This window comes from Acinetobacter sp. SM1B, from assembly GCF_003289665.1.
Taxonomy (GTDB): Bacteria; Pseudomonadota; Gammaproteobacteria; order Pseudomonadales; family Moraxellaceae; genus Acinetobacter; species Acinetobacter schindleri.
This window is the reverse complement of record NZ_QMBM01000001.1, coordinates 1,775,281-1,826,106: the sequence shown is the minus strand read 5'-3', so window position 1 is coordinate 1,826,106 and position 50,826 is coordinate 1,775,281. Positions and strand designations below refer to the sequence as shown.

44 protein-coding genes, 2 tRNA genes and 2 pseudogenes are annotated in these 50,826 nt (G+C 41.8%); 24 read left to right on the top strand and 24 right to left on the bottom strand.

The window, feature by feature from the left end; genetic code table 11:
* The first annotated feature begins 77 nt into the window (after positions 1-77).
* From C8322_RS08810 to pgaD, 4 genes are read left to right on the top strand one after another with little or no spacing between them, the layout of a single operon-like run.
* Positions 78-2,531 (top strand): poly-beta-1,6 N-acetyl-D-glucosamine export porin PgaA, encoded by a 2,454-nt coding sequence (locus C8322_RS08810; RefSeq protein WP_004810826.1) that lies wholly within the window; start codon positions 78-80, stop codon positions 2,529-2,531.
* A complete protein-coding gene (pgaB, locus tag C8322_RS08805; RefSeq protein WP_004810824.1) occupies positions 2,531-4,336 on the top strand; it encodes a poly-beta-1,6-N-acetyl-D-glucosamine N-deacetylase PgaB in 1,806 nt (601 codons plus the stop codon). The genes C8322_RS08810 and pgaB (C8322_RS08805) overlap by 1 nt, the downstream gene beginning before the upstream one ends.
* The gene (gene pgaC / locus C8322_RS08800) at positions 4,333-5,595 is read left to right on the top strand and encodes a poly-beta-1,6-N-acetyl-D-glucosamine synthase (protein WP_004810822.1); all 1,263 of its coding nucleotides are present in this window, start codon (positions 4,333-4,335) and stop codon (positions 5,593-5,595) included. Before pgaB (C8322_RS08805) ends, pgaC begins: the two co-directional genes overlap by 4 nt.
* 1 nt (position 5,596) lies before the next feature.
* Positions 5,597-6,178 carry a poly-beta-1,6-N-acetyl-D-glucosamine biosynthesis protein PgaD gene (pgaD, locus tag C8322_RS08795; protein WP_004810820.1) on the top strand — a complete coding sequence of 194 codons (582 nt, stop codon included), beginning with the start codon at positions 5,597-5,599 and terminating at the stop codon, positions 6,176-6,178.
* Here the strand turns inward: pgaD and pgaB (C8322_RS08790) are convergent.
* From pgaB (C8322_RS08790) to C8322_RS08775, 4 genes are all read right to left on the bottom strand, one after another.
* Entirely contained in the window at positions 6,156-7,358 is a 1,203-nt protein-coding gene (pgaB, locus tag C8322_RS08790; RefSeq protein WP_004810818.1) for a poly-beta-1,6-N-acetyl-D-glucosamine N-deacetylase PgaB, read from the bottom strand. The genes pgaD and pgaB (C8322_RS08790) overlap by 23 nt on opposite strands.
* A gap of 178 nt (positions 7,359-7,536) precedes the next feature.
* Positions 7,537-9,243, bottom strand: a complete 1,707-nt coding sequence (locus C8322_RS08785; RefSeq protein ID WP_004810816.1) for a flotillin family protein — start codon at positions 9,241-9,243, stop codon at positions 7,537-7,539.
* A gap of 79 nt (positions 9,244-9,322) precedes the next feature.
* Complete coding sequence (locus C8322_RS08780) at positions 9,323-9,958, bottom strand: YqiJ family protein (protein WP_004810814.1); 636 nt, start codon at positions 9,956-9,958, stop codon at positions 9,323-9,325.
* Between the two features lie 586 nt (positions 9,959-10,544).
* Positions 10,545-11,087: a hypothetical protein gene (locus C8322_RS08775; RefSeq protein ID WP_034424145.1), complete on the bottom strand. Its 543-nt coding sequence runs from the start codon at positions 11,085-11,087 to the stop codon at positions 10,545-10,547.
* A 321-nt stretch (positions 11,088-11,408) separates the two neighbouring features.
* Here C8322_RS08775 and cysD point away from each other — a divergent pair, with 321 nt between their 5' ends.
* From cysD to C8322_RS08750, 5 genes are all read left to right on the top strand, one after another.
* Positions 11,409-12,323: a sulfate adenylyltransferase subunit CysD gene (cysD, locus tag C8322_RS08770; RefSeq protein WP_004810809.1), complete on the top strand. Its 915-nt coding sequence runs from the start codon at positions 11,409-11,411 to the stop codon at positions 12,321-12,323.
* Between the two features lie 144 nt (positions 12,324-12,467).
* Positions 12,468-14,081, top strand: coding sequence for a sulfate adenylyltransferase subunit CysN (cysN, locus tag C8322_RS08765; RefSeq protein WP_004810808.1), 1,614 nt, complete (start codon positions 12,468-12,470; stop codon positions 14,079-14,081).
* Positions 14,082-14,223: 142 nt separating this feature from the next.
* Entirely contained in the window at positions 14,224-14,490 is a 267-nt protein-coding gene (locus C8322_RS08760) for a hypothetical protein (protein ID WP_111810519.1), read from the top strand.
* 241 nt (positions 14,491-14,731) lie between these two features.
* A complete protein-coding gene (locus C8322_RS08755; protein ID WP_111810518.1) occupies positions 14,732-15,250 on the top strand; it encodes a PadR family transcriptional regulator in 519 nt (172 codons plus the stop codon).
* A gap of 32 nt (positions 15,251-15,282) precedes the next feature.
* Positions 15,283-15,540, top strand: coding sequence for a DUF2798 domain-containing protein (locus tag C8322_RS08750; protein WP_008301926.1), 258 nt, complete (start codon positions 15,283-15,285; stop codon positions 15,538-15,540).
* Positions 15,541-15,587: 47 nt separating this feature from the next.
* Here the strand turns inward: C8322_RS08750 and C8322_RS08745 are convergent, their stop codons facing one another.
* Positions 15,588-17,984: a glycerophosphodiester phosphodiesterase family protein gene (locus C8322_RS08745; RefSeq protein WP_111810517.1), complete on the bottom strand. Its 2,397-nt coding sequence runs from the start codon at positions 17,982-17,984 to the stop codon at positions 15,588-15,590.
* A gap of 259 nt (positions 17,985-18,243) precedes the next feature.
* On the opposite strand from C8322_RS08745, the gene C8322_RS08740 reads away from it, so the two are divergent.
* Together C8322_RS08740 and C8322_RS08735 are read left to right on the top strand one after the other, a co-directional pair.
* Entirely contained in the window at positions 18,244-19,236 is a 993-nt protein-coding gene (locus tag C8322_RS08740) for an NAD(P)H-quinone oxidoreductase (protein ID WP_111810516.1), read from the top strand.
* A gap of 357 nt (positions 19,237-19,593) precedes the next feature.
* The gene (locus tag C8322_RS08735; RefSeq protein ID WP_004810797.1) at positions 19,594-19,773 is read left to right on the top strand and encodes a hypothetical protein; all 180 of its coding nucleotides are present in this window, start codon (positions 19,594-19,596) and stop codon (positions 19,771-19,773) included.
* A 142-nt stretch (positions 19,774-19,915) separates the two neighbouring features.
* On the opposite strand, the gene C8322_RS08730 is transcribed toward C8322_RS08735, so the two are convergent.
* Positions 19,916-20,001: transfer RNA gene (locus C8322_RS08730), tRNA-Leu, on the bottom strand.
* Between the two features lie 10 nt (positions 20,002-20,011).
* Positions 20,012-20,085 (bottom strand) — tRNA-Cys (locus C8322_RS08725).
* Between the two features lie 153 nt (positions 20,086-20,238).
* Between C8322_RS08725 and folD the strand changes: the two genes are divergently transcribed.
* Positions 20,239-21,087: a bifunctional methylenetetrahydrofolate dehydrogenase/methenyltetrahydrofolate cyclohydrolase FolD gene (folD, locus tag C8322_RS08720; RefSeq protein WP_111810515.1), complete on the top strand. Its 849-nt coding sequence runs from the start codon at positions 20,239-20,241 to the stop codon at positions 21,085-21,087.
* A 111-nt stretch (positions 21,088-21,198) separates the two neighbouring features.
* Positions 21,199-21,867 (top strand): class I SAM-dependent methyltransferase, encoded by a 669-nt coding sequence (locus C8322_RS08715; protein ID WP_004810792.1) that lies wholly within the window; start codon positions 21,199-21,201, stop codon positions 21,865-21,867.
* Between the two features lie 49 nt (positions 21,868-21,916).
* Here the strand turns inward: C8322_RS08715 and C8322_RS08710 are convergent, their stop codons facing one another.
* The 3 genes and pseudogenes from C8322_RS08710 to C8322_RS08700 form a co-directional block, all read right to left on the bottom strand.
* Positions 21,917-22,339, bottom strand: a complete 423-nt coding sequence (locus tag C8322_RS08710) for a hypothetical protein (RefSeq protein ID WP_034424215.1) — start codon at positions 22,337-22,339, stop codon at positions 21,917-21,919.
* 197 nt (positions 22,340-22,536) lie between these two features.
* Positions 22,537-22,718, bottom strand: a pseudogene (locus tag C8322_RS14580) (alpha-ketoglutarate permease); the annotation flags it as partial.
* A 326-nt stretch (positions 22,719-23,044) separates the two neighbouring features.
* Positions 23,045-24,874: a phosphoenolpyruvate carboxykinase (GTP) gene (locus tag C8322_RS08700; protein ID WP_048882308.1), complete on the bottom strand. Its 1,830-nt coding sequence runs from the start codon at positions 24,872-24,874 to the stop codon at positions 23,045-23,047.
* A gap of 1,221 nt (positions 24,875-26,095) precedes the next feature.
* Here C8322_RS08700 and C8322_RS08695 point away from each other — a divergent pair.
* Entirely contained in the window at positions 26,096-26,386 is a 291-nt protein-coding gene (locus tag C8322_RS08695) for a co-chaperone GroES (RefSeq protein WP_004810787.1), read from the top strand.
* A gap of 71 nt (positions 26,387-26,457) precedes the next feature.
* Positions 26,458-28,092, top strand: coding sequence for a chaperonin GroEL (gene groL / locus C8322_RS08690; protein WP_004810785.1), 1,635 nt, complete (start codon positions 26,458-26,460; stop codon positions 28,090-28,092).
* A gap of 75 nt (positions 28,093-28,167) precedes the next feature.
* Here the strand turns inward: groL and C8322_RS08685 are convergent, their stop codons facing one another.
* Positions 28,168-28,650 carry a copper resistance protein NlpE gene (locus tag C8322_RS08685; protein WP_004810783.1) on the bottom strand — a complete coding sequence of 161 codons (483 nt, stop codon included), beginning with the start codon at positions 28,648-28,650 and terminating at the stop codon, positions 28,168-28,170.
* A gap of 213 nt (positions 28,651-28,863) precedes the next feature.
* On the opposite strand from C8322_RS08685, the gene C8322_RS08680 reads away from it, so the two are divergent.
* Positions 28,864-30,018, top strand: a complete 1,155-nt coding sequence (locus tag C8322_RS08680) for a helix-turn-helix transcriptional regulator (RefSeq protein WP_111810514.1) — start codon at positions 28,864-28,866, stop codon at positions 30,016-30,018.
* A 46-nt stretch (positions 30,019-30,064) separates the two neighbouring features.
* Here C8322_RS08680 and C8322_RS08675 read toward each other — a convergent pair whose 3' ends face one another.
* Positions 30,065-31,414 carry a hypothetical protein gene (locus C8322_RS08675; protein ID WP_048882310.1) on the bottom strand — a complete coding sequence of 450 codons (1,350 nt, stop codon included), beginning with the start codon at positions 31,412-31,414 and terminating at the stop codon, positions 30,065-30,067.
* 191 nt (positions 31,415-31,605) lie between these two features.
* Between C8322_RS08675 and C8322_RS08670 the strand changes: the two genes are divergently transcribed.
* Complete coding sequence (locus C8322_RS08670; RefSeq protein ID WP_004810777.1) at positions 31,606-32,193, top strand: 1-acyl-sn-glycerol-3-phosphate acyltransferase; 588 nt, start codon at positions 31,606-31,608, stop codon at positions 32,191-32,193.
* A 67-nt stretch (positions 32,194-32,260) separates the two neighbouring features.
* Here the strand turns inward: C8322_RS08670 and C8322_RS08665 are convergent, their stop codons facing one another.
* The 3 genes and pseudogenes from C8322_RS08665 to C8322_RS08655 all read right to left on the bottom strand — a co-directional run bounded on the left by C8322_RS08665 (position 32,261) and on the right by C8322_RS08655 (position 34,324).
* Positions 32,261-32,581 carry a hypothetical protein gene (locus C8322_RS08665; RefSeq protein ID WP_004810776.1) on the bottom strand — a complete coding sequence of 107 codons (321 nt, stop codon included), beginning with the start codon at positions 32,579-32,581 and terminating at the stop codon, positions 32,261-32,263.
* 152 nt (positions 32,582-32,733) lie between these two features.
* On the bottom strand, positions 32,734-33,495 hold the full coding sequence (locus C8322_RS08660) for a 3-oxoacyl-ACP reductase (RefSeq protein WP_004810773.1): 762 nt from the start codon (positions 33,493-33,495) through the stop codon (positions 32,734-32,736).
* 92 nt (positions 33,496-33,587) lie between these two features.
* A pseudogene (locus tag C8322_RS08655) lies at positions 33,588-34,324 on the bottom strand (sulfite exporter TauE/SafE family protein).
* A 246-nt stretch (positions 34,325-34,570) separates the two neighbouring features.
* Between C8322_RS08655 and C8322_RS08650 the strand changes: the two are divergent.
* Entirely contained in the window at positions 34,571-34,774 is a 204-nt protein-coding gene (locus tag C8322_RS08650) for a hypothetical protein (RefSeq protein WP_004810769.1), read from the top strand.
* An 85-nt stretch (positions 34,775-34,859) separates the two neighbouring features.
* Here C8322_RS08650 and rsmD read toward each other — a convergent pair whose 3' ends face one another.
* Together rsmD and mrdA are read right to left on the bottom strand one after the other, a co-directional pair.
* Complete coding sequence (gene rsmD / locus C8322_RS08645; RefSeq protein WP_004810767.1) at positions 34,860-35,411, bottom strand: 16S rRNA (guanine(966)-N(2))-methyltransferase RsmD; 552 nt, start codon at positions 35,409-35,411, stop codon at positions 34,860-34,862.
* Between the two features lie 3 nt (positions 35,412-35,414).
* The gene (gene mrdA / locus C8322_RS08640; RefSeq protein WP_048882311.1) at positions 35,415-37,463 is read right to left on the bottom strand and encodes a penicillin-binding protein 2; all 2,049 of its coding nucleotides are present in this window, start codon (positions 37,461-37,463) and stop codon (positions 35,415-35,417) included.
* Positions 37,464-37,703: 240 nt separating this feature from the next.
* Here mrdA and C8322_RS08635 point away from each other — a divergent pair, with 240 nt between their 5' ends.
* From C8322_RS08635 to C8322_RS08620, 4 genes are all read left to right on the top strand, one after another.
* The gene (locus C8322_RS08635) at positions 37,704-38,222 is read left to right on the top strand and encodes a hypothetical protein (RefSeq protein WP_004810763.1); all 519 of its coding nucleotides are present in this window, start codon (positions 37,704-37,706) and stop codon (positions 38,220-38,222) included.
* 66 nt (positions 38,223-38,288) lie between these two features.
* A complete protein-coding gene (locus C8322_RS08630; RefSeq protein ID WP_004810761.1) occupies positions 38,289-39,605 on the top strand; it encodes a membrane protein in 1,317 nt (438 codons plus the stop codon).
* A gap of 84 nt (positions 39,606-39,689) precedes the next feature.
* Positions 39,690-40,349, top strand: a complete 660-nt coding sequence (gene adk, locus C8322_RS08625; protein ID WP_004810758.1) for an adenylate kinase — start codon at positions 39,690-39,692, stop codon at positions 40,347-40,349.
* Between the two features lie 86 nt (positions 40,350-40,435).
* Positions 40,436-40,648, top strand: a complete 213-nt coding sequence (locus C8322_RS08620; protein WP_004810756.1) for a hypothetical protein — start codon at positions 40,436-40,438, stop codon at positions 40,646-40,648.
* A gap of 65 nt (positions 40,649-40,713) precedes the next feature.
* On the opposite strand, the gene nth is transcribed toward C8322_RS08620, so the two are convergent.
* Positions 40,714-41,418 (bottom strand): endonuclease III, encoded by a 705-nt coding sequence (gene nth / locus C8322_RS08615; protein WP_004810755.1) that lies wholly within the window; start codon positions 41,416-41,418, stop codon positions 40,714-40,716.
* Between the two features lie 4 nt (positions 41,419-41,422).
* Entirely contained in the window at positions 41,423-42,214 is a 792-nt protein-coding gene (locus tag C8322_RS08610; RefSeq protein ID WP_004810753.1) for an RnfABCDGE type electron transport complex subunit B, read from the bottom strand.
* Positions 42,215-42,561: 347 nt separating this feature from the next.
* On the opposite strand from C8322_RS08610, the gene gdhA reads away from it, so the two are divergent.
* The gene (gdhA, locus tag C8322_RS08605) at positions 42,562-43,905 is read left to right on the top strand and encodes an NADP-specific glutamate dehydrogenase (protein WP_004810752.1); all 1,344 of its coding nucleotides are present in this window, start codon (positions 42,562-42,564) and stop codon (positions 43,903-43,905) included.
* A 72-nt stretch (positions 43,906-43,977) separates the two neighbouring features.
* Here the strand turns inward: gdhA and C8322_RS08600 are convergent, their stop codons facing one another.
* From C8322_RS08600 to rlmH, 3 genes are all read right to left on the bottom strand, one after another.
* Positions 43,978-44,748: an META and DUF4377 domain-containing protein gene (locus C8322_RS08600; protein ID WP_034424213.1), complete on the bottom strand. Its 771-nt coding sequence runs from the start codon at positions 44,746-44,748 to the stop codon at positions 43,978-43,980.
* Between the two features lie 185 nt (positions 44,749-44,933).
* The gene (locus C8322_RS08595) at positions 44,934-45,710 is read right to left on the bottom strand and encodes a dioxygenase (protein ID WP_008301951.1); all 777 of its coding nucleotides are present in this window, start codon (positions 45,708-45,710) and stop codon (positions 44,934-44,936) included.
* A gap of 113 nt (positions 45,711-45,823) precedes the next feature.
* A complete protein-coding gene (gene rlmH, locus C8322_RS08590; RefSeq protein ID WP_017401572.1) occupies positions 45,824-46,306 on the bottom strand; it encodes a 23S rRNA (pseudouridine(1915)-N(3))-methyltransferase RlmH in 483 nt (160 codons plus the stop codon).
* A 154-nt stretch (positions 46,307-46,460) separates the two neighbouring features.
* On the opposite strand from rlmH, the gene C8322_RS08585 reads away from it, so the two are divergent.
* Positions 46,461-47,405, top strand: a complete 945-nt coding sequence (locus tag C8322_RS08585; RefSeq protein ID WP_008301956.1) for a M28 family peptidase — start codon at positions 46,461-46,463, stop codon at positions 47,403-47,405.
* 61 nt (positions 47,406-47,466) lie between these two features.
* On the opposite strand, the gene lon is transcribed toward C8322_RS08585, so the two are convergent.
* Positions 47,467-49,893 carry an endopeptidase La gene (gene lon / locus C8322_RS08580; RefSeq protein ID WP_048882314.1) on the bottom strand — a complete coding sequence of 809 codons (2,427 nt, stop codon included), beginning with the start codon at positions 49,891-49,893 and terminating at the stop codon, positions 47,467-47,469.
* Between the two features lie 142 nt (positions 49,894-50,035).
* A complete protein-coding gene (locus tag C8322_RS08575) occupies positions 50,036-50,626 on the bottom strand; it encodes a 5-formyltetrahydrofolate cyclo-ligase (RefSeq protein ID WP_048882315.1) in 591 nt (196 codons plus the stop codon).
* Positions 50,627-50,826 lie beyond the last annotated feature (200 nt).

The following is a 50,826-nucleotide window of genomic DNA, read 5'->3' as shown; positions in this document are numbered from 1 at the left end:
TATTATGACATTATTTCAATGAGTTATCTATTTTTGTCGTGTACAGAGAAATAAAATACATAACAAGACAAATGCCAATGCTAAACAACAATAACTATTACTCAATCGCCTATGTGTTGCTTGCCACAGGAATCAGCTTGAATCCTTTATATGCAGCTATTACAGACACGCAAAGGCATCAGGTGGTCAAGCAAATTAAGTCTGGGGATACCCAAAAAGGTTTTAAAATACTCGCAGAAATGGTACGCAAAGATCCTGCGAACATGAACCTGCTGGCTGACTTTATTTTGTTAAGCCGACAATATAATTCCCCCCTAATTCAGCAAGATTACAATCTGAATCACTTAAAAATTTCAACATATCCAGTCTATGGGCAACTGCCTCTGGTGATGTTATTGCGTGATCAGGGTAAATTTTTGCTGGCTGAACAATATGCAGCAAAATTTCAGAAAAACAGCACAAGTGATATTCCATGGGATTTATACCGTGGCATGTTGCTTGCGGAAAGTGGTCAATTGGAGCAAGCAGAGCAACAAATCAGGAAAGTTGACCAGAAACAGCTGAATGCTGATCAGCTGGTACAATTGGCTTATACCTATCGCTTATTAAGACAACCTATACAGGCACTGAATACCGCAACTCGCGCTTTATCGATGAGTCGTTCGGAAAGCGTGCAGGAACAGTATGTGCTGGCTTTGGCAGCCAGTGCTGATTATGACAGTGCAAACCGTTATTTACAGCAGCAGGGTAAAGGGCAAAGTCGTCTCAAACATGAAGTACAGCTGATCAAGTTTAGTCAAAATATTCGTAATGCCATTGATTTCTATAAATTACAAAGTGAAAAGGATCAGGGCAAAATTGCCTATACAGAGCTGGATCAGGTGATTTCGGAAATGCAGGCTTATGAAAATGAGCTAGCCCAATATCCCGAGTTACGTCAAAGATTTTATTATGAATATATTTTTGCCTTAAGTGCACGGCAACGTTCTACTGAGGCTTTGGCGCAACTGGCTAGAATCAATCAGCCGGTAGAACAGATGCCTGCCTATACCAGACATGCACTAGCTGATAGCTATTTGCGCAATCATAAACCAAAGCAGGCGGAAATATTGTACCGCAGTCTGTTTAAAGAAAAGAATTATGTAGACTATGACGTTTATGCAGGTCTGTACTATAGCTTGATTGAACAAGAAAAATTTAAAGCCGCTGATGAAGTAATTAAGGAAATGGATCAGCGCTTACCAATCTTCTTCTATAGTCAGGCTAAAGGTGTAGATCGTACGATTCATATGGACCGTGATGAGTATGTGATCTTAAGAGGTCTTCATTATAGTTATAAAAACCAGCTGGATAAGGCAGAACTGTATTTTCAGGACCTAGTAAATAAATCTCCAGGAAATCGTAATTATATCAATTATCTTGCGACTATACAGCGTTGGCGTGAAAAACCTTTGCAAGCACAGGCAACGGTTTCCTTACTCAATGGTACAGAGCCATCAACACAAGCCACCCGAATTAATAGCATGCAAAATGCGCAAGCTGTCTTTGATGTGCAGACATGGCGTAGTAGCAATACTGATCTTTTAGAGCGGGCAGGAACTGATACCGGGGTAGTGCGTAGTCATAAGGAGCTCAAAGATCGTGAGCGGTTTACCATTTCACATAATAGTCTTTATGCGAAAAGTGAAACGGATGATCAAGATCTGGTCAATAATCTGAATGGTTCTCGTGAGAAACAAAGCTGGACGCGACTCAATACCCCATGGTTTTCAGATTATTACCGGGCCTTTGTGGAGCATCAGTACCGTAATGGAGAGTATGAGGAAGGTAAGCGAGATGATCAACGGATCGGTGTAGGACTGGAATGGGTTGATAACCGCAAATATGCCACTGTAGCACTTTCACAAGCGACCGAGGGTGATCGCTTTGGAGTGAATATAACCTGGAATCACTGGTTAAGTGATCACTGGAATTATGGTCTGGCTTATAACAGCCAGGCAGAGATTCCATTGCAGATACAGGATGAACATGAAGGGCAGTCTTATCGTTTCGACTTAAACTGGCAACAGCATGAATCTACAAAGGCTGGATTGAGCTATCAGTTTACTGATATTGATGACGGAAATGAGCGTCAGGAACTAGGTACCTATTTCAAACAACGTATTTTCCAGGCTCCACATCATTTAACCCATCTGAACTTATATGGATTTTGGGCATCGAATAAAGATGATGTAGAAACTTCCTATTTCAATCCATCTTCAAGTTGGAGTGCAGAAGCAGGTCCGGAACATGATTGGGTAACCTGGCGTAGTTATGATCAGTCGTTGACTCAACGTTTTTCATTAAATCTTGGTGTATTTGACCAGGAAGATTATGACTCAGGCCTAATTTATTTGGCGAAATATCAACACCTCTGGCAAATCACCAGAACTTGGTCCCTGAATTATGGGGTGTCCTATGGGCAACACCCTTATGACGGTGAAGATGAAAATAGACTCGAAGCAAGTTTTGGATTTGAAGGGAGATTCTAATGAAAACAATAAAAAATACACTCGCTCTATTAGGATGCTTAACTCTTTTTATGGCATATAGTCATGCTGAAAATAAAGCGATGGATCTGCCTGAAAACCAGTTCGTAACACTCACTTTTCATGATGTCAGGAATGATGTAGCACGTCAGGGTGATCGTGATCAATATGCAATTAGTACTGAATATTTGGCGCAATATTTTGCTTGGTTAAAACGTGAAGGTTGGAAAACTATTTCTTTGGAAGATATCCGCCGTGCCCGTGAGAAAAAAATTCCATTACCAGAAAAATCGGTACTTTTAACCTTCGATGATGGGGCGCTAAGCGGATATACCCAAGTATTTCCTTTATTAAAGCAATATAAATTACATGCCGTTTTTGCTATTCCAACCAGCTGGATTGGTACCAAGCATAAAGATGCCATAGAGTCCTATGGGGCAAATAATCTGATGAATTGGGACCAGATGCGGGAAATGCAAAATAGTGGCTTGGTCGAGTTTGTATCGCATTCACATAATCTGCATCGTGGAGTTATTTCGAATCCACAAAGAAATATGCAGCCTGCTGCAACTGCACGTATATATGATCTGACAAAGGCACGTTATGAATCTGACCTCGCTTATAGGCAGCGTGTGCTGGAAGATTTAAAGCGTTCTAAAGCCATTCTGGAACAGGAATTATCAGTACCGACTCATGCTATTTTCTGGCCTTATGGTGCTGTAACAGCAGAAACAGAAGATATTGCTAAGCAGGCAGGACTAAGCATGTCTTTTAGCCTCGGCACTATGGCGCCATTGGCTGATTCAGTAAAAACTTATCAGCGTGCCTTGATTATGAATAACCCGAACCTGGCAGAAATTAAAGAGGCAATGTCTGAGTTTTTGTATCACACCAAGCAACCCTATCTGGAGCAGAAGAGCTTTATTCAGTTTAATTTGAAAGATCTTGCACAGCCCAGTATAAAACAGGCTGATGAAAAACTCGGTCAGTTCCTCAACCAGTTAGATGCACTGAAAACCAATCAGCTGATCTTGAAACCTGTTGCCGATCTCGATGGTAATGGCACGGTTGATGTGGCTTACTTCCCGAACAGCCAGTTAAAAATGCAACAGGATTTACTGAACCGTACTTTATGGCAAGCACGTACCCGTACGTATCAGCGTGTTTATGCAGAGTTACCGCTCAGTATGATGAATCAGGGCTATAATATGGTCCAGCTGGTTGAAGATATATTCAAATATAACAGCAATCTGGAAGGCTTGGTGATAGATGCTGGCCAAGAGTTAAATTGTGCTGTAGAGAGTACACAGTGGTCGGCTGAATGTAAGAAACAGATTGAGCGAGTTATTAACTTAAAACAAAATACGAGTCGACGTGCCAAATACTATGCCAATATCAGTAATGTCTATTTGGCAGTACTGAAAATAAATACCCATAAAACTATGGGGCTGAAGGCCTTATTTGAAACCCTGGCAGATGATTCAGACTATATCTATCTGGTTTTGGATCAAAAAACCAGCAAAGCTGAGCATAACCAGTTGCTCAAAAATATTCAGCAATTGACCTCCGTACAAAAACAACGTTTGATGATCGGTTTTGATCTGTCAGGTCAATCAGAACAAGATCAATGGATTACTAATAGTATTGCGAATTTACGTAGACAAGGTATCCAGAAAATTTCGCTTGAAAATTATAATTTTAAAAATGCCGGGCAGGTTCAACAAAGACTTTATGCATCGATTAGCTTAAACAGTAATCCTTTCGTTTATCGTGATCCCTTTCAGGCTCAGCAGGGAGAACGTAAATGATTAATAGTATCAGTTTACATGATGTCATCTTTGGCTTTGCTTTTTTCTATCCATTGTTTATGGCCTGGATGTGGATTGCTGGCGGAATCTGGTTTTTTATAAAACGCGAACTGAATCAGAAAGCATTACCTGAACCCAAAGAAGCAGGTTGTAGTATTTTAATTCCCTGTTTTAATGAGGCTGAACAGGTCAAGCAGACCATTCGCTATGCCATGCAAAGTCAGTATCCAAAATTTGAAGTGATTGCGATTAATGATGGCAGTTCGGATCAGACAGGAGAGATTCTGGATGAACTGGCAGAAAAATATCCAAAATTACGTGTAGTACATTTGGCCGAGAACCAGGGTAAAGCGTATGCACTACGTGCAGGCGCAATGGTAAGTGGTTATGAGTACCTGATCTGTATTGATGGCGATGCGTTAATGCATCCACATTGTGTACTCTGGATGATGCATCATTTAACCATGTTCCCGCGTGTCGGAGCGGTAACGGGTAACCCGCGAATTATCAATCGCTCCAGCATACTAGGCAAAGTTCAGGTTGGAGAATTTTCTTCTATTATCGGATTGATTAAGCGGGCACAACGTACTTATGGTCGCATTTTCACTGTCTCTGGTGTCTGTGCCGGATTTAGAAAAACTGCTCTGGATCGTATTGGTTACTGGCGTGATGACATGATTACTGAGGATATTGATGTGTCATGGCGTTTGCAGTTTGATCATTGGGATGTGCAGTATGTCCCTCAAGCACTCACCTATATTTATATGCCCGAAACTTTTAAAGGGTTGTGGCAGCAGCGATTACGCTGGGCACAAGGTGGTATTGAAGTACTCTTTGCGTATATTCCTAAAATATTTAAATGGCGTTTGCGCCGCATGTGGCCGATTGCACTGGAATCTGTAATTAGCGTGTTATGGGCATATACCATGTTTGGTGTATTCGTCTTGTTCTTTTATGGTTTGTTCTTTCCTGTGGCCCCAGAGTGGTATATCAATTCTCTGTTGCCGCAGTGGTATGGTGTGATTCTCGGCGCAAGCTGTTTGATTCAGTTCATGGTCAGTCTATGGATTGACCGTAGATATGATAAAGGTCGAATGTTCAGAAGTTATTTCTGGGTAATCTGGTACCCACTATTTTTCTGGATTTTAACTATGTTAACGACCGTTGTATCGTTGCCGAAAACCATTTTTAAAACCCAAACCCGTGCACGGTGGATCAGTCCAGACCGAGGCTTCCGTGGTGAAACAGAGGTAAAATAAGGTGAAAAACAATAAAAATATTCCTGCCAAGCCGCAGGTTAAAATTGCCGAGTATATGGAGCTCCCAACAACTGTTGAACTTTCTGAACTCAGTGTCGCAGCAACTGTTAAAGAATCTAAACTCGATATTCCGGAGTATATCGATGTTCCAGAATATGTAAGCGGTCGAACGAGTGGTTATAGCCTGATGGCATTAGGCTGGATGGCGTGGATATGGTTATTTATGCCATTGGCCTCCCTGGGTTTATGGTGGTTTGAATCGAGTCTGATTGTTGATCATGTCTTAATAGACCATAAACCTTATCAGGGAATGACGCTACTTGAGCTGGCCCTACTGATTATTATTGCTTTTTCAAGCTTGCTGTTATGGGCGTGTTATAACTGGATTCGATTCAATCGAGTAGATCGACGTTCGGCACCTAGACCGGTTGAACTCCAGGAGATTGCTTATAGCTTTGATGTTGAAAAGCATGCTCTACTGGAAATGGTACAGGCCAAACAATTGACCCTGTACTATAATCAGGAGGGGAGATTAGAGCAGTACGATATACAAGGTAGGCCTATGAAAATTTCTTTGGCTTAAAAATCGTTGCATGTGGGTGTGGCATAAAAGGATCTTCTGGATAATAGCCAATATGCTGCACTCCTTGTTCTTTTAATAGATGTACAGTTTCTAATAACTCCTCATTTGAAAGTTTGTGCTGTGTATTCCAGTCTATGGTTTGAATTTCAAAAATGGTCCGAGATAAAGTAGGGTCATACTGCCGTGCTTTTTCTACCAAATTAAGATAGAACTTGGAGTGGTCTGGGGCTTTTTCCATATAAGGCATAGCCATAACAGCATTATAATCATAATGCTGTAGGGTACTTGAGGTTGATTGTGCAAACCATTTCTCGCTTTCAGGATTCAACATCACAGGCGCATAAGAGTTTCGGGCAAATTTGAGTGATGGATTGGTGATTTTAAGCTTATTACTCAATTTTAAAGCAAGATTATCTAAATAGGCGGTTTTAGCTTTAGCAAACTTCATTTGTTCTGGATGTTGAGGATGACGTAATATTTTTTCAGCATCTTTAAATCCCCAGTATTTATACACTTGCATGGCAGAGGATGAACTATCTTCATAGTCATTCAAGGTAATATCGTCATGATACAAAATACCGTCCACAGTTATTTTATCTGTTAATGCTTTATAGATATCATAGACATAATCAAAGTTTTTCGGATCAAATGGCGACAGGCGAATATAACCTTTTATGTTCTGGTTTGTAGTTTCTACATAATTTGCCCGGTAGTGCTTTGGCAGTTCCCAGGCCCACATGGGTAACCAGGCATAGATTTTTTTAACAGTTGTACGATTTCGAATCTGTTCAGTGACTTTTTTAAATAAATCTTCCCGGACAGGCATATGTGGGTTAGGGAAATACACTTCATTCGCTGAACCATTAGCATCCTCGTCAGCATAAGCCTGTAAAAAAATAGTATTAGGCTGGACAGTCTCTATACGCTTGATTAACTGGTTAATATTACGTGTCATCTGACGTGGATCAGGGTCATAAATATAGTCTAAATCAAGATGCATAATTGACATCTCTAATTGTTGGTTCTTCTGGTATCGTTCAATTAATGATGAAAAGGATAAAGGTTTGGTCAGTGCATTTGATGAGCTAGAAAAGGTGCTAAGTAAACTTAAAGAGGTAATTAAACCTAAGCTTAAAGTTATATTGAGTGCAGATTTTCTGGAAGGAGTTGTATTTTTCATTATGCTATCCAGTAATTATCGTTGTTATAAATTTTCTTATCTTAATAATCCATCATGAGAATGATGCTTATTCGCTTTCTTTACTGATAGCATGTTTATTTGGAAATATATGTGTAATTTTTGAAAAAAGCTTCCATCTTGGAAGCTTTTTTGTTTTAAAAATTTTAGCGATAAATTTTTAGGTTTTCGTTTTTAAACTTTGTGTCATCCCATTAATATCACCACCCTGAATGCCTAACTCACTCATCAGACTGTCAATGAGCGGAGCTTGACTGCGGTAGCGCAGGGCACTATTTACAACTTGGTCAGAGAGAGCAACATTACTACTTTCATGATGGGCATCTGCCTGACAAGAACCTGTATGTGATCCATGAAGGCCATTTACCTGAAGAATCTTTATATCATCAATGTTTTCCATTGGCTTAACGCTTTCACGGATAATTTCAGGTAGGTATTTGAGCATTGCCAGACGGATCTGCATTTCTACCTGCTCTGAAGACAGTACGTTGTTAGCTTCATTCACTGCACGGGTACCTTCAGCATCGACCTGATACTGTTTCTCCATTGCCTGAGCCAGGAGAACTTTAGCATCTGCTTCACCCTTGGCTTTTAAACGAACTTTTTCAGCTTCTGCTTCAGCGGCAATACGAATCGCTTCTGCATCATCAGCCGCTGCCTGTTTACCTGCTTCAGCAGCCACGGTAATCGCAATTGCATCTTTCTCGGCCTGTTCTTTGGCAGCCACCAGTTCAACTGCTTTTTGACGTTCTGCCTGCTGAATCTGACGTACTGTCACGACTTCTTCTTCAGCTTTTACTGCTTGAGCACGGGCAAGATCTGCTTGTGCTTTGGCCTCAGATTCGGCACGAGATTTTTCAGCAATCGCAATTGCACGATCCTGTTCAGCCAGTTCAATGGTTTTCTTTTGTTCAACCTGAGCTTTTTGAATAATCTGTGCTTTCTGGATATTTTCATTTTCGACATCACGGGCAGCCAGAATGCGTTTTAATTCAACTTCGCGTTCAGCCGCAATACGTGCTTCCTCTGCTTCACGTTTTTTAGCAGCTTCTTGGGCTGCAATCTCAGCCAGCTGTTCAGCGCGACGAATCGAAATTTCACGTTCCTGTTGCAGTTTGGCGTATTCTTCTTCACGAATAATCTGTAAGCGTGCCTGTTCAGCTTCAAGATTCTTGGTTTTAATTGCCAGATCGGTATCCTGTTCAATATGGTTGCGTTTACGGCGACGGTCTTCAATGGTTTCAGTCAGTTTAGTCAGACCTTCAGCATCGAAAGCATTTTGTGGATTGAAATATTTGAAGCCAGTCTGATCCAGACCTGTTAAAGAAACAGTTTCGAGTTCAAGACCATTTTTATGCAGATCTTCCGACACGACTTGCTGTACTTTTTGTACAAAGTCGACACGCTTTTCATGCAGCTCTTCCATCGCCATTTCAGCAGCTACGGCACGTAACGAGTCCACGAATTTGCCCTCTACCAGATTTTTCAGCTCGTTCGGTGACATGGTTTTTTGACCAAGGGTCTGTGCTGCCGTTGCAATTGAATCTGCGGTTGGTTTAACCCGGACATAGAATTCGGCCATAACATCGACACGCATACGGTCGCGGGTAATCAGTGCCTGATCATCAGCACGTCGAACTTCCAGACGCAGAGTATTCATATTTACCGGTATAATTTCATGCAATACCGGCAGAACCAGCGCACCACCGCCTAGAATGACTTTCTCTCCGCCAAAACCGGTACGGACAAAAGAAATTTCCTTACTTGAACGACGGTAAAGGCGAGCAATGATCAGACCAAAGGTGATCAAGCCAGCGAAGATAACCCCAGTAATGATTAAAATGTTATATAAATCAAAATTTAACATTGTTTTTTCTCTATTTTAGCGTATTTGAAAATATAATTTTGGATTAAATAATAAATATAAAGTAAGAGAGAATAAGTATTTATACTTTCATGGCCTGAAAGCCATTGCGGGTTTTATCCATTAAAATCACAGATTGGCCCTGTTTCAGGATTTCACCATTGGCAGGTTCGACCAGCACATAATGGGTATGGCCATACTGATCCTGAACTTTGGCTTGTGCTGGTGAGTTGGCACGAGCATCGCCGAGGATAATGATTGCAGTTCGGCCAATCAATTCTTCAATATGAATCGCGGTGGTTTCATCTTTTGGCAGGATCTTTTCCGCTATTTTGGCATTAAAACGGACCAGAGGCATGCACAGGAACAGGCAGGCTGGGGAAATGATCCAGCCATTAATTAAATGTCCAGTAAAACGTTCAAATATACCTTGAATCAAAAGACCGCTTAAGCCATAGGTGGTCAGGAAAATGATCAGCCAGATAAAGAGAGGAAGTTGTCCCAGATACAACCAGTCAAATACCTTGCTAAAGATATTGGGGTTATTGGCGGGATGAAAGTCTACATGATGCGAGTCTTCAGGCAAGAGTTGGTCAAAAACACTTTGTGAACCACCCCCCAGAAACAGCAATATACATTCCAGCGCTGCAAACATCAGCATCAGGCTAAGACTAATACTGAAAACAACATTCGACGGTTCGGTAAAAAGCTCCCACATTCCTTCGGGTCTCTATCTATAATTATGTTTGGCAAAATGAGTAAGAATAATTCTTGCTTATAAAAAGATAACATTGATTATACATTTTGCAATCTAAATACACACAAAAGTAGCGGATATGAAACTTGAAAAATTTAAATATTTGGAAATTAGATTGAATTCTTGTATGAGTTATCAAATTAATATTTTAGAAAACAATAGCTTCAAAAAAATGACAATATCTTAATAAATTTATGAATAGATGGATAAAAAAATTAACGTGGTCACATTTTTGTTGAAGCTGAAATTCGAATGAGACAGGCATTTAGGTCAGTGACAATGACTTTATTTGATCAAAGGATATCTTAATAAGCCCTTTCTAGTATCGGATAGGAGGTACGTAGTAATAAATGCGAGAAAGCGCAACATTAAAAATTTTTAATATTTATCTTTCTTTTTTAAAAATATATGTCTGTTATGCTGATATTAATACATTTGATTTATATGAATATTTTAAACTGCAGATTACCCAACGAAGGCTAAATTGAACCGAACTGATCGCATATATATATCGACTCTACGTTTAATTCAATTAGCCTAAATAGAATTACAATAATGATGTCTGAATACGTACTTTCATATCTAAAGCTTGCTGAAGAATATACGCTTTCATCCATTGTACCTGTTCACCCATTGGATTAGTTTTTACCGCCGTATTCAGGAAATCCAATTCGGGCTTGCTAAACAGCTGATCTTCAAGTGCCTGTTCAAGTGTCTGGCTATTCGCGGCTAAAGGCAGGGCAACCAGATAAAATGCTTTAGGGTAGTTATAAAAAGCATATAAAAGGTTGAAGGCTTTCTGGTCACCTTTCAGATTGCCTGCACCAATCTCATATTTCGGATTTTGGTTACTATGCGTCAGGCCGATAACGTATTCAGCATTATTGTCTTGCAGGCGAACTCCGAACTGTAGACCGATCTGATCTGCAGTCAGTTCATGCTGTATATAGACATTTAAAGCATTACCATCATCAGAAAAGGGGCCTTGTAAAATCAGCATGTGTTGTTGATGCTGATAGATATAGCCAGCCAGGTTGGCCTGTTCAAGACGGGTTTTTAACGTTTCTAGGGTATATTGAGTAAATGGCATGTCTAAATTTAGATCCATAGGTACTAGGATTACTCTAGGTGGTTTTGCTACCGTTGGGAACAGGTACTTTAGATGATTTATCTATGAAGTTATTGCTAAAAAATAGTAGGTTTAAAAGACTAAATAGAAGAAAATACTAAAATTCAAAGCATTGAACATCACTAAATTGAATAAAACTAATAATAGATATCAGTGAAGTTTTATATGATGTTTTGATATATGGATAGCACAAAACAAGAAAACGTTATGAAAACTTAATCACTATAATGAATATAAATTTTATAAAGTGTAATAAGTACACGTGTAATACGCAGGTTGTCCATGTCATTAAATGAGGAAAGACTTACTCATCTTAAACAGCTTGAAGCTGAGAGTATTCACATCATTCGCGAAGTTGCTGCCGAGTTTGAAAACCCAGTCATGCTTTATTCGATTGGTAAAGATTCTGCGGTAATGCTGCATCTAGCATTAAAAGCGTTTTACCCTGCAAAACTTCCATTCCCGCTACTTCATGTAGACACGGGCTGGAAATTCAAAGACATGATTGCCTTCCGTGACAACATGGCAAAAACTCATGGCTTTGATCTGATCGTGCATCAGAACAAAGAAGGCCGTGATGCGGGTATTAACCCATTCGATCACGGTAGCTCAAAATACACCGACATCATGAAGACTCAAGGTCTGAAACAGGCACTTGATAAATATGGTTTCGATGCCGCCTTCGGTGGTGCGCGCCGTGACGAAGAAAAATCTCGTGCCAAGGAGCGAGTATACTCATTCCGTGACTCGAAACACCGTTGGGATCCTAAAAACCAGCGTCCAGAACTTTGGAACCTTTACAACGGTAAAGTGAACAAAGGCGAAAGTATTCGTGTATTCCCATTATCGAACTGGACTGAGCTTGATATCTGGCAATACATCTATCTTGAAAGTATTCCATTGGTCCCACTATATCTTGCTGCTGAACGCCCAGTTGTTGAGCGCAGCGGTACACTGATTATGGTGGACGATGAGCGTATGCCTTTAAAAGAAGGTGAAGTTCCACAAATGAAATCGGTACGTTTCCGTACTTTAGGTTGTTACCCATTAACGGGTGCAGTTGAATCCACTGCCAACACCTTGCCGGAAATTATCCAGGAAATGTTGCTTGCAACCAGCTCTGAGCGTCAAGGCCGTATGATTGACCATGATGAGGCAGGTTCAATGGAGAAGAAGAAGCAGGAAGGCTACTTCTAAGCATCTTCAAATCTTCCCTTAACCCCTTCTTTAATAAAGAAGGGGAACTCCCAAGGGAACGGAGCCAAGTCTCCCTTTACCAAAGAGAGATTTAGAGGGATTCAAGATTAAACCGATTTCTTAAGCATTTGTGGAGTTTGAGCGATGTCTCATCAATCTGAATTAATCAGCCAGGATATCCTGAGCTATTTAAAACAACATGAAAATAAAGACTTACTGCGTTTCTTGACTTGCGGTAACGTTGATGATGGTAAATCTACTTTAATCGGTCGTTTGCTTTACGATTCAAAACTGATTTATGAAGATCAGTTGCAAGCTGTAACGCGTGATTCTAAAAAAGTCGGTACGACTGGCGATGCACCTGACCTGGCTTTGCTGGTAGATGGCCTGCAAGCGGAACGTGAGCAGGGGATTACCATTGATGTCGCTTACCGTTATTTCTCTACTGAAAAACGTAAGTTCATCATCGCAGATACTCCGGGACATGAGCAATATACGCGTAACATGGCGACAGGTGCGTCTACTGCAGATCTTGCAATTATCCTGATTGACGCACGTTATGGCGTACAGACTCAGACTCGCCGTCATAGCTTTATTGCCAGCCTGCTGGGTATTAAGAACATTATTGTTGCGATCAACAAAATGGACCTGGTGGAGTTCTCTGAAACTCGTTTCAACGAGATCAAGGCAGACTATACTGACTTCGTGAACCAGTTAGGTGACCGTACGCCGGCGAATATTATCTTCACACCGATTTCTGCCCTGAATGGCGATAACGTGGTGAACAAGTCTGAAAATACGCCGTGGTATACAGGCCAGACCCTGATGGGTACTCTGGAAACTGTTGAAATTACCCACAGTGTAGATAAAGAAGAATTCCGTTTCCCGGTTCAGTATGTTAACCGTCCTAACCTCGACTTCCGTGGTTTCTGCGGTACTGTAGCGCTGGGTGAAGTGGCTGTAGGCGACGAGATTGTCGCTTTACCATCAGGCAAGAAATCTACTGTTAAGGAAATTGTAACTTTTGACGGCAATTTGCAACGTGCATTTGCAGGTCAGGCAGTGACTTTAACCTTGAACGATGAGATTGATATTTCTCGCGGCAACATGCTGGTGAAAGCGGGTGATCAGCCTTTAGCTTCACGTTCGGTTCGTGCTTCTGTGGTATGGATGAATGACCAGCCATTGGTTAAAGGTAAGTTGTATAACGTTAAGCTGGGTACGCAAACGGTTCCTGCAAAAGTTGCAGAGATCAACTACCGTGTAAACGTAAATACACTTGAGAAAACTCAGGTAGAGCAGCTGGATCTGAATGCAATTGCTGATGTTCAAATCGAGTTTGATGCGCCAGTGGTATTCGACCGTTACCGTGAAAGCCGTCATACTGGTTCGTTTATCTTCATTGACCGTTTAAGCAACGTCACTGTTGGTGCGGGCATGATTGAAGATGCAATCGAATGGACTGCACATACCAATCCTGTGACTGCTGAAGATCGTGCTGCACGTTTAGGTCAAAAACCTGCTGCGGTATCTGTATCTGCTAAAGCGCTTGAAAATGCTCAAGCACTTGAAAGCCTGTTAATTCAGCAAGGTGTGGTTGCGATTGCAAAAGTCGGTCTTTCAGCTGATCAAGTTGCGCTGGTTCGTGAAACTGGTGTGGTTGTGGTGACTGAGGCAACTGAAGGTACAGATGTTACTTTTGCTCAGGAATCTGCTGAAGAACTTGCTGAGAAAATTGTGGAATTGGTTCGTCTATAAGACAGTACTGATTTTAAAAACCCGCTGAAAAGCGGGTTTTTTATTGCATAAATTTTGTTTGCATGAAAATCGCTCAATTAGTCAAAATGTGATCTTTCAATTTATTAGTTACTAAATACAATTCTCCCTAAATGGGGGATTTATGAAAAAATTATTATTGCTGGCTGGCTTGTGTATGACTTTTGGAGCTGAAGCCAAACAGAGTAGCCAAAGCGTTGAAGCAATCAAGCAGAAGATTATTAAAGAATCAATTGAGAGTTATCCGGGCAATTGCCCATGTCCTTATAATACAGCGAGTAATGGTAGTCGTTGTGGTAAGCGTAGTGCTTATAACCGAGCGGGTGGATATGCGCCACTTTGTTATCCGGAGGATGTAAGTGACCGGATGGTAAGGGAATATAAACGTTAAAATTCTAATGTGTGAGATTATCAATCATCCACATTTAAACATTCATATAAGGCGGTAACAATACACATTGTGGGTTTTCCATTAATTTTTCAATATTGATCTTAGCTAGGAATGAGCCTGTATATTGATGTTCTTCAAAAAACATTTTTTGTCGAATTTCTTTATCTTTAAATCTGACTTTTATCGCTTTGCTTAAGTATGATAAGATATATCTTAATTAATTTTAAGATATATCTTTGCTATGTCTAGAATTTCTAATTCTGTCCTAACAGAAGAACAAGAGAACTCTCCAAAACCTCGCAAACGCCTGTTTGAAGCAGGTGAAATGAAATTGCTGGTGCTGCATTTTATTGCTCAAGCGCCCAAATTTAGCTACGACATTATCAAAGAAGTGGCTGCTTTAGTGGGCGGAAACTACAAGCCGAGCACCGGCACAATCTGCCCAACCATTAATTATCTGGAAGAACAGCAATATACGCAAATGACTATGAGTGCTGATGAGCGCAAGCAGTATCACATTACTGAAAAAGGTCAGGCACATCTCAAAGAACGTCAGCAAACCTTACAAAAGGTACTAGACCGTTTTAATACGCGTAAACAAATTCAATCGAATGAACAATATGTTGATATTAAACATGCGATGGAAAATTTAAAAACCTCACTGCGTTTAAAGATTCAACATAGCAAACTTAATGAAATCCAAATACGTGAAATTGCAGAACAGATTGATCAAGCAGCCATAAACATCACACGTCTGTAATCCGATTCACGATTTAAAAATCAGGTAAAATGATGAAAAAAATAGTTCCCAAATTTCATGCCAAACATTTGAATTGGCTCATGCCCTTGATCCTTTCCGGCATTATGAGTGGTGCAATTTCCTGCTTTAACATGCTGCTGAATAAAGGCTGGAGTGATCAGTTTATTTCATTATGGCTGCATGCCTGGAGCATGTCATGGCTGATGGCATTTCCATTAATTTTGGTGGTGCTGCCCTTAGTACGTCGTACCCTAATGAAATTCGTGGATGTGCCTAAAGGAAATCTTTAAATGAAAACACCCAATTCGTGAATTGGGTGTTTTGCTTATAAAACTTATTATTGGATAGTGACAGTTACAGGTTCTGCATACAGGGTGTATGTATAGTTTGGAGCGATTGTATAGTCATAACGCGGCATCACATAAGCTGTGCCTTTCTCTACAAATGTTACACTCTGACCATTTTGCGTATATTTAGCCGAGCCAGGCAGAACCAGCATATTTTTAAAGATATAAGAGGATTTACTGCCAACTTGTGTCTGAATCTCACCTGGAATTTCCAGAGCTTGAGCTGCTGTAGCATTGAGCTGTTTTGGCGTATTCAGTTTTACCACAAAATTGGATGCATCATGTGCATAATCTGTGGTAAGACCATGTGTTCCTTGGACATACATGCGATTAAAATCATCCTTGTTTAAACGGAACGTCCACGGCCAGAAAGTGACTCCGCGCTGGGAGGCAGTACGCATTAAATTCGCACTCAAGCCGCTAAAAGACGGATTGAAAGTGGATGAATACTGTTGAGTTGCATCCAGAATTCGCCGTGTATTGACCAAATCGCTTTGTGCGGCTGGAGTACTGGTAAGGAAACCGGTTGATACACCTGGAAGCACATTCTTCATTTGTAAAATCTGGTCGCCACTAAAACTGATCACAATAGCTTGATCATAGGCATCATGTTTATCTAGCAGTGCTTTGATCTTCGGTACGATCTCGGGCTTGTAGCTTTTAATTTCAATAAAGTTGATGACATGTGGGTACTTTTTCACCTCAGCCAGCACTTCATCCATGGTAGGAATCTGACGGTTATAGTTCAGTGTTCTGAGCTCACGTACTTCTGTCAGTGTCATATCCTCAATGTTGCGGTTGACACCAGTCGTGCGTAACACAGAGGTATCATGCATAAGAATGACATGATCATCTTTAGTCAGATACACGTCATATTCTACTGCATCAGCACCTACAGTGATCGCTTTGAGAGTGCCCTCCAGTGTGTTTTCATCGTCTTGCGCCGGGATACCGCGATGTCCGGTAATCAGCGGCTTACGCAACAGGGTGTTGGGTGCCATGCGCTGCATAATTTCTTTATATAGGTCAGGATGGTTGCTATAAATTCCATTAACACCTGTAGCTAGAATTTTTGCTGCGTCCAAGACCTGTGCACTGTTAATCTTGGCCCAAGGCGTAATCAATAAACGTTGTAGATGACTAACTGCTTCACGTGTTAGTAATTGTGGTGGCAAGATGACGATTTTGGATAGCGATACATTGGTATTGTGGGCGATGGTCACGATATCTTTGCTGTTATAACCCAGCCCGGTCTGCTTGGAATAATCCAGAGCTGTTCGGAGCATCGGTAAATCAATACGGGCCTGACGCAGTAAATCTACATTATCGGAAATGAGGGTGATATCAGCCAGATCATAATCTTCTGTCAATCCTTTCAGTGCCTGAACGGTTGCCCAATTTTGGATAGTGAGTAAAGGTAAAGTTCGACGCTGGGTATCTTTAAGATAATCAGTCAGGTGGCTCACTTTCTGATTGTTGCTTAGTAAATTAAGATCCGCATCAAGTTGATAAGCAACATGGGTAGCCGCGGTCGAGACCGGGCCATTAAGCGGTGCAGCCTGAGCTAAAGTTGGTGCCATTGAAACCGGGAGCTGCTGGTCAATAATGTCAGTGACTTTATTGGATTCCGGCAAGGCATCGAGTTGTTCAGTGACTTTCAGGTGGCTTACTTTCATCAATAAGCCGGCACTAGATAAACCAATGCTGCCTTGAGCCAGGTTATAAGGCAAGGTGCTATCCAATACCAGTTGATCATCCAGATAATGCCGTACACGATTTCCATACACTACAACGCTGGCCTTATGAGTTTTCTGAAGGCCAATATCTTCGCTATGAGCAGACTTCTGTAGCACATTCCAACTATTGGTCGGCATGCGTAAAGATAGTTCCAGACCGCTAGCACTCGTAGTAGCAACCCGCATGGCAAACTGATAATAGGGGGTAAAAGACGGATCAGCGAACTGATCTGCGCCTCGGTAGATGATACTGCCCCAGCGGGCTTCATTGAGTGCTTCTTCAAATGAAAATTCCATATCGATACGGTAATTGCGTAATTGCTGGAATTTCTCTGGCAGATGCAGGGTTGTCATTTGTGTGCTATGAGCACGACCATCGATATACAAGTCGCCATTTTCAAGATATACCTGGCCCGCGTTATTTTTAGGTTGTATCCAGTCGCCAGGAAGAGCCGCCCATTTATCAAAATTCTCATCCAGTAGAACCTCTGGAATGGGAACTTCTTCATCAGGAATATTGGGCTCAGGAGCCGGCTGATCTGGCTGGGTTACCGGTGGCTGTAAGGAGCCTGAATTCTTGTCGTCATCATCAGAACATGCGGCGAGGCCCAAGGACAGCAAAATAGAGAGGTAGAGATGAGCAGGTTTCATGCTTTTAATATTCTCAAGTCATTTATATTTGAATTTGAGAAATTAAAAGCAGAACATGACATTTATATGGATTTGTCATAAATGAAAATAATTCTTACAGATTAAAATTTCTTTTTTTAAAGAATAAGGTGAGATCTCAATGCCATGCATTTTTCTTAATGATGGCCAAGTCTTCGACATAAGTCCGACTTGGCTTTAAAGCTGGAATTATCTATGTTCAAATAGGGTTAGGAAACAGTTAATACATGCGGAATGATCTATGTCACAAAAAACTATGCAACACGTCATCATTACAGAACCGGGTGGAGTGGATAAACTCGCTTATGAAACGGTTGTCATTCCTGAACCGAAGGCCGATGAGGTGCTGGTCAAGGTTCATGCCTTTGGAATTAACCGTCCGGATATTTTGCAGCGTCAGGGCTTGTACCCGATGCCAAAAGGGGTGACGCCTGTTCCAGGTCTAGAAGTAGCCGGTGAAGTGGTTGCAGTTGGAAGTGACGTAAATCAGTTTAAAGTCGGTGACAAGGTGTGTGGCCTGACCAATGGTGGGGGCTATGCAGAATATTGCGTCGTACCTGAAAGCCAAACTTTGAATATTCCTGAAAACGTAAGCTTTGTTCAGGCCGCTGCTATTCCTGAAACCTTCTTTACGGTGTGGGCAAATGTATTCCAGATGGGTAAAGCCAAGGCAGGAGAAACGGTGCTGGTGCATGGTGGAACCAGTGGGATTGGGACTACGGCACTCATGCTATGTAAATCACTGGGTATTAAAACCTTTGCCACAGCAGGTAGTGACGAAAAAATCCAGGCGATTTCACATCTGACCACAGGAATTAATTACAAAACTCAGGACTTTGAGCAGGTAATTAATGAAGCGACAGACAATGCTGGTGTAGATGTGATTCTGGATATGGTTGGTGCGCCCTATCTCGAGAGAAACCTGAATCTGTTACGCCGTGATGGTCGTCTGGTGTATATCGCATTCTTGGGGGGAGCTAAGGCTAAGGAAGTGAAGCTGGGTCAGATTATGATGAAGCGCCTGACGATTACCGGTTCAACCATGCGTGCGCGTAACACAGCGGAAAAAGCTGAAATTGCACAAGGTCTGAAAGTGCATGTAGCACCTTTATGGGCAAAAGGTGAATGTTTGCCAATGATTTATAAGACTTTCAAATTTAATCAGATTCAGGATGCACATGCAGCTATGGATACAGGCGAACATATCGGAAAAATTGTGGTAGAAGTGATCTAGTTCACATATTATTAAAATACTTAAAGGAGGGGGCTAATGGCTTCCCTCCCTTTTTTTGTGCAAAAAATGACAAGGTATGTCAGTTTTTAGCAATACAATAACAGCTGAAATTTATAGCATTTAAACTTGAAAGAAAACATACTTATTTATGTGAAAATTTTCCCAAAGTCTTTTTTTATAAAAATATATAAATAACAAATATTTAGAATTTTTATTTGAGAGCTGTTTTATTAATTCCGACGAACGGTAGTTATGTTTTTGAACTTTAAGTAAAAAATGGTCAGGTTTTTGCAATCCTTATAGAGACTGTTTATCCAATAGTCACCTTGTTCTCCTTTATCCAAGAGAGTAATAGCGATGATGATTGCAAAAGGACCATTTAAACGGATCCATCAAACTCGAGCACTAACACAAGTGATTCAAGCCAGATTATTTAACCGGGTTACGACACAGCAGGCTAAAATTTTCTATTTGGCATTATTAAATCTTGAAAGTTATATGACCAAATTGTCTAAGCCTAAACGCAAACGTCGTTAAGCCGATTCAAGCTATCTTAGCCTCGCAGAAGGCAAATCTATTTTATTGATTTCGGCTGTAAATAGATTTCACTAAATTTCAGGCATAAAAAAACCAGCTTTCGCTGGATTCTTTATTTGCACCATCTTCAGTAGTAGAAGAATGGTGCCCGAGGCCAGACTCGAACTGGCACGCTTTGTGGGCGGGGGATTTTAAATCCCCTGTGTCTACCGATTTCACCACTCGGGCTTTAACAAGATGGAGGCGGAGGTCGGAATCGAACCGGCGTCCACGGAGTTGCAGTCCGCTGCATGACCACTCTGCCACCCCGCCGCGTCTTGTTGATGCGTATATTATCAAGCTCTCAAAAAAAAACAATAGTGTATTCATTCATATGCGCATAAAAGCAGCATATGGCGGAAAATATTGAGAATTATCATGTAGAATGTGCAAAATTGATTCATATCAACACTTGGGAGAAGTGCCGTGGCATTAGTTCTAGACGGTCGTGCATTGGCGAAGCAAATTGAAGCTGACTTGTTAACTCGCGTGGAAGCGCTGAAAGCAAAATCAGGTCGTACTCCAATTCTTGCGACTATTTTGGTAGGTGACGATGGTGCATCTGCAACTTATGTTCGTATGAAAGGCAATGCTTGCCGTCGTGTCGGTATGGATTCATTGAAAGTTGAGCTTCCAAAAGAAACCACAACTGAACAACTTCTTGCAGAAATTGAAAAACTCAATGCAAACCCTGATGTTCACGGTATTTTGTTGCAACACCCAGTGCCTGCGCAAATTGATGAGCGTGCTTGTTTCGACGCAATCTCTCTTGAAAAAGATGTGGACGGTGTAACTTGTCTTGGCTATGGCCGTATGGCGATGGGTGAAGCGGCATATGGTTCTGCAACACCTGCTGGCATCATGACTATCCTGAAAGAAAACAACATTGAAATTGCAGGTAAACACGCTGTTGTTGTCGGCCGTTCTGCAATTCTGGGCAAACCAATGGCAGCGATGCTGCTTGAAGCGAATGCCACTGTGACGATTTGCCATTCACGTACTCAAAACCTGCCGGAATTTGTGAAACAAGCGGACATCATTGTGGGTGCAGTAGGTAAAGCTGAATTAATCCAAAAAGACTGGATTAAATCAGGTGCGGTGGTTGTAGATGCTGGCTTCCATCCACGTGATGGCGGTGGTGTAGGTGATATTCAATTGGTGGGGATCGAAGAAATTGCTTCTGCATACACGCCTGTTCCTGGTGGTGTAGGTCCAATGACGATTACCACGTTGATTCGTCAAACTGTAGAAGCTGCTGAGAAAGCATTGGGTTAATTGCTTTGTTCCTTCTCCCTCTGGGAGAAGGCTAGGATGAGGGGTATTAAACCTCTACCTGACCCTCTCCTAAAAGGAGAGGGGATTTTTAAATTAGAATGAATAAAAACCATGAGCTGTACTTTCCAATTTCCTAAAGCCCCTGAGCATCTTCTACAAGCCTTGCATGATGTGATTCCACATTGTGAACTGCATGCACAGCAATTGCCGGATACACCTATTTCACTGTGGCTAATTCCGCCAGTATTTCCAACTGATAAGCTGGATGATGAAGTCATCCGTCGTATCTGGAATGATACGCCGTATTGGATCTTTTGCTGGGCATCTGGTCTTGCGATGGCGCAGTGGCTGCTGGCAGAACCACATCATGTGAAAGATAAAGTAGTGCTGGATTTTGGTGCAGGTTCAGGTGTCGTTGCAATTGCAGCAAAAATGGCAGGTGCAAAACGCGTCATTTGCTGTGACATTGATCAAGTGAGTTTAGAGGCGTGTCGTGCCAATGCTGAGTTGAATAGTGTTGAGCTTGAATACTTGGATGATCTGTATAAAGCAGAACAGGTGGATATCCTGTTAGCCGCCGACGTACTTTATGACCAATGCAACCGTTTCTTCCTGGATGAGTTTTTAAAATTTGCGCCTGAGGTGTGGGTTGCAGATAGTCGGGTAAAAAACTTTAGCCATCCCAAATATGAAAAACTGGATGAGCGTAGTGCTACCACCTGGCCGGATTTGGATGAATCTCCAGAATTCAGAAACGTCAGTTTCTATAAGACACTTTGAAGCGAAAAATAAAAAAAGGGCATTAAGCCCTTTTTTCATATCTTAGAGATTATGAGCAGGTGAATTGAATCACGCGTAATGTGCTTGGGCGGGCATTCAGGGCATCACGTGCGCCTGGATTTTCAGTATTGTACAGGTCAGGCGTGTTGCTTAAGCTGATTTGAGTGCGACTATTGCCGAGCTGGCGACCATACTGTTCATCTGGTAATGCAGTATTACTAATTTCGTTGCTGCTGAGTACGCTTACATTCCAGTTTTTAGAAGTACCAAGTGCCTGTCTGCAAGCAGCCTGCAATTTTCCTTCATCCTGACTGGTACGACCAGAAAGTGTATAGCGCAATGTTGCAGTATTTGCACCTTGCTCAATGACTTCGTAACCAGATTGACCGTTATAAGGTTGAGGTGTGCTTTGGCAGGCAGTAAGCACCAAAGTGCCGAAACCCAAACCTAGTAGAAAAACTGTTTTTTTCATCATGATGATTTCCCATTTTTTATACAGCAAGTATGCCATAGCATTGAAAAGACAAAATGGCAGTAAACTTAAAAATCCAATAAAAAAGCTTTCTGAATGTTTCCATTCAGAAAGCTTAAACAGCTCAAGCATTAATTAGTCGTCAGTAATCATGCTGTATTTTTTAGTGTCCTTCATGAAGATATAAGTCAGCAATATGCATAAATTCCCATAATCCATCCGCCAATCGGTGCATTAAAAAAAACCTAGGGCAAAACAGCAGCAACTTTGCGGTGTCATCGCCTTTAGGGAAAAATTTCGAAGCAAAATATAAAGTAAAGGCTGCATAAACATATCAGTCGTACTATTCGACCAGGTTTCCTGCGGAACCACCGAGAATAGAGTTGACACATGTTTTATCGAAGTAAAGTTAAATAATTACAGTGTCTTGTGCTTATGTAGTTTTTAATTTTTTATAGAACTTGAGTCTTAATAAAACAAAAAAGATAGTTTTTATAATTCAAATCATTAAATTATTTATTTTTATATTAATTTTTTGATTTTTAGAATAAATTTTATTGATTAAATGTTGTTCTTGAATAATTTAAGAGGTATTAGAGAGATCTAATAAGTACAGAAATTGGAAAAATGAAAGTACTTAAATTTAATGAATAACTATTAATAAAAAAGGCCGCTTATGCGACCTTTTTTAAATTAAACCAGTAATTATGCAGATTTAACAGCTTCCAGTAATTCAGCTTGACGTTTTTTCAACGCTTCTGGCATACGGTCACCTAGTTTTTCGAACAATTCAGTATGGCTTTCAAGTTCTTTGATCCATTGATCTTTATCTTGAGAAGTTACAAGGTTAAACTGCTCTTTAGAGAAGTCAGTGCCAGTCCAGTTCAACTGTTCATAAGTTGGAACACGGCCAATTGGAGTGTCAACAGCAGTTGCACGGCCTTCACAACGATCGATGATCCACTCAAGAACACGCATGTTTTGACCGAAACCAGGCCATACGAAGTTGCCTTCAGCATCACGACGGAACCAGTTCACGTTGTAGATACCTGGAAGCTTGTTACCAGCAGCAGCAGCTTTCTCGCCAACTTTCTCACCCATTTCTAACCAGTGAGTGAAGTAGTCAGCCATGTTGTAGCCAGCAAATGGAAGCATTGCGAATGGATCACGACGGACAACACCTTGTTGACCAACAGCAGCAGCAGTAGTTTCAGAGCCCATAGTTGCAGCTTTATAAACACCGTCTACCCAGTCAAATGCTTCTGAGATTAGAGGCACTGTGTCCGCACGGCGACCACCGAAAATGAACGCAGAAATTGGAACACCTGCTGGATTTTCCCAGTCAGCATCGATAGAAGGGCATTGACCCGCAGCAACGGTGAAGCGAGCATTCGGGTGAGCTGCTTTTTCTTCGCCAGTGTGTGGTTGACCTTTCCAGTTAGTCAGGTTTGCAGGCGCTTCTTTAGTTAGACCTTCCCACCATACTTCGCCGTTGTCAGTCACAGCAACGTTTGTATAGATTACGTCTTTATGAAGTGTTGCCATACAGTTCGGGTTAGTTTTGGTATTTGTACCAGGCGCTACACCGAAGAAACCAGCTTCAGGGTTAATTGCATATAGACGACCGTCTTCACCTGGTTTGATCCAGGCAATATCGTCACCTACAGTTTCAATCTTCCAGCCTTCGTAGCCCGCTGGTGGAATCAGCATCGCGAAGTTTGTTTTACCACACGCAGAAGGGAATGCCGCTGCGATGTAATGTTTTTCGCCTTGTGGATTCGTCACGCCAAGGATCAGCATGTGTTCAGCTAACCAACCTTGTTGACGACCCATGTAAGATGCAATACGTAAAGCTAGACATTTTTTACCTAGCAATGCGTTACCGCCGTAACCGGAACCGTAAGACCAGATTTCACGCGTTTCTGGATAATGTACGATCCATTTGTCTGGGTTACATGGCCAAGCAACGTCTTTTTGACCTTCTTCCAATGGTGCACCAACAGTGTGTACACATGGAACGAATTCGCCGTCAGTACCTAAAACGTCATAAACCGCTTTACCCATACGCGCCATTTTAGACATGCTAACAGCAACATAAGGAGAATCAGTCAGTTCGATACCGATGTGTGCAATATGAGAACCTAAAGGACCCATAGAGAAAGGAACAACATACAAAGTACGACCTTTCATTGAACCGTCAAACAAACCATTTAGACGTGCACGCATTTCAGCTGGAGCTTCCCAATTATTTGTCGCGCCAGCGTCTTCTTTGTTTTCTGAACAGATATAAGTACGACCTTCAACACGAGCAACGTCAGAAGGATCAGAATTTGCAAGGTAAGAACCTGGATGAGTTTCCTGGTTAAGCGCTTGCATTGTGCCGTTAGCGATCATCAAGTCGATATAACGTTGATACTCTTCTGCGCTACCGTCACACCATTCAATTTTTGCTGGTTTTGTTAATTTAGCAATCTCTTCCACCCAAGCAATAAGCTTAGGGTGACGAACGAATTCTGGTGCGTTCACTTGGGTCATGGTGAGGCCTATCTCAAAAGTGTACAAAACTATGTACAAAGTATAGTCTGGGTGATGAAAACATCGCCCAGATGAAATATGAAAAAAAAGTGGCTGTATTAAAGCATAAAATGACAAAAAAAATAAGACCAAAGCAGGGTTAGAGTTAAATTGTCACATAATGCAATATTTTAAATAAGTATTTAAAAAACAGTAGTATATAAAATAACATTGCAGAGTAATCTTGTATTTATTTTAATTATGGTTAATATTTTTAATAAATATAATTATAAAAAACATTTACTTATTATTTTTCTAGTAACGACTCTTATCATTGATTAAATAAATGAGGGTAATTTGAATTTTGCATAGTACTTAATGACATCTGTTTAGCATTTAGACAGTTTGCCAGAAAAATAATCAATGCTGATGATTTTCCGAACTATTATAAACCATATATATCTAATTTCTATCACATAAAAGGCTGTAGTTATAGAATGTTGGGGTCATTCCTATTTAAGATCATAATTGAACTCTGCTATATAGCTTCTTTTGGTTTTAAATTTTTGATTTTAAAAATAAAATTTATAGTTTCTGCTTTCTTAAAGCGCCTAAGAAAAACCACTTTAAGATTAGTTTTTAATTGGTTAGTAACTTACGATTAGTAGGTATTATAAAGTCAACCTTGATCTTTTATGGCTTAGCTCTATGAAGCCAATAACAGTATTCTCCAGGTAAGTATCTTCAACGAATGTGGGCATAGAAATGATTATCCTGTACAAGGCTGAAGCACTTTATAAATAGTATTCATTATCTGGAAAAAACTATCTATATACCTGGTTCATGCCAAAAAGATTTTTGTATAGAAGATGAGTTCAAGGTGTTTGCATCGTTTATTTTAAATTATTTATCAGATAGGAAAGAGGAGTAGCGCTGTATCTACTGACTGTTCAAATATAAGCTCTATTTTGCTTCACCACGTTCTTAAAGAAGCTTATAGAAAGATGAAAAATTCTGAAAACTGAAGGCTATACTCTAATTTCAGACTGGTCTTGAAGAAAAAATCATCAAAAGTATATGCATATGATAAAAAAATAAAAAAAAATGAATTTTTTTTCAGTTTTACCCTTGAAGCGATTTATTCCATCTCCATAAAAGTGACATCTAAAAGTTTTGATGACGACCAGGGAATAACTAAGTCGTCATCAGTAATCAAAAAGACTTAGTCTGATGGAGTTAAAAATGAGCAACATTCGTCCATTACATGACCGCGTTGTTATTCGTCGTGTTGAAGAAGAAACTAAAACAGCTGGCGGTATTTTACTTCCAGGTTCTGCAGCAGAAAAACCAGCGCAAGGGGAAATTATTGCAGTTGGTAATGGTCAAATCACTGACAATGGCGTACGCGCGTTAGACGTTAAAGTTGGCGACAAAGTATTGTTCGGCACTTATGCAGGTACAACTGTAAAAGTAGACGGGGAAGAACTACTTATCATGAAAGAATCTGACATTTTAGCGGTTCTTGAAGGTTAATCTTCGCTAAAACAGTCTTACATATTCCATATCAGATTTTGTAAAGCTATTAAAAATACTCGGAGTCAAATATGTCAGCTAAAGACGTAAAATTTGGTGATTCAGCTCGTGCGAAAATGATCGCTGGTGTGAACATCCTTGCAGATGCTGTAAAAGTTACCCTTGGTCCTAAAGGCCGTAACGTTGTCATCGACCGTTCTTTCGGTGCACCACATATCACTAAAGATGGTGTAACTGTGGCGAAAGAAATTACTTTAAAAGACAAGTTCGAGAACATGGGTGCTCAACTTGTTCGCGAAGTATCTTCAAAAACCAATGACATTGCTGGTGACGGTACAACAACTGCGACTGTTCTTGCTCAAGCAATCTTAAATGAAGGTATCAAGTCAGTAACTGCGGGTATGAACCCAATGGATCTGAAACGTGGTATCGATATCGCAGTGAAAACTTTAGTTGCTGAAATCAAGGCGACTGCTCAGCCTGCTTCTGATTCTAAAGCAATTGAGCAAGTAGGTTCGATCTCTGCTAACTCTGACACTACTGTTGGTAAACTGATTGCGCAAGCAATGGAAAAAGTAGGTAAAGAGGGTGTGATCACTGTTGAAGAGGGTTCAGGCTTCGAAGATGCACTTGACGTTGTAGAGGGTATGCAGTTTGACCGTGGTTATATCTCTCCATACTTCGCAAACAAACAAGATACCCTAACTGCTGAACTTGAAAACCCATACATCCTATTGGTTGACAAGAAAATCAGTAACATCCGTGAATTGATCACTGTACTGGAAGCAGTTGCGAAAACTGGCAAACCACTTCTGATCATTGCTGAAGATGTTGAAGGCGAAGCGCTTGCAACTCTGGTTGTTAACAACATGCGCGGTATCATTAAAGTATGTGCTGTTAAAGCACCTGGCTTTGGTGACCGTCGTAAAGCAATGCTGCAAGACATCGCGATCCTGACTGGTGGTACTGTGATTTCTGAAGAAATCGGTATGCAGTTAGACCAAACGACTCTTGAACACCTGGGTACTGCGCACAAAGTAACAGTTTCTAAAGAAAACACAGTGATTGTGGATGGCGCTGGTAATGCAGCTCAGATCTCTGACCGTGTTCAACAGATCCGTGCACAAATCGAAGAATCTACTTCTGAATACGACAAAGAAAAACTTCAAGAACGCGTAGCTAAATTGGCTGGCGGTGTTGCTGTTATCAAAATCGGTGCTGCAACTGAAGTTGAAATGAAAGAGAAGAAAGACCGTGTAGACGATGCACTTCACGCAACTCGCGCAGCGGTTGAAGAAGGTGTTGTTGCGGGTGGTGGTGTTGCACTGGTACGTGCTGCAGCTGCACTTGACGGTGTGAAGGGTGCAAATGATGACCAGAACGTAGGTATCAGCATTCTTCGTCGTGCAATTGAAGCGCCACTTCGTCAAATCGTATCTAATGCTGGTGATGAGCCTTCAGTTGTGATCAATGCAGTGAAAAATGGCCAAGGTAACTTTGGTTACAACGCTGCAACTGGCGAATACGGCGATATGCTTGAAATGGGTATTCTAGATCCAGCAAAAGTAACACGTTCTGCGCTTGAGCATGCTGCTTCTGTTGCTGCATTAATGTTGACAACTGAATGTATGATCACTGATATCCCAGAAGACAAACCTGCTATGCCTGATATGGGCGGCATGGGTGGTATGGGCGGCATGATGTAATTCATCAACCGGTCATTGATCTAAAAAATCCCCGCATTTGCGGGGATTTTTTTCATTCAGGTTAGCTGAAAAATATTAATGTTTGATTAATCTGTAATTCAGATTACTGTTAATTTTCTCGCCAGTTTGAATATCTCGAGCTTCTAAGAAATTTTCACCGACAAAGAATTTACGATTTTCACCTTTTTCATCCAGCGTAATAATTGAAGTCATTTTAGGGTCAAAGCTAAAACTTCCTTTGGTTTTGGTTTCTGTGCTTTTGGTATCGGAAACATACTCTTCTTTCAACTCATAGGTTTTGTCAGGATGAAGTTCAAGCTCCACTTTAATGGCTTCACAATCCGCACATGGGAAAGTTCCTTCGTATTCGCCCGCCCAGTCAAGAGAAGTTTCTGCAGTATCGCCTGCAGGTAAGCTGCGTGATGTCGCTGGCGTATTCATCTGAGCAGAATTTTCTGAATCCATATTTTCATTGCTAGAGGGTTCTTGGGTTTTAGAACAGGCACTTAAACCTAGCGTGATTGTGGTCATTGCGACGATAAGGAGAGACTTTTTCATTTTTATGCCCGTTTTGCATTTGCTAATATTCAACATAAAAATTTAAAAATCATAAGGGTAGTATAACTTTGTAAATGATGTATTGATTAAGTGAAATTCACTCTGCTCGTGTGATGAGGTAAAGGAATTGCTAAAATAATAAAAAATAAAATCACTATCATCTCAAATAAATAGTGCTTTCACAGGTTTAAAAAAATAATAATGAGGGCAATGATGGATTTGAATAAAGAAAATAACATTATTGCGCATATCTATGATGCAGCACTGGATCCTCAGTTATGGACTCAGGTTATGCATGAGTTAGTGGAATACACACAAAGCAAGACAGCCATCTTTACTGCGATGGATCAGCTCAACCCAGCTTACAACTTTGTCCATACCTATAATATTCCTTATGAAGGTCTAGCAGCTTATCAGGATGAACGTATTCAAGTCATTGATATGAAGCTGCATTTGCCACTATGGAATGAGATTGCGGTGGGAGAGGCTTTACAAATCAATTGTCAGCATTATCCCTCCATGAAAGGTTCAGAAGAGCATATCTTTTATGAAAAATGTTTAAAGCCTACCGGTATTTTACATCTTGCAGGTGTATTGCTGGATCGTGGTGATTTTAGTTGGGCAGTACTGGGAATTCACCGGGCATCTGAAGCCATCCCTTATGGTAAAGAGCAACTGGATTTTCTTGAGCGTATCAGTATTCATTTAAGGCGAGCGCTACAGATTTATCGTCAGTTCAGTTTAGTTATTCAGGATAAATACAATGCTTATCAGGCCATGAACGCTCTAAAGGTCGGGGTTGTATTATTACTTGAGAATTTCGAGATACAGTTTGCCAATATTGAAGCAAAGAAGATGCTGAAGCAGAATCAGGAAATTGAAATAGATCAGTACAATCATCTGAAGCTTAATAGAGCCTATCATCTGCAATTAGAACAACTTATCAGAGGGTCTTTACAGCAGGGGAGTGGGGGAATAAGTAAAATCGGTGGAGTAATGACTGTAGAGGATGCAACAGGTCATTGCATCATGCTGACGATCGTACCTTGGTCGAAACAGTCAATGACACCTATTGAAGAATCGAGACGATATCAAGTTGCAATATTTTTGACGGATCGAAATCAATATCACATCTTGTCACAAAGTTATTTAAGGCAGCATTATCAGCTGACATGTCGGGAGATCGCATTATGTGAATACCTGATCAATGGTTATAAACCTGAAGAGATTGCTGAACAGATGCAACTCAGTATTCAAACCATTAGAACTTATATGAAAAAGATTTATGAAAAGCTAGAAGTGAATAGCCAGATTGAGCTGATACATAAGTTAATGAACTGTACGTTACAGTTTCAGCATATTGCATAAAAAGCCAGGTTAATTACCTGGCTTTTTAAAGTTATACCAAGAGATATTACGTTGTTGGCTGTGGCTGTGGCTGTGGCTGTGGCTCAGGAGCGGGTTCTGGATCACGCTGGAAATCAGCCCGAGTGAAAGTGATAGCAGGTTCACCTGTTGGGGTTAATGTCATGGTAGTTGCATTAACTGTATAGGTTCCAAGAACGAATGGAGAGTTTTGACCATCATATAGACCACAACTTTCATTTGTATCGAACAAGTTATCGGTGACTGTGAGGGTGTTGTTCGAAGTAGTATATTGACCATATTCAATACCCTCTGGGCCACAATCCTCTCCTCCTGTAGTATCAATCAGGAAGTAGTAGCCGTCGTTCAAGAATACCAGTACATGAGTATCATCCAGCTCCCACGTACCTACGAGGCCATTGGTTGAATTTTCTACTCGTGTAAGGGTAGAGGTATCATCTTCATCCAAACCAGTTTCAGTAAGAACTAAGTTTGTACCGTCAAAAGTTAGGGTATAACCTTCGTCACCTTCTGAATCTGAAAGCCCCCATGATCCATTGGTGTCACCATTTTCATCAATCACAGGTGTGATAACACCACCTTTCCAGTTCCACTGAAGATTCCCAAGTTCATAACCTGGTTCTCCATCATCATCTGCATTATCAGCTTCGCCCAGTTTGTAACTACCATCGGTATAAACCACTAGAATGACTTTGTCCGATTTATCTGCAGAGCCTAATTGCCATGTGCCAGCAATATCTTTATAGAAAGCTTCTTGAATATTAGCTGCAGCTTCATCAGGAGTAACTGGAGTTACGTCGCTAAGCTGTAATTGGTCTTGAATAAGGGTTGTTATACTGTTATCAGAATCCTCTAGTGCTGTCTCGAATGTAGTTGCAGAGGTGAAAGCTGTGTTAATTCGATTAATGACATCTTGAGTAATTTGAATACCATTATCATGAGCATTATAATCTGCGGGAGCACCTGTTGGCGGTGTAATATAATCTGCATCAATCGATTGCAGGAAGATTGTTAAAGCTTCTTCTAATTCTTCATCTTCATTTCCAGGGATGTCCGGATCATTCTCATAAAGATCTGTCGGAGTAATCCGTGCTTGAGCTGGAACTCCATCCTGTTCACCTAGCTGAAGGTTTCCGATAAAGAATCTAATTGTATCACCTGTATTATAATTAAATTTACCTTCCGCATTGGTAGAGCCTTTTACACCACTTGATGTTTCATAGCGGACGTTTTCAATTGGGCCATCAGTCAAGATACCTTGCTGTGTTCCAGGTGGGTTGCCACCATTTCCTGGTGAGTGATGGTCATCGTCATCATCATTACATGCGGTTAATGCAAGGGTGGAAAGCATTACTGCGAGTATAGTTTTTTTCATCATTGACCCCATGGGTGGTTTATAATTGTCCACCTGAGTCTAGGGAAGCCAATGATTAAGGAATATCCCAATATTGGGAGGTTAATTGTATAAAAAGTGCATCAAATAATGTATTTACAATCGATTACAAAGCGAATTAAACTCTAATATTGGTACACTATCACATAATTTTTTATTTATTTTGCGATTGAACTGTGTTTAAGAATTTAGCTGAAAAAGCACTTAAATTGATGGGCTGGGAAACAGACAATCACTGGCCTGAAAACCTGAGCCAATGTGTCATGATTGCCGCACCGCATACCAGTAATTGGGATGCATTATATGCACGGCTAGCGCTGAAGGCATTAGGTGTCAATGTACGTCTTACCATTAAAGACAGCTACATGCAGTTCCCATTGGGTCCTTTTGTACGTGCGATGGGGGGAATCGGAATTGATCGCCGTCCCAAGCAGGCAGGTGAGCCGCGTCCAAGTATGGTTCAGGTGATGACAGACCTGTTTAAGCAGCATCCTGAACTGGTCATGTTGGTTACACCTGAAGGAACACGTGCCCGTCAGGAGCAATGGAAAACCGGTTTTTATTATGTTGCGGTAAATGCTGGCGTCCCGATTGCACTGGCTTATATGGATTATGAACAAAAGAAGGCGGGTGTAGGAAAAATCATTCATCCCACAGGGGATTTTGAGGAAGATATGGCTGAGATCATGGATTTCTATGCAGGCATCCAGGCCAAATTTCCTAAAGAATTTAGTGTAGATCAGCGATATTACAAAGCGAGTTAAAATGAAAAAACAGGAGAATACTCCTGTTTTTTTAGCATTAAGATTTTATTTCATATTGCCTTAAAGATCAGAATGCTTCTTTGGCTGGAATGCCCCCCAGATTTTGACAGGCCGATTTGTATAGTTCATATTGCTGATTCACGATTTCAGAGAGCGAGATTTCAAAAGATTCCTCGCCATTTTTATACTGTTCTATATAAGCCTCTGCTTTGCTTTTTGAGCTATACAGAGAATGCTCATAATATTGAGTCACACTATTATGCTGCATTTGTGAAGGTTCAATACCCTTACAATGGAAGAGTTTTAAAATGTGTTCGGCTTTTTGGGCATCATGTGACATACAAGCTGTCAGTAGCAGAGTCAGGCTCAATACTGCTAAGGCTTTCATAGGGAGAAGTCAAACGGTTTTGAAAGGTTTCGATATTTTAAAAGGTATTTCGAGTTTCAAAACCGTTTTTTTTGAACAGTTGGTTAAAAATATGAGGCATCGTACAATCGGATTCAGTATTGAACGATTCTATGATCATGTATTAAGGTTGATTAACCTTTGACTAAGCCTCCATCTACAATCAGGTTTTGCCCCGTGACAGCGCGTGAATAAGGAGACAAGAACATCAAGATTGCCGACGCGAATTCTTCAGGGGTAATGACACGGCGTAATGGCGTTGACTGAGCAATCAGATCAAACACAAAATCAGGTGTGGCTTTGCTGGCATCTGTGGTTTGTAATAGGCCGCCTGAAAGCATATTTACATTAATTCCATATTGACCAAGATCCTGCGCAGTAGTACGGGTAAATGCCAGTAGCGCGGCTTTAGCAGTCGTATAGTCATGATAAGGCACCACCGGATTTTGAACCAGATTGGTACCGATATTCACAATCCGGCCAAAATGTGCCTGTTTCATATCTTCTAGCGCCGCCTGAGTCGTATTGAGGCAAGCCTGAACAGCACCACTGAATTGATGCGACATCATCTCCCAAGACAAATCTTCTACCTTGGGACGATTATCACCATTAAATTCAAACTGTACCAAGGCATTGTTCACAACCGAATGAATGCCTTCACCAAAATGTGCTTTGCTTGCGGTAAACAGGGCTTTGACCTGATCTACTTGAGTAACGTCTGCCTGATAGGTAAATACCTGATCGGGATACTGCTTCTGTAAAGCTTCAGCCTGCGTTTTACTACTAAGATAGTTCACCACTATACGTGCACCTTCTTCAATCAGAAGCTGGCTAATTGCCAGGCCAAGTCCACGTGCACCGCCAGTCACAAGTACAATTTGATCACGAATTTGCATAGCTCATTTCTACAGAAAAATCATTCAAGTTACCTTAGCAGTAAACTGGCTGAAAGCAAAGTAGGACAAGGCTTTGGCCTTTTTGGAACAGTTTAATGGATCAACTCTTTAAGCAGCAGGAAACATCCTGAACTGAAGAGTAGTCCAAGAACAATTTGCTTAAAGTGCAGTTCTGAAATGTGATGGAATAATCGTGTACCCAAAATAGCAGGAATACTGACTGCAAGAATCAGTAAAGCCATATAGGGCAAGTGACTCTGATTTAAATTGCCCTGATATAGATAGGCTGCCAAGGTAAACATCTGAATGGCGAAATTAAAATGACGTAAAATATAGCGCTGCTGATCTTTGGGGAGCTGTTTGAGCATTAACCAGGCAGAAGGTACGGAACCACAAAATCCCCCCAAGCCACCTAAAATGCCACCTACCAAACCGATACTGGCATCTGCAGCTTTGCCTGAATGTCGAATTAGTCGGATCTGAGGATTCAACAACATGAGTGGACACCAGATAACGAGGAACATACCCAGTAAGATACGGAAAGTATGTGCCTCAATGATATTCAGTAACCAGGTGCCGAGCGGGACGCCGATCAGTCCGGCAATTAAATACGGTAAGTAAAGTGCTTTATACAAATGAACATGCTTTTTTTCATTCGATAATGAAATGACATGGCTCCAAATCGAAGCAAACACAAGGAGGGGGCAGCAACTTGAGGACTGAGTACCCATACCCAAAATGACATGGCAATTAAAGCGAAGGCAAAACCGGTAAGACCTTGTACAAATCCTGCGATCATTGCGCCTAAAATAAATAACAGCCAAGTCATTCTGATCAGTCAGTAAATAAAGCCAGCAGTATTCAAAAGATTGCTGAAAAAGCCAAGCTAATATTTAGCTGTATTTGTGCACAGCTTAGTCGAATTTCAGATAAATAATTTATTTGAAGATAGTTGAATTGTTTTGATGGTGAATAAAAAGCAAACAAATCGGTACAGGAGAGCAACAATGGCTGCGTGCACTCTCCATGAAATCGCCTGATACTGGCAGAGTGCAGGAAGGAAGAGGTGATGAAAATGAAAAAAATGATATTACTGTCATCTGTGCTGGCAGTGGCTTTAACCGGTTGTATGGTCGATCCTTGGGATGATGATTATCGTGGCCATCGAGACCGTAATGGACATTATGACCGTAACCATGGTGACCGGGACTGGAAAGATAGAGATCATCGTGACTGGAAACGTGATCGGGAAGACCGTGACTGGCGTGATCGCCGTTAAGAGATCAGCTATTTATAACTTACATTTCACAAAAAAGGATTCCATACAGGAATCCTTTTTTAATATTTATTGTGCAAATATTCATTTACTTTTTCTGATATAAGCCTGCACGTACTGTCCCAGCTTTGGTATTTTTAATCAGTTGCCAAGAAGAGGGGAGCTGCAAAGTATTTAAATCCCGATCTGCTTCGACATAAATCAGGCCTTCAGGCTTGATTAGCGGATCAGCAAGTTCAGCCAGAGAAGTCCATAAGTCCAAGCTGTAAGGCGGGTCTAAAAAGACCAGATCAAATTGATCTTTCAAAGTTTGCAAAGCCTGTTGCGCCGTGGTTACTTTCAGTTGTGCACGTGCTTTGGTGACTTGAAGCAGCTCCAGATTCTGGTTCAGAAATTGTGCCTGAGTACGATCCGGTTCAATCATCACCACGCTAGTCGCACCGCGGGAAAGTGCTTCAAAGGACAAAGCACCAGAACCGGCACAGATATCCAGCACCTTGGCATTCTGTACATCCCACATCAGCCAGTTAAACAGGGTTTCACGGACACGGTCTGGGGTGGGACGTAAACCGTCAATACTGGCAAAGGCTAGCTGACGGCGTTTCCAGTCACCACCAATAATTCGTAGCTGATTTTTCATATATTAATCTCCTTCTACAGCTGGTGCAGAGTTTGCAGATGAGCTCGAACGAGATGTATTCGATGTTGCGTTTGAGGAAGTTTGTGGTGCATCCGTGCTGTTAGGTGTTGCCGCAGCATCAGGGCTAAGCATACTTGCACCACTTGGTAGCTCGCCAGGTTTAATACCGGCGGTCATCAGTCCCCCACTTAATTGATGATTGAGTGGGCGTACCGGATTCTTATTTTTATGCAGTAACCAGTAATCAAAAATAGGACGAGCGAGTGCAGTGGCGGCACTACCGCCGCGGCCATTCTCCAGAATGACTGCAATGGCAATTTCAGGTTTTTCTGCAGGAGCAAAACCGACAAACAGACCATGGTCAAGCTGGCGATCAGTTAGCAGGGCTTCATTGTAACGTTTACCCTGGGCAATACTTTTTACCTGTGCTGTGCCGGTTTTACCGGCAATACTATATTGCAGGCCGCCTTTAATACCGCGACCCGTACCCGACTGAATAACATCAACCATGGCGTCGCGCATTTTGAACCAGTCTTCTTCTTTACCATTAAAATCGATCTTGCCATGGGTACCATTATGGACTTTAAATGCTTTGGCGCCACGGCTTTCGCGCAGGACATGCGGTACGACTTTATTGCCATGGTTGGCAGTAATTGCTGTTGCCATCGCTAGCTGTAATGGTGTTGCTGTAAAGGCACCCTGACCAATACTCACAGAAATCGTTTCACCACGTGACCATTTAGATTTGCGGGTACGCATTTTCCATTCAGGACTTGGGTACAGACCAGAGCTTTCACTTGGTAAATCTACCCCCGTTTTTTCACCAAAACCAAACTGACGCATCCAGCCATTCATCTGTTCAATACCCATACGATAGGACATGACATAGAAATAGGTATCGCAGGAAACCACCTGGGCTTTATGCAGATTTACAGTACCATGACCAGTTTTCTTGTGGTCGCGGAAACGGTGACTATCACCCGGCAAAGTGAAATAACCTGGATCGGAAATCGCTGTATCCCAATCGACCAGGCCATAATGAAGGCCACCCAGGCCAAACATCGGTTTAATGGTCGAACCTGGAGGATAAGTTCCTTGCACCGCCCGGTTATACAACGGCTGATCAAGGTTATCACGTAAGTAAGAATAATCTTTGGTGCTGATTCCGGTTACAAACAGGTTCGGGTTGAAACTTGGGCTAGAAACCAGTGCTAAAATTTCCCCTGTACCTGGATCCATGGCAACAATAGCGCCACGACGTCCCGCCAGTTGCTCGGAAGCAACCATTTGCAGGCCATAATCTAAAGATAAAAACAGGTCATTCCCGCGTACTGGATCCTTACGTCCAAGATGACGCAGCACATTACCATGTGCATCTGCTTCGACTGATTCATTTCCTGGAACACCGTGGAGTAGCTCCTCATAGGATTTTTCGACCCCGATTTTCCCGATCAGGTTGGTACCCGCGTAAAGGTCCTTATCAATACTTTTTAATTCTTTGTCATTAATACGACCCACGTAACCAATCACATGTGCAAACAATTCACCATGTGGATAGTAACGGGTCATCTGGGTATCAATTTTTACCCCTGGGAACAGGTGCTTAATTTCACTAAAGCGGGCAATATCGGTTTCGGTCAGATTCAGTTTGATAGAAACACGTTCTGTTTTTTTTGCGGTTTTAATCCGGCTATTAAAACGCTCGATATCTTCTTCGTTCAGTTCCAGAATCGGGATCAGGCGCTTAATCGTATCATCAATATCCTCAACATCGGCACGACTTAAGGTCGCGGTAAATACCGGATAGTTATCTGCCAAAAGGACGCCGTTACGGTCATAGATATAGCCACGTGCAGGCGCAAGTGGTTGCAGGCGGATACGGTTCTGGTCAGAAGCCGTGTTGAACTCATCGAAGCTGACAATCTGCAAATAGGCATAGCGGCTGATCAGTAGCAGCATGCAGATGATGACCAAGCCAATCGAGAAAAACACACGATTGCGATAAATGCGTTTTTCTTGCTGTACATTTTTTAATGGAAAATGCTGCTTCATACGAGATCGACTTAGACCTGAACACGGATAGGAATGAAAGTGCGTTATTCTAACCCAACTGACCTGGTTTGGATATTGAAATACGAGTGGGTTGCCCATCTGCTAAACGTTGACTTTGCAGACATTAAAATTGTCTGTAGTTGTATACAACTGTGTTGATAATTCTGCTAAAGTCCAAATTGAATAAAAAAAGGACGATACCTTAAAACTATAATGAATCAAGGATATTGGTGAAAAAGAATGAATAAATTATACCCTTTGCTGGCATTTGCTTTCATCGCAAATACGGCTTATGCAGATGATTCTACGTATAGATCTGAAGCAAAACTGAGCGATAGTCAGGCAAGTACCTGGAATGTGGGGGCAGGATTTACCCGGAATATGATTCATCTGAATACTGAGTGGGTGAATCCGTATGGAATCACATATGTCAAAGGTGGTGTTTTTCTGGACGATGACAAGCCATTTGGTGCACAAGTTGGCTTTCGGTACCCGGCACACCTCACAGGAAAAGATAAAAATGGGTATTATGTCGGAGCTTATGCCGGACATATCCAGAGTAAGAAAGTAGATGGAGAATATGAAGCACGTCTGGGGGGCGGGGTAGATTTATCCTATGTCATGCTGAGTTCAGAACGGATCAGTACCTTCAGTGTCGGAATCGGTGCTGGTGAGGAAATGAAAAGCCGAAGTGGACATGTTGTGGCCGAAATCGAACCTCAACTACAATTCTCCTATACTTTAAGTATCGGTTTATAGAGAAAATATTCGACTTGATAAGAAAATTGTATTCTGTGAACAAAGAATTAAATATGGAAGTTATACATGCTTGAGTACGTTAACGAGTTGTGGCAAGCCTTTCTGATGCGTCCAGATTTCTGGGCTGTGCTCAGTATCATTCCTGTCACTGCATTCGTTACCTGGGCACACGTATGGATGGCCCTGAAAATGGTGTTCTATCCAATCACGTTCTGGGGATTCCATATTGGTCCATTGCCTGTCGGCTGGCAGGGCATTGTGCCACGCAAAGCAGGAAGAATTTCAGGAATTATCACAGACAATACCTTGTCTAAACTGGGATCGATCCAGGAATTTCTACAGGCGATGGACCCGGATGATATGGCACGCATCATCGGTGAACAGGTCGGTTTTGAACTTGAACATCTGATTGATGAGGTCATGATCGACCGTAATGCAGTTTTATGGGAAAACTTGCCGTATTCCATCAAGCGCCGTATTTATTCTCAGGCACACAAGCAGTTGCCGGATGTGTTGCGCGAATTAGTGACTGAGCTGACCATGAACGTCGAGTCACTTGTGGATATGCGTGACATGGTGGTCAGTCAAATGGAGGGTGACCGCCGTCTGATGGTACGCATGTTCCTGAAGGTTGGACAGAAAGAAATTAACTTTATCTGGCATATCAGTGCTTTAATTGGTATGTTCTTTGGTCTGTTCCAGATGATCGTATGGTTCGTGGTGCCTTGGCACTGGACCGTACCATTCTGGGCAGCAATTTGGGGGTTCCTGACCAACTGGATCGCCATCTGGATGGTCTTCAATCCGATAGAACCACACTATGTGAAATACCCGCAGTTCTTCACCCGCACGCAGAGCCGTAAGTTTCCATGGATCAAACCGGTTATTCCACGTATTGGCACCTATAACATACAAGGTGCTTTTATGAAACGTCAGGAAGAAGTCTCTGACGTCTTCGCAAGTGTAGTGACAGAAGATCTGATTACGTTAAAATCGATCATGACAGAAATGATGTATGGTGGTAAGAAAGAAAAAACCCGCCGGATCGTCAAGCGTCACATTAACGAAATTATGGAAACTCCATTGGTTCGCACCTCTTTACAGCTATCCTTGGGGCCAAGAGAGTATGCAAAACTCAAGACAGACTTGATCGATCGCTCAATTGAAATTACGATGGTGCCTGTATGCGACCCTGCGTTTAATGCGAGCCGTGCACAGAAAATCTATCAAATGTTTAGAGACCGCATACGCGAGTTAACACCGAAGGAGTTTCAGAATCTTTTACGACCTGCGTTTCAGGAAGATGAGTGGATTCTGATTGTATTGGGTGGGGTAACCGGTTTTGTCGCGGGTTTAATCCATTTGTTTGTGGCTTTCTTATAACGAGACGCTGAAATGCTGGATACCTTTGGGGATGTCCAGACATTTGGTGTCCTATACATTGTTAAAAAATGAGGATGTTTATATATGCGCATTATCTTACTCGGACCACCTGGAGCAGGTAAAGGTACACAAGCTCAGTTGATCTGTAAGCGCTACAATATCCCACAAATTTCAACCGGTGATATGCTCCGTGCTGCAATTCGTGAAGGAACTGAATTAGGTTTAAAAGCTAAAAGCGTCATGGACAATGGCGGTTTGGTTTCTGATGAGTTGATCATCGGTCTGGTTAAAGAACGTATTGCACAGCCTGACTGTGTAAATGGCTGCATCTTTGATGGCTTCCCGCGTACTATTCCACAAGCTGAAGCGCTTGAAAACGAAGGCATCAACATCGATCACGTGATTGAAATTGATGTACCGGACGAAGAAATCGTGCAACGTCTTTCTGGCCGCCGTCAGCACCCGGCTTCTGGTCGTGTTTACCACATTGTTTACAACCCACCAAAAGTGGAAGGTAAAGATGATGAAACTGGTGAAGATCTGGTTCAACGTCCTGATGACCAGGAAGAAACCATTCGTAAACGTTTAGGTTCTTACCATACTGAAACTGAACAGCTGGTCGGCTTCTACCAAGGCCGTGCTGCATCAGGTGAAAATGCACCAACTTATGACAAATTGAACGGTCTACGTCCAATTGAACAAGTTCAAGCGGATCTGTTCGCAATTCTGGATCAGTCAAAATAATCATTTCACGATAATTTTGACATTCAGGGAGCCCTAAGTCATATTAGGGCTCTTTTTATTTCTGCGTCTTTAAAGGAATTGCGACTGTGAAAATTGGTTTGTTATTGCTCATGGTGGTGTTCTTGGTTGTTCTAGCAGGCCTTCTGGTCATGAGCTACCGAATGCTAAAAAAAGTGCAGAAACAGGAAAAAATCGAAAATAGAGGCAAAACCCCAGAGCGACAATTGCACCCGAAATTACAGGCTGAATTAGAGCAGCGCAAGAAAATGCAGCAGCAGTTAGAGGAAAAGCAAAAATAAGCATTCTTATCTGCTGAACGAGACAAAAAAAGCTGAACCAGAGTTCAGCTTTTTTATTTAAGGGATCAGTCAATATTTTTAACTGCAATTGGTTTGAGTGCGCCAAAGTCGAAACGGTCCGGCCAGTTACAGACATCAGCGACCACACATTCATGACATTTTGGTTTGCGTGCAATACAGCAATAACGCCCATGCAAAATTAGCCAATGATGCGAATCAATAATAAATTCTTTGGGAATCACCTTAACCAATCGATGTTCAACCTCAAGCACATTTTTACCCACAGCCAAGCCAGTCCGGTTACCCACCCGGAAAATATGGGTATCGACTGCCATTGTCGGTTGGCCAAAGGCAGTATTCAGTACCACATTTGCAGTTTTACGACCTACGCCCGGTAAAGCTTCCAGATCAGCACGATTATCCGGTACCACGCTGTTATGTTTCTTGATCAGCATCTCACAGGCTTTAATCACGTTTTCTGCCTTGGAGTTATAAAGCCCGATGGTTTTGATATATTCCTTCAGCCCATCCACGCCAAGGGCATAAATCGCTTCTGGCGTATTTGCAACAGGAAATAGCTTGTCAGTCGCCTTGTTGACGCTGACATCAGTTGCTTGTGCCGAGAGTGTCACTGCGACCAGTAATTCGAAAGGATTAGAATAATTCAGTTCAGTTTTTGGATTCGGACGTTGTTCACGTAAGCGTTCAAAAAAAGTCTGAATCTGTTTTCTGGTCATGTTCTTTACAGGTTTGCCGCTCATGCTTGTCATTATCTTATCCCTGTAAATCCTGTAATTGCTGCATTAGTTCGGCAAGCTGAGTGCGTTTACCTGTATCTTCGCGGACAGACAGCTGTTTCTCAAGTTTCTTGATCTGGGTACGCAGTTTGGCCAGCTTAATCGTAGTTTTGGCGTCTTGAATCAATCCATCCTCATTTGGCTTTTCCACCACTTCAATCACGGGTACATTTTGACTTTGTGCAGAGAACTCGGCAAATAGTTCGGTATTGATTTCAGCACGTACCACAGGACCTTTACGGTCAATGCGGCGTTTTTCCTCACGTTGGATATGTGCATAGTAACGTTGGCGCAGATCATTCTGTTCTTGCACATGCTGTTCATCTGACATGAGTGGATGGGTATCTTCCACCAGATCAATACAGTCGACCGGGCAGGGGGGAATACACAGTTCGCAGCCAGTACACAAATCTGTCAGTACCGTATGCATCAGTTTTCCTGAGCCAATAATGGCATCGACCGGGCAGGCACTAATGCATTTGGTACAGCCAATGCATTCATCTTCACGAATCACTGCCTTCATGCGCTGAGGACGCCCATCAGCCTGAATGGGCCAGACACTTGGCTCAGCCCTAAGTTTAGGACGATTTAACAATCTGGCGAGGGCATCTGCCACTGGCTGTCCACCGGGTACACATTTGTTGGCTTCTTCTCCCTCAGCAATGGACTGGGCGTAGGGTAGGCAGCCATCACGATGACCACACAAACCGCATTGGGTCTGTGGCAATAACGCATCAATGGATTGGATGAGGGAAATCTGCGAATTCATGATATTTCAAAGCCGCTCACAGTGAGCATTTCAGGAGGTGAAACAAAATATGTCAGAATTACAAATTTTAGCATATTTTGATCAGCTTGTTTGTGCACAATTAAGGTAACCAATATGCATTATTATCATGCATAAATAAGAATTTAGACTTTGATTCCACTGATATTTTGCTATCTAAAAATTTAATTCATAATAAATATAAATAACTGTTATAAAATTAATTTTCATATTTTTTCAAAAAAACTATTGTGGATTGGTTACAAAAGATATTTAATATTTTGCGCCAAAATTTAACATCGATTGTAAATTTGACCAATTTTGATCCATTTTCTGCTGAGGATTAAGCGTTGAAATACAACACACTTAATGAGTTCCTAGATTACGTTAAAACACGTGATGCACATCAACCAGAATTTCTTCAAGCTGTAGAAGAAGTGATGACAAGCTTGTGGCCGTTCATTCAAAAGAACCCACAATATGCAGCTCACGGTTTACTAGAACGTCTAGTTGAACCAGAGCGTGCGATCCAGTTCCGCGTTTCTTGGGTAGATGACCAAGGTCAAACTCAAGTAAACCGTGCGTTCCGCGTACAGTACAACTCAGCGATTGGTCCATTTAAAGGTGGTATGCGTTTCCACCCATCTGTGAACCTTTCAATTCTGAAATTCCTGGGCTTTGAACAAACGTTTAAAAATGCTTTGACTACTTTGCCTATGGGCGGTGGTAAAGGTGGTTCTGACTTTGATCCTAAAGGCAAGTCAGAAGGCGAAATCATGCGTTTCTGCCAAGCGTTAATTATCGAGCTTTACCGTCACCTTGGTTCTAATACTGATATTCCTGCGGGTGACATTGGTGTAGGCGGCCGTGAAGTAGGTTATATGGCGGGTATGATGAAGAAGCTCAGCAATGACACTTCATGCGTATTCACTGGTAAAGGCTTGTCTTTCGGTGGTTCATTGGCTCGTCCTGAAGCAACTGGTTACGGTACTGTGTATTTCGCTGAGGAAATGCTGAAAACTCGTGGCGATAGCTTCAAAGATAAAGTCGTGACCATTTCTGGTTCGGGTAACGTTGCGCAGTACGCTGCTGAAAAAGCAATGTTCTTAGGTGCTAAGGTCGTTTCTCTATCTGACTCTGCGGGAACTGTTTATGTTAAAGACGGTTTCACTGATGAACTTCTTGCTGAAGTGATGGAACTGAAAAACGTTAAACGTGGCCGTATTTCTGAATTCGCGTCCAAACACGGTTTTGAGTACCTTGAAGGTCAACGTCCTTGGGGTATTAAGTGTGATATCGCGCTTCCATGTGCAACTCAAAACGAATTAGATGCTGATGATGCTGCTAAACTTCTTGCAAACGGTGCAATCTGTGTTGCTGAAGGTGCAAACATGCCATCTACTCTAGGTGCTGTAGAGAAATTCGTTGAAGCGAAAATCCTTTACGCTCCAGGTAAAGCATCGAATGCAGGTGGTGTGGCAACTTCTGGTCTTGAAATGTCTCAAAATGCATTGCGTCTTGGCTGGACTTTCGAAGAAGTTGATGAACGTCTTCATGCAATCATGAAAGAAATTCACCGTAACTGTGTGAAATTCGGTACTAAAGAAGACGGTACTGTGAACTATGTTGACGGTGCAAACATTGCGGGCTTCGTAAAAGTTGCTGATGCAATGCTTGCTCAAGGCGTATTCTAAGTCTGACTTAGTTTAAGCTTTAAAAAAACCGAGGCCATCGCCTCGGTTTTTTGTCTTTGTTATAAAAATATTTTATAGCGAGCCTTTTACTGCTTCACGCTCGACGGCCATATCAAATATATAAGCATATTTAGACTGATCTGCTGCCGGATTCTTGATTTCAAAGCGTTTTACGCGAATTACCTGACGCTCATTTGGCGTATGCTGGAAGCCTTCGATTTGGTCATAGAACAGGTTCCAATCTTTATCGACCTGAGTTTTTAAGCCCTGCTCATTGTATTTGACTTCGCGCACCTGAAGGCAGGTTTGCTGTGCTACACCGGTACAAGCTTTGGTTTCAGGAGAAATTTCCAGGAAAATGATATCAGCCTGACCATTATAACGGGCTTCTGGCGTCATCTTCCCTGTGAAGACGTAAGCCTTTCCGTTTACGGTCAGAGTCAAAACCGGATTTTGAGCATCACTGGTATTTAAGCTAAATGGAATACGGGCATCATTAAAAATTTCACCTGCCAGCTTTTCCTGTTGCATGGCATTGGTATCACACGCTTTCATGGTTGAGATTAGGGTGCCAGTTTCCAGCTGACCCTCAGAGATTTTCCAGCTACCACCCAAGCTATTGCAGCTGGTAGTGACACTAAAACGATTCTCATCATGGAAGCTCAGTACCATATGTTCTTTTGCACCAGTATCAATGTGCCATTCATAAGCACTCAAAGTATTGGCGGCATTTTGTTGCTGTAATACGGACACGGCAAGATCTCCTACTTTTTGGACATCATTGGACTGACAAGCTGCAAGGGTTAAAGGGAATAATGCAATAATTAAGTATTTTAATTTCATTGATGGAATAGTCATGAAGCAAATAAATCAGACTTAAGCTTAAACGATTCATTTTTAAAAGATATGGATACATTCTGAAGCTTTAGGTAGCAAAATGTATCCATGAAAATTGAATGATGAGTAAAATAAGACAGGAAGATTTTTCTTAGGCCTAAGAAAAAAGGCTCAGATAGAGCCTTTAAATCCTAATCAAAACGATAGATATCCATACCCAGTGAACCCATGCTAAAGCTGCTATGCACCAGACTAAAACGGGTACCAGTTCCCATTGCAAAGAAAATCGGTGCAAAGTGTTCCAGGGTCGGGTGATTACGTTCCAGGTAAGGAATACTTGGCCAATCCAATACTGCTTCATAGTCACTATGAGCGAGTTTGCTTACCACATAATTGCGGAAGGTCGAGGCCCATTCTGGAACAATATTGGATAGTCCAGTACGATCCAGCTCTCGCAGGTTATGCGTGATACTGCCTGAACCAATCAATAGGACCTGCTGCTCACGCAGGTGTGCCAGCGTTTGACCAATTTTATAAATGTCATGTGCAGTCATGTTGATGGGCAGGGAAATTTCTATCACCGGAATATCTGCATCCGGATACATATGTAGCAGTGGCATCCACACGCCATGATCACGCGGGCGTGAATTATTGGCATAGGCGCTAAAGCCAGCTTCAGACAGGAAGCCGAGAATCTGTTCAGCCAGTTCTGGTTGACCCGGCGCAGGATAACGTAGTTGATACAGTTGAGGCGGGAAGCCACGGAAATCATGCCAGGTTTCTGGACGAATACCGGTATTTACTTCCAGTGCATTACTTTCCCAGTGGGCAGACATTACAATGATTGCCTCTGGACGTGGCAAATTGACATTTAAACGCTCCAGTGCCGGACCTACCTGTTCGGGATTCAGGGCAAGCATTGGAGAGCCATGGGAGATAAACAGGCCGGGAAGCGTTTGTAAGTTCATAGTTCAAGCCACATCTGGAAGATGTCTTCAATAATGCATGAAAGCAAGCGAAGTAAGGAGGGGAGATTGTTCAACAATTCGTTGCGGAAATAGAACAATAGCCAATTCTCACCTTAACCCGCACGGTGATAAGGGTGATTATGATTAATGCTCATGGCACGGTACAACTGTTCAATCAGCATGACACGAACCAGAGGATGCGGCAAGGTCAGTTTGGATAGTGACCAGTGCCATGCAGCTGCCTTACGTACCGCTTCAGAGTGACCATCCGGCCCACCAATGGCTAAAGCCACATCATTACCTTCCAGCATCCAGCCTTTCATGGTTTCAGCCAGTTTTTCGGTACTGAATTCACGGCCGCCGACTTCAAGTGCAATCAGGGTTTCATTTGGCTTTAATGCATTCAGGATACTATCGCCTTCGATATTACGATATTTCAGGATGTCGGCTTCTGAATCATTCTTGCCACGTTTCGCCATCGGTAATTCAATGATTTGTGTTTGAACAAATGGCTGTATGCGCTTGAAATAATCTTCAAAACCAGTGAGCACCCAAGCTGGCATTTTTTGACCAATGGTCAGAATACGGATTTTCATACAGACATCGTGTAGTTCAGAAGTGCTCATTATAACGATGAAACAACATGAAGTTGAGTATAGAAACAAATTGAAATTGAATTAGAAAAAGCACTGCTGCATAAATATCCAGAGTTCAAGTTTCTGCTTGATCATGTCATGGAAATAATAACAAATGCGGATTGTAGCCATTTTAAGAAAAAGTTATCTGGGTTTGCTGATCAGTCTGTCTTTAATCTTCCCGAGTTGGGCCTGGGCCAATCCAGCCAACGCTCAAGTCAAAAATCTCGAGCTTTACTTTAGCCAGATCCTGAATGTGGATGAATTTAGAAATCACAAGAATACGGCTGAACTGAACCGGGTATCCGGTTGGTTGAAAGAGCAGATGCGACGCTTTGGTATTCCGTGCCAGTTTCAAAGCTATATTGTGAATAGTCAGGGCTATCGCAATCTGGTTTGTCAGCTCAATGTAAAAGCCAAAGATAAAATCGTCATTGGTGCTCACTATGATGTTTTTGCCAATCATCTCGGTGCGAATAATAATGCTTCTGGCGTCGTAGGAGTGGTGGAAGCTGCACGATTGTTGGCCCTGCAAAAAAATAAACTGAAAAATAATATCGAGTTTGTTTTCTATGGTCTGGAAGAACCGCCGTATCTCAACACAGAGCATATGGGCAGTGCGATCCATGCCAAGGCATTGAGAAAGCAAAAGCAGAAAATACGTGGCGTCTTTGTACTGGACTCTATTGGTTACTATGATGAAAATCTGGTACAGAGCTATCCGACAACTCTAAAATGGTTTTATCCTCGGCATGCCAATTATATTGCCAGTATTGGACATCTAAGTTCAGTAGGACTTACAGGAAGATTTTGCGAAGCTATGCAGACGCGTCAGCGTTTAGAGTGTGAACGTTTTATTATTCCTACTTTTATGCAGGGACTGGATTATTCGGGCTATCTCAGTTATGCCAAGCAGAATTTTCCAACTGTACTGATCAGTGACACAGCTCATTACCGTTATCCTTATTACAACACTGAGCAGGACACTCTAGATAAACTGGATCTGAAAAAAATGACTTATGTGGTAGACGGATTGATGCAAACCGTTCTAAATCCATAAAATTTAGGTAGAGATAATAAAAAAAACCTGCCGGAGCAGGTTTTTTTTATGAGCAGATCACTTAGTGACGTGCGGCTTTAGATTCATCAGTCGCTTTTACAATTGGGGTTTTTACCAATGCTTTCGGCATAGAGGTAAGTGCCAATGGTAAAATCTCATCGATTGATTTCACGGCTTTGATTTCCAGACCTTCTTTCACATTTTCAGGAATTTCAGCCAAGTCACGTACGTTGTCTTGCGGAATGAATACCAGCTTGATCCCACCACGGTGAGCAGCAAGCAGTTTTTCCTTCAGACCACCGATACGCATCGCACGACCACGTAAGCTGGTTTCACCGGTCATCGCGATATCAGGACGAATCGTAATACCTGTGAATGCAGACACGAGAGCAGTGGTTAGTGCCAGACCAGCAGATGGACCGTCTTTCGGTGTCGCACCTTCAGGTAAATGTACGTGTACATCGGTTTCTTCAAAGCGGGAAGCTTCGATACCCAATTCAGCTGCACGCGTACGTACTACGGTCATCGCGGCGGTAATCGATTCTTTCATCACATCACCGAGAGAACCGGTAGTAATGAATTTACCTTTACCCGGAACCGCTGCTACTTCAATTGTCAGTAACTCACCACCAACCGAAGTCCAAGCCAGACCATTTACGCGACCCACTTCTGGTTCTTCTTCAGCCATGCCGAAATCGAATTTGTGAGGACCCAGGTACTCTGGCAAGTTGTTCGAATTCACTTCAAGCTGAAGATTTTTCGCTTTCTTGCTCACCGCTTCTTTAACTACCTTACGGGCAATTTTAGAAACTTCACGTTCCAGGCTACGCACACCAGCTTCGCGGGTATAACGCTGTACGATGTCGCGAATCGCCTCTTCATGAATGGTCAATTCTTTGCTGCGTAAACCATTGTTCTTGATTGCTTTCGGAACAAGATAGCGTTCAGCAATATTGACTTTTTCATCTTCGGTATAACCCGGTAGACGAATCACTTCCATACGGTCAAGCAAAGCTTCCGGAATATTCATGCTGTTCGCAGTACAGATGAACATCACTTCAGACAGATCCAGATCCAGATCCAGGTAATGATCGTTGAACTTACTGTTTTGTGATGGATCTAGTACTTCAAGCAGTGCAGAAGCAGGGTCACCACGGTAGTCCTGAGCCATCTTGTCGATTTCATCAAGCAAGAACAGTGGGTTTTTTACACCAACTTTGGTTAAAGACTGCACAATTTTACCTGGCATCGCACCGATATAAGTACGACGGTGACCACGGATCTCAGCTTCATCACGTACACCACCTAGGGCCATACGCACGAATTCACGACCAGTTGCTTTGGCAACAGATTCACCCAGAGAGGTTTTACCTACACCCGGAGGACCTACTAGACATAGAATCGGGCCACGCAGTTTTTTCACACGTGACTGAACTGCCAGATATTCCACAATACGATCTTTGACATCATCCAGACCATAATGATCAGCATCCAGAATTTCCTGAGCCTTGTTCAGGTTAATGCTGACTTTGCTCGCTTTGTTCCAAGGTGTATCTAGGATCACTTCAAGATAGTTGCGAACAACCGCAGCTTCACTTGATGCAGGTTGCATGGCTTTCAGCTTGCGGAACTCAGCTTCCGCTTTTTTACGTACGTGCTCAGGCAGGTCTGCTTCAGCCAGACGTTTTTCAATCTCAGCGACATCATCTTCTGCACCACCATTCAGGTCAGAAAGTTCGCGTTGAATCACCTTCATTTTTTCATTCAGGAAATATTCACGCTGATTCTTTTCCATTTGGCGTTTGACTGAATCATGCAGGGTTTGCTCAATCTGCTGTTCTTCAGACTGTTGCAGTAAATAAGTCATTAGTTCAGCCAGATGCGCTTCAAACTCATCGTGCTCAAGGAATTTTTGCTTGATTTCGATGTTCAGCGGCACTCGAGTTGCCACGAAGAACAATAACTGAAGCAAGTCTTCAATTTTATTTGCAGCTGCAATCAGTTCACGTGCATTACGTAACTTCGCTTCTGCATACTGGGCAAATAACGCACGCAGTTCCTCTACACGGGTATCCTGAGTGTCATTGTCCATCTTGACAGTGATCGGACTAAGCTCATGTTCAGCAGTCAGATAATCAGTGTCATCAATGATTTTAGTTAATTTGGCACGATAAAGGCCTTCGATGAGTACCTTGATACAGTTTTCATCATTTTCATGATTCACAACCTGCACAATCTTCGCGACAGTACCGTATTGATATAAGTTGTCGTGATCAATTTCTTCTGTAAGCGAATCTTTTTGCGCAACCACAAATACCAGATTGTCACTGTTACGAGCCACATCAACTGCATTGATCGATTTTTCACGACCGACAAATAGCGCGATTTGCATGTGTGGATATACCACTACATCACGTAACGCTAAAAGTGGTAATACACTTGGAACCTGAGGCTCAAAGCTTTCTTCATTCATAATAATTTCAGACATGGGCACTCCTAATGAGTGACAACGATGTTGCCATGTATTTTATAGTGATGGGTATTTTTAAAATTACAAGGGTCGTTCAGATGAAATTGTATAATTATTGACTAATTATTTGATTTAAAAGTAACTTAGTCAATGAATTGATTTACAAACGCTTAAAATGTAGCAAGCGTGTAGGAGTTAAAAGTGCATCTACAGGCTGATCCCATTTTTCCCGGGGTAATGATGTTTCTACAAGCTGTAAATCATGTGCCAAACCAAGACGATAGGGTTTCTTATACGCTGTCGCCAAGGTACGGTCATAATACCCACCACCCATTCCGATCCGGGTACCTCGATAGTCACAGATCAATAACGGCATAATTAATAAATCAAGTTTTGATACATGCAAACCACGACTTTGCATAGGTTCACGCATGCCTAAACGATGATGGAAAAAACGCTTGTTTCGGTATAGGTGTTTGTTAATCCGTACCCATTCTAATCGCTGATTCATGTTACAGATCACTGGCAAATAGACTTTTTTATCGACAGAGAAACAATATTCAATAATTTGCTGAGTGCGAATTTCACCAAAAGCATCTAAGTAAAGACCGACATGCTGTGAGTGAATAAATTGAGGATTTGATCTAAGCAGATTTAGCACTTGCTGGGCAGATTTTTTTTGTTCAAATCGGGAAATGCGACGACGGGCTTGGCGGATTTTTTTTCGAAGTTCCTGAACGGTCGTATACATAAATTATCTGAACTTTAGATGGTGCTGAGCATAAGTCTAAGGCAGGAAAAGCAAAAAGTAAAAAAGAAGACCTAAAGAAGATAAATTTTGAGTAAAAGCAGGTGATGACTAAGAATTTACACAGCTATTCAGATATTGAAAAATATTTTATTAGGGCGTGTCCTCATTTGGCTTTACACCAAATAAACATGCAAGCAATG

What these genes read in the sequence shown, in the direction of transcription:
- C8322_RS08810 (WP_004810826.1), top strand. Translation starts at nt 78, where the DNA reads ATGCTAAACAACAATAACTATTACTCAATCGCCTATGTGTTGCTTGCC.
- pgaB (WP_004810824.1), top strand. Translation starts at nt 2,531, where the DNA reads ATGAAAACAATAAAAAATACACTCGCTCTATTAGGATGCTTAACTCTT.
- pgaC (WP_004810822.1), top strand. Translation starts at nt 4,333, where the DNA reads ATGATTAATAGTATCAGTTTACATGATGTCATCTTTGGCTTTGCTTTT.
- pgaB (WP_004810818.1), bottom strand. Translation starts at nt 7,358, where the DNA reads ATGAAAAATACAACTCCTTCCAGAAAATCTGCACTCAATATAACTTTA.
- C8322_RS08785 (WP_004810816.1), bottom strand. Translation starts at nt 9,243, where the DNA reads ATGTTAAATTTTGATTTATATAACATTTTAATCATTACTGGGGTTATC.
- C8322_RS08780 (WP_004810814.1), bottom strand. Translation starts at nt 9,958, where the DNA reads ATGTGGGAGCTTTTTACCGAACCGTCGAATGTTGTTTTCAGTATTAGT.
- C8322_RS08775 (WP_034424145.1), bottom strand. Translation starts at nt 11,087, where the DNA reads ATGCCATTTACTCAATATACCCTAGAAACGTTAAAAACCCGTCTTGAA.
- cysD (WP_004810809.1), top strand. Translation starts at nt 11,409, where the DNA reads ATGTCATTAAATGAGGAAAGACTTACTCATCTTAAACAGCTTGAAGCT.
- cysN (WP_004810808.1), top strand. Translation starts at nt 12,468, where the DNA reads ATGTCTCATCAATCTGAATTAATCAGCCAGGATATCCTGAGCTATTTA.
- C8322_RS08760 (WP_111810519.1), top strand. Translation starts at nt 14,224, where the DNA reads ATGAAAAAATTATTATTGCTGGCTGGCTTGTGTATGACTTTTGGAGCT.
- C8322_RS08755 (WP_111810518.1), top strand. Translation starts at nt 14,732, where the DNA reads ATGTCTAGAATTTCTAATTCTGTCCTAACAGAAGAACAAGAGAACTCT.
- C8322_RS08750 (WP_008301926.1), top strand. Translation starts at nt 15,283, where the DNA reads ATGAAAAAAATAGTTCCCAAATTTCATGCCAAACATTTGAATTGGCTC.
- C8322_RS08745 (WP_111810517.1), bottom strand. Translation starts at nt 17,984, where the DNA reads ATGAAACCTGCTCATCTCTACCTCTCTATTTTGCTGTCCTTGGGCCTC.
- C8322_RS08740 (WP_111810516.1), top strand. Translation starts at nt 18,244, where the DNA reads ATGTCACAAAAAACTATGCAACACGTCATCATTACAGAACCGGGTGGA.
- C8322_RS08735 (WP_004810797.1), top strand. Translation starts at nt 19,594, where the DNA reads ATGATGATTGCAAAAGGACCATTTAAACGGATCCATCAAACTCGAGCA.
- C8322_RS08715 (WP_004810792.1), top strand. Translation starts at nt 21,199, where the DNA reads ATGAGCTGTACTTTCCAATTTCCTAAAGCCCCTGAGCATCTTCTACAA.
- C8322_RS08710 (WP_034424215.1), bottom strand. Translation starts at nt 22,339, where the DNA reads ATGAAAAAAACAGTTTTTCTACTAGGTTTGGGTTTCGGCACTTTGGTG.
- C8322_RS08700 (WP_048882308.1), bottom strand. Translation starts at nt 24,874, where the DNA reads ATGACCCAAGTGAACGCACCAGAATTCGTTCGTCACCCTAAGCTTATT.
- C8322_RS08695 (WP_004810787.1), top strand. Translation starts at nt 26,096, where the DNA reads ATGAGCAACATTCGTCCATTACATGACCGCGTTGTTATTCGTCGTGTT.
- groL (WP_004810785.1), top strand. Translation starts at nt 26,458, where the DNA reads ATGTCAGCTAAAGACGTAAAATTTGGTGATTCAGCTCGTGCGAAAATG.
- C8322_RS08685 (WP_004810783.1), bottom strand. Translation starts at nt 28,650, where the DNA reads ATGAAAAAGTCTCTCCTTATCGTCGCAATGACCACAATCACGCTAGGT.
- C8322_RS08680 (WP_111810514.1), top strand. Translation starts at nt 28,864, where the DNA reads ATGGATTTGAATAAAGAAAATAACATTATTGCGCATATCTATGATGCA.
- C8322_RS08675 (WP_048882310.1), bottom strand. Translation starts at nt 31,414, where the DNA reads ATGATGAAAAAAACTATACTCGCAGTAATGCTTTCCACCCTTGCATTA.
- C8322_RS08665 (WP_004810776.1), bottom strand. Translation starts at nt 32,581, where the DNA reads ATGAAAGCCTTAGCAGTATTGAGCCTGACTCTGCTACTGACAGCTTGT.
- C8322_RS08660 (WP_004810773.1), bottom strand. Translation starts at nt 33,495, where the DNA reads ATGCAAATTCGTGATCAAATTGTACTTGTGACTGGCGGTGCACGTGGA.
- C8322_RS08650 (WP_004810769.1), top strand. Translation starts at nt 34,571, where the DNA reads ATGAAAAAAATGATATTACTGTCATCTGTGCTGGCAGTGGCTTTAACC.
- rsmD (WP_004810767.1), bottom strand. Translation starts at nt 35,411, where the DNA reads ATGAAAAATCAGCTACGAATTATTGGTGGTGACTGGAAACGCCGTCAG.
- mrdA (WP_048882311.1), bottom strand. Translation starts at nt 37,463, where the DNA reads ATGAAGCAGCATTTTCCATTAAAAAATGTACAGCAAGAAAAACGCATT.
- C8322_RS08635 (WP_004810763.1), top strand. Translation starts at nt 37,704, where the DNA reads ATGAATAAATTATACCCTTTGCTGGCATTTGCTTTCATCGCAAATACG.
- C8322_RS08630 (WP_004810761.1), top strand. Translation starts at nt 38,289, where the DNA reads ATGCTTGAGTACGTTAACGAGTTGTGGCAAGCCTTTCTGATGCGTCCA.
- adk (WP_004810758.1), top strand. Translation starts at nt 39,690, where the DNA reads ATGCGCATTATCTTACTCGGACCACCTGGAGCAGGTAAAGGTACACAA.
- nth (WP_004810755.1), bottom strand. Translation starts at nt 41,418, where the DNA reads ATGACAAGCATGAGCGGCAAACCTGTAAAGAACATGACCAGAAAACAG.
- C8322_RS08610 (WP_004810753.1), bottom strand. Translation starts at nt 42,214, where the DNA reads ATGAATTCGCAGATTTCCCTCATCCAATCCATTGATGCGTTATTGCCA.
- C8322_RS08600 (WP_034424213.1), bottom strand. Translation starts at nt 44,748, where the DNA reads ATGAAATTAAAATACTTAATTATTGCATTATTCCCTTTAACCCTTGCA.
- C8322_RS08595 (WP_008301951.1), bottom strand. Translation starts at nt 45,710, where the DNA reads ATGAACTTACAAACGCTTCCCGGCCTGTTTATCTCCCATGGCTCTCCA.
- rlmH (WP_017401572.1), bottom strand. Translation starts at nt 46,306, where the DNA reads ATGAAAATCCGTATTCTGACCATTGGTCAAAAAATGCCAGCTTGGGTG.
- C8322_RS08585 (WP_008301956.1), top strand. Translation starts at nt 46,461, where the DNA reads ATGCGGATTGTAGCCATTTTAAGAAAAAGTTATCTGGGTTTGCTGATC.
- lon (WP_048882314.1), bottom strand. Translation starts at nt 49,893, where the DNA reads ATGTCTGAAATTATTATGAATGAAGAAAGCTTTGAGCCTCAGGTTCCA.
- C8322_RS08575 (WP_048882315.1), bottom strand. Translation starts at nt 50,626, where the DNA reads ATGTATACGACCGTTCAGGAACTTCGAAAAAAAATCCGCCAAGCCCGT.